Here is a 57,671-nt window from a genome sequence, read left to right as displayed (position 1 = left end):
AAATCTTGGTCGGCTGGGCAAGGGTAGCAAAAGCGCTCTTCCTGCAATCGGAGCGATTCAAAGAGCCGCGCTTGCCCACCACTAGCTCTGCGTTCTAGAATTCTTAAGAAAAAGTTTATAAATAATCTCTTCCCCCTGCGCGTTCGTACTTATGCTAAACGACCTTAGTATTCGTAAAAGTAATTTAAATGATAAAGATTTCATCTTGCAGATGCTTATGTATGCCTCACATGAAGACTCTATAGATGATGTTCGGACTCAGCCCGCGCTTATGGCCTATGCAGAAGATTGGGGCAAAACTGGCGATAGAGGGTTTATTGCCGTAGAGCGCGATCGCGCGATCGGAGCCTCTTGGATTCGTTTAGGGACGGCGACAAATAAGGGTTTTGGATATCTTGACGATACCACTCCCGAGCTTGTTGTTGCTACACTTCCAGCGGTCAGAGGTCGGGGGATTGGAACCTTATTAATTAATCGTCTGATTGAAGAGATAAACCCTTTCTATCCAGCCATTTCTCTCAGTGTACGCGATAATAATCCAGCCGTAAACTTATACCAAAAACTTGGATTTGTTAAAATCACAGGCAGCGAAATTGTTAATCGGGTTGGAGGTCTTTCATTTATCATGAAAAAAAGTTTCAAGTAATTCACTCGGCTCTCTCCAGCGTTTTTCATAGGGATGAGGGACAAAAAATTGCCATGAGATGGGTAAGGGTGAATGCCATTCGCCCGCACAGCATACCTCACGCCAAAGAAAAATGCTATAAATATTTTAGAGAAATACTTGAATTGTTCCCGATCGCCCCTAGCCGGGGTTAGGCGGTCAAAGAACTCACGAGCCGCCGTTGCCACTTATCAGTAGTCTCAACGCTCTCTAATTCCGCGAGGTCTGCATGAATCCCAACGGTGAAATTATCACAGTGCGACCCGATGTCGCGATCGATACGCTTCAGAAATTGCCCAACTATGTAGGCATTTCCAGCAAAACAGCAGGTTCCACCGGTATCTCGATGAACGTCGTCATCATCCCCGCCGGTGCTAAAGCTCAGCCGCACTATCACGAAGGATTCGAGACAGCAATCTACATCCTTAAAGGGGAAGTTCAAACCTTCTACGGCGAAGGGCTATCCAAATCCTGCATCAACCAACAAGGCGACTTTCTTTACATCCCATCCGGCGTACCGCATCAGCCCGTGAACCTTAGCAACGATACCGATGCGATCGCACTGGTGTCGCGCAACGATGCCAACGAGCAAGAAAGCGTCCGGGCTTACAATCCTTAATGGGTGCAGTGCGAAATTCGCATGGCCTCATGAACGACTACTACAGGATTCGGAAAGACTGGAGCTTCATTCTCCAAACAAATCGAGGGGAAAATGTCCGAAAGTTCCATTAATATTATCATCGTCGGACTGGCAAGAAACTAACACGCCTCGATAGGTTCCGGTGTAGCGATCGCAATAACAAGATTGTTTTTGAGTATTATACTTAATGTAGATCGGTTCTAACCCTTCTGCTGCCTCAGCTTCGGCTAAATTGGCTCGATAGCCCATTGCAGAAAGATAGCGATTGAGGGCAGCAAATCCTTCCTCGGCACAATTGGCGCAAACGCCTAAATTCTCCGCATCCGAAGCACGCGCGATCGCTAATAGAGCTTCGCGGACTTGCCCTTTTTCAACGGGAGAGGCTATCGCTCTTGGAGTCGTACAACTAAAAGCGTTCAAAATTTTTCGAGCTTCGGTAATTGTTAAAGAAGTCATAACAAATTTAAATCGTTTGCTTGCTGCCAACTCGAACAGGCTACACCAGGAGAAGATAAAACAAGCTCGGTTAGATATCGCCGACCTTCCCCAATATTGAAAAGGATATCTTAGCATCAAGTGTAATTATCCCGCTGCTTACCAATTCAGGTCGAACAGCGGGATGATTGTAAGGAGTGTTAGTAAATCTGCGTGCGATGAGAGGAGTATCTGAGGTGGCGATCGCCATTTAAATTGAGGTTAGGGCTAGGAGAGCGAGTTAGCGTTTAAGCTGGCTAATAATGCTCTTTAGATTATGCTCGATCGAATTAGAAATTTTGTCCTTAAAATTGTGCGTCTCGGCACTAATCCGCGATCGCGTCTAGAGATTCCGCCTCCGGCGCTAGCGGTTCGATATCGCTAATGCGATCGGCAAACAACTCTTCGTTCGCTCGCTCGCGATAAAGAACGTGGATATAAGCATCAACCACAAGCTCCATATAAGTACAGACTGCGCGATCTCCGTTCTCTGACACAAACTCCATAGATTTCTCCACTAACTCGGACAACATAGGGCTGTGCCTAATCGTACCTCAGTAAGAACCCGCAAAATGTGGAATGAATATAAAATTTACTCGAAGAAAATTCGGTCAACCGTTTAAGGGGGTCAAACGATAGGATATTATTGACAGGCTAGGACGTTGCACGGACTTTGGCTCGCCAAGTCTGTTTCGATAACTCCCAAATCCTTAAACTCCGGCCTTATGAATTTAGTTGCTCTCCAAAACGCGCTAGATAATACCTCGTTTGCGGTTCTGTTCCTAACCGTGTTGATCTATTGGGTAGGGGTTGCCTTCCCAAAAATCCCCTATTTACAGGTACTAGGAACGGCAGGGATGGGGATCGCAAACCTATGTATCGCAGCCCTCCTCGCTTCTCGTTGGATAGAAGCAGGCTACTTCCCAATTAGCAACCTTTACGAATCCTTATTCTTCCTCGCTTGGGGAGTAACTGCCATTCATTTAGTCGCCGAACGCATGAGTCGCAGTCGATTAGTGGGTGCATTTGCCGCCCCCCTCGCAATGGGAATTGCAGCTTTTGCTGCACTGACGCTACCCTCCGAAATGCAAGCGTCCGCACCGCTCGTTCCCGCTCTCAAATCGAATTGGCTGATGATGCACGTCAGCATTATGATGCTCAGCTATGCAACGCTGATGATCGGCGCGCTACTGGCGATCGCATTTTTGGTCGTAACGCGGGGCAAAAACATCGAACTGCGCGGCAGTTCCATCGGCACCGGAGGCTATCGCCTCCTCTCTAAAACCTCTTCCGCCGCCCCCGCAGAAGAACTCAAAGTTGCTAGTCCAACTAAAGCTAATACCGCTGTCCTCAACGCTGTCAGTGCCGAAATCGCCACCCTCTCGCCCCAGCGCTTGACGCTAGCCGATACCCTCGACAACATCAGCTATCGCATCATCGGCCTCGGATTTCCCCTCCTCACCATTGGCATTATCGCCGGTGCAGTCTGGGCAAACGAAGCCTGGGGTTCCTACTGGAGTTGGGATCCCAAAGAAACTTGGGCCTTAATTACCTGGCTTGTCTTCGCTGCCTACCTCCACGCCCGCATTACGCGCGGCTGGCAAGGTCGCAGACCCGCAATTTTAGCAGCAACAGGATTTGCAGTAGTCTGGATTTGCTATCTTGGTGTGAACCTATTGGGCAAAGGATTGCATTCCTACGGTTGGTTTTTCTAAACCGTCGCCGCTTCGCTGAAAGCTGCGCGCCCGTCAGACAAGGAGAAATCCACCACTAACTTTAGAAAATAATGGGGTGAAATAGCTGTGGATAATCAATTTGAACCACTCTTAACTGGGGAAGTGCTATCCGTACCCGAATCGATGAAATTCTTAATCGGACACGGCACGTTTAGAGTCGGCGAACTCTCAGAATCATTGAAAGCTGCCATGCTCGAGCATGGCATCGGAGGTTTGACGGGCGACACGGAAGAATGGTTCGGTGAAGATGGTATTTCCTGTGAAGTGCTGCGCTTCGGGGCAACAAGTTGGCAAAGCGGAAAGGTCAGAATTCATATCGAATTTTGTCCCTCAGAACCGGGAACTTCCTCAACGCCCGTTTCTCCTGCTGCCAATGCAGTCAGCGCGCCCAGCAATCCATCGCTAGCGACAATGCCAACAGTGGCCACTCCAGCTACGATGGCGGCAACAGAAACTGCCTCCGTCGAGACTCCCCCGAATATCCCTGTTGCCAAAGTGACAGAGGAAGTCACGACTAAAGTAACAACGACAGAAGTCTTTACGGTAAATTCAGAAAGCGAACCGGCAACCGCCACCGAAGACGATTTATTTGCAACTGAGGCTATTGCTGAAGAAGCCGAAGACGATTTATTTGCTGGCGAACCGGCAACCGCCACCGAAGACGATTTATTTGCAACTGAGGCTATTGCTGAAGAAGCCGAAGACGATTTATTCGCTAGCGAACCGGCAACCAAAGCCGAAGATGATTTATTTGCAACTGAGGCTATTGCTGAAGAAGCCGAAGACGATTTATTCGCTAGCGAACCGGCAACCGAAGCCGAAGATGATTTATTTGGCACGGGTGCAGCCGAAGATTCTGAAGAAGATTTGTTTGCCGGTGCATCGTTAGAAGCCGAAGCCGAAGATGATTTATTTGGTACGGGCGCAGCCGAAGATTCTGAAGAAGATTTGTTTGCCGGTGCATCGTTAGAAACCGAAGCCGAAGATGATTTATTTGGTACGGGCGCAGCCGAAGATTCTGAAGAAGATTTGTTTGCCGGTGCATCGTTAGAAGCTGAAGATGATTTATTTGGTACGGGCGCAGCCGAAGATTCTGAAGAAGATTTGTTTGCCGGTGCATCGTTAGAAGCCGAAGCTGAAGATGATTTATTTGCTACAGAATCCGCAGAAGAAGAGTTAGCCGACGATCTTTTCGGCAGTTTAGATGAAACAGATAATACTACTAATAATTCTTTAGAAGCCGATATGTGGGGAGGCGCAGAGGATGAAGACGATCTATTTGGTGGAGCAGATGAAGAAGCTGTAGAAGATATTTTTGGGGCAGCAGATGACGACTTAGAGGACGATCTATTTGCGGCTTCGGATGACAGCCTTGAATTAGGCGGTTTAGGCTCAGATGATGATTTTGCGTGGGCTGAATCGTCGCAGGATAAGAAGAAGAAAACTGATTCTGCTGATGAGTTTGACGATCTTTGGAAAGATATCAATTAAAGAGTAGAAAGTGGCGATCTTGAGGAAGATAGGCGGTTTTCAATAATTAGTCTGTCTTTCTTTTTGCGCTTTATTCTGTCCTTCTTTGCGCTCACGTAACGTCAAGATTAGGTTATGGTTTGGACGCTTTTCCACGCGCGCTTGCACCAAACCTGTCGGCAACAGCAATTGTTGTCGCGACAAGCGCGAGTGCTAGTGGCGGTTTCGGGGGGACAAGATTCGCTTTGTTTGTTAGAGTTGTTGCTGCACTTGCAACCGAAGTGGGATTGGGAATTGGCGGTGGCGCACTGCGATCATGGTTGGGCGACGGATGCGGGAATTGCGGCGCACGTTGAGGAGATTGCACGCGGGCGAAATCTGCCGTTTTTTCTGAAAGTAGCGCGGGAATTGCCGGAAACGGAAGCAGCGGCGCGGGAGTGGCGATATGAGGCGTTAATGGAAATGGCGCGGGAGGGGGGGTATAGCGCGATCGCGACGGGGCATACATTGAGCGATCGCGCCGAAACTTTCCTGTATAATTGCTTTCGCGGTGCGGGTTCCGATGGTTTGCAGGCGATGGTTTGGCAGCGTTCCCTCGCCCCCAATTTACAATTAGTTCGCCCCTTATTAAACTTTAGCCGCGCGGAAACGGGGGAGTTTTGTCGGCAGTTTCAATTGCCGGTATGGGACGATGCGATGAATCATAACCTGAAGTTTGCGCGCAATCGCCTGCGTCAGGAAACCATTCCCTATTTAAAAGCGCATTTTAACCCGCAAGTGGAAACCGCGATCGCGCAAACAGCCGAAATCTTGCGCGCAGAATCCGACTATCTCGAAGAAGTTGCATCCCAGCAGTTAAAAGATTGCCTTACCCCAGAAGGAATGCTGAATTGTAAGGTATTGCGTTCCATTCCCCTAGCAATTCAGCGTCGCGTCGTGCGTCAATTTTTGCAAAAGATCTTAAAAATTGCTCCGAATTTCGAGCAAATCGAAGCCGTAACGCAGTTAATTGATGCGCCAAAGCGCTCGCGGACTTCTTCTTTTCCGGGCGGTGTGGTGCTGGAAGTGAGAGGGGATTTTATCGGCAAGGAAAGCAAGTGAAACAGCTTCTAAAACAAGCGATCGTTTCTAAGTTGAATAGTCAATGATTTCTTCAGATAAATAAACTTCAGTTTTCCGAATCACTGATGTACGCTCGCCTGCCATCTTCAGCCGCTCTTGATCTTTCATAAACTCCTCAAATTTTGTACGGTTTTCAATTCTTAAGATTTGGATTTCATCGGGGTATTCTAACTTGGTGTTTTCCTTTTCTGGAGCATAGGCAACAAGCACTTCACCTCCGTGTTTTTTGAATAGGGCTAACGCTTTTTTCTCGTAATCTTTAAATTCTCCTCGAATTCCGTTCATTCCGTAAATCTTAACTGTTATATAAAGCATATAGCAATTTTCATGTGAGTGAGGTACAAAAAATTAAATTAGATGGTTAAGAGCGAATGACATTCGCCGCATAGAATCGACTCTCTTCAATTAACGGCTCCAAACGTTATCAATTGTCCATTGTCGAATGGCACTGACTTAAGGCTGGTGGGCGCTGCCCACCCTACGAAATATCTCCAAACGTTATCAATTGTCCATTGTCAATTCTCAATTATTCTAACTATGTCCGAAAATAAAGATAACGCTCTCTATCCCTGCCGCAGCGATTAAGCCAAGTTTTAATCGCTCGAAGTTGGGGAGGCGATTGCAGCAAGTTAAGAGCAAGAGAAAGTAAACATCAATATATTGACGCGGATAATTCAAGAAATAGCTTAGCATCGCCATACTGCTGGAAATAAATAATACGCCGTAGAGTAAGGTCGCTAACCCGATAACGCGGTTTTCTCGAAGTGATTTCGCTGCAATAACGAGATTTGAAGCAAATATTACTATCAACAGGAAAAAAGCATAAGCTTCATAAACATTTTTAATGCTAAATCCTCCGTTGATTAATGCTAAGATTTTTTGTGTGATGCCGAGCAAGGGAGTCCCGAAATTTTCATTGATGCCGAGAAACCCTTGAGATTTTAGTCTCAGTAAAACGTAGATATTCCACAGTAAAGTGGGAATAAATGCAGCCCCTAAATAGAGGATTTGTTTTCCTTGGCGCTTCCAAGCACTATTTAAAATAAGTGCGAGTCCCATCATCACGGAAATTTCTTTCGTTAAATACGCTAAAGAAAGCAGAATTGCAGTGCGTCCAATTCGCGAGTTTTGATAGCAGTAAAATGCGGCTATGGTTAGCAAACTATTGAGTAAGTCGGCGGTGGAGAGGGAAAGCACAATCCACACGCCAGGAATGCAGAGGAGGAATAGCGATCGCCACTTTTTAGCCTTCGAGTATTGTGTAAAAATCCAGGTTAACCCCAGAATAGAAGCGATATTAATCGCCACCATTACATAGGGAATCAGGTTAACGTTCCCCAGTCCGAGAACGTAACTCAGTAAGGGATAAAGAATTCTTCGATATCGCAATCTTGGACTATCGAGAGTTGACAAAGTATCGGGATTGTGCAACAAGGGATCGAAAGCAATGCTGAGAAATTGTTGACCGTCAAAGCCGAGTTCTCCGTTAAATATGAGGGCTTTTTTAAGTTCGAGGTAAGGAGAGAAAGGCAGTACGGAACCGATGCGAAAAAAACCGTAGATGTTGCTTTGAAACTTAAAAATGTAGAGGTAAAGTGCGAAAGAAAAAACGACGATCGCGCCGAGAATGACGGGATTTCGGAAGAGAAGCGAGAATCGCGATCGCACAAAAGTCATAGCAGTTAAATTCTTAATATTTTCAAGAAAACTTAAGTATAACTACGGGAAATAGAACTGCCTTGACAAAAATGAGGTAAGCCCGTGAAAATTGGTTGCTGCTGCGTCGGAGGAGACGGCATTTTGAGTGCAAGCCAAGCTTCAAAAACGATACAAGAATCCAATCGGCAACGCAAGGAACTTATCGTCGAACGGCAGCAAAATTCGTTAATTGCTGCGATCGCGCTGTTCGGTTTACTCCTCTTCGCCTGTAGCAGTTTAAAACACGCCCTCTACCGTTCGACAGCAGCAGACTTAGGGATTTTCGACCAAGCCATTTACCTCATTAGTCAGGGAAAAACGCCAATTTCGTCGTTATTGGGCTTTCATATCTTAGGCGATCATGCAGCCTTCATTTATTATCCGATCGCGCTCCTCTATAAACTCTATCCCTCTGTTTATTGGCTCTTTGCGCTACAAGCGATCGCGCTCTCTTCTGCCGCCCTCCTCGCCTCTAACCTCGCTCTAGATGCCGGTTTGCCGCGTTCCCAAAGTCGCTTAGTCGCCTTCGCCTACCTCTTTTACCCCCTCATCTTCAATATCAACCTCTTCGACTTTCACCCCGATGTTTTTGTCCCCTTCGGGCTGTTTGCAGCGGTTTTATCGGCAAGGCGGGGAAAAATTATCGGGTTTTGCGCCGCGATCGCGTTAATTCTCAGTTGCAAAGCCGTTCTTTCCCTTACGGTAGCTGCGATGGGCGTTTGGCTGTTCGCCTGCGAGAAAAAAAGGCTGTACGGCGCGATCGCGTTTTGCGCCGGAATTGCTTGGTTTGCGATCGCTACTCAAATCATTATCCCGACTTTTGGCGGCGCAGGCGCAACCCTAGGGCGGCATTTGTGGCGTTACGCCTACCTCGGCAGTTCCTTCAACGAAATCTTCCAAAACTTCCTCTTTAAACCCCAACTCCTACTCGGGCAAATCTTTTCCTTTGATAGCCTCCGCTATCTCCTATTGCTCGTATTACCGCTTTTGTGGGGACTTTCGCCGCGCCGCCTCGCGCCCCTCATCGCCGCTATTCCCGCCCTTTGCCTCAATCTCCTCGCCGACGATCCCAATCAACGGGATTTGTACTATCAATACTCCCTCCCCGTTCTCCCCTTTCTCATTCTCAGCGTTATCGCAACGCTAGCGGCGGGGGAAGGATTGCGCCTGCGAAGAAAAACGGTAATGTTGTGGTGCGCGATCGCATTTTTTGCCTTCGCCAAACACTACTACATCCTGCGCTTCCTCTCCACCTTCGACACCTGGACAGCGACAACGCAAGCCATGTCAGCGATTCCACCCAACGCCAGCGTCCTCACCGATAACGAACTCGCGCCCCACCTCACCCACCGCCCCACCCTTAAATTAATTAATACGCCGCTTTCCGAAGCCGAACTCGGCGCTTTTGACTTCGTTTTAATCGATTTACGCCGTCCTTGGCCGGATCATGTGGCTTTAGCGCAGCAAAGAGTGGCTTATTTCCGACAGCAGCCAAATTTCAACTTAGTCTCGCAACGAGACGAAATTTATTTATTTGCGCGCAAGCCCCAATCCTCATCGATACTGAGATAGCTGCTCGACAGTATCGCTAATAATCGCCGTTAAACTGTCGCGCGTTTGTTGGTGTTGTTCCTGTTCGACTTTCAACGCCGCCAAAGCGCGATCGCGTTCCTCAATCGTTGCGATCAGTTTTTGCTGTAAACTCTCGATATCCTTCAGCGCCAGCACTTCCGCTTCAACAGCAGCGCGTTCCTCGTCTGAAGTCGAAGCATTGCCAACGCCTCCCGTTTTTAATTGCCGAATCTCTCGCTCGAGCCGATTGAGATTTTCTCGAGCCAAGCGAGCTTCTACACGGCGCTGTTGTGCCTCGGTCGAGTATAATTCCCGCCAGTGTGCCGCGCTTTTATCCGAAGCATCCCGATCGCTCCTGCATTGCGTCAATTCTTCCTGCAAAGAGCGAATTTCTGTCAACCACTGTACGACTTCTTCATTCATAAAGTTCGCTCGACTTTCAACAGACCTCTCGAATCCGAGTTTAAATATTAAAAGAGTACGCCCTACAGCATTATTATGCGAGTCCCGCGTTGTTTACTATTCTTTACCTACCTCAACTTCACGACGTTGAGGTTGGCATTGTTGCAAGCAATGGAACAACGCTTGGGAGGCCTATCGGCAGAAATGGCTTACAATACCATGCTCGCACTCTTCCCCACGATTCTAGCAACGATCGCGGCGATCGCAATTTTCGAGGAATCCTTACAAGCCACCTTCTTAGGCGTTATCCAACAACTCGCTGGCAGAGGTAACTCCTCGTTAGAATTAACCTTCCGAGATCTCGTCACTCAACTCAAAATGTTTGCGCCCGACATGGCTTGGGCCCTCGTCAAAAGTGTTGTCGCCGAAATTACGCAAACCAAAAGTAAAAGTTTATTTTCCCTTAGCTTTCTGGCCGCAATTTGGATTGCCTCTTCCGCCGTCGGTGCTGCCATGAACGCCCTCGATCAAATTCAACGCATTCCCCTCCCCTACCGGCGGCCGTTTTGGAAATCAAGAATCATCGCGATTCTACTCACGCTGGGCAGCATTGGTCTGATGGTGATGGCTTCGTTCCTAGTATTAATGGGGGATTTTATCTTTAAATTCTCACTGAGCCTCATTTTCCAGCTTCCCGAACTGCTTAATAATCTTCCCGGCGTAGCCGAAAACTCTTTCTCTGCCGATAATGCCAAAGCTTTAACCGCTCGCATCGTCTTTTTCTTGGATTTATGGGGTTTACTGCGTTGGCCGGTCGCGCTAGGAATTGTTAGTACATCTTTTGCCTTTATTTATCGCTATGGCCCCAGCCGTCGCAAGCGCGGAACGCCCATTGTTCCGGGCGCGATTTTAGCAGCGCTTTCTTGGGCTTGTATTTCCGGTTTGTTCCGCCTCTATGTCAATAATTTCGGGCATTATAATCGGGTTTACGGAACGGTAGGAGCCGTTATTGTGTTGATGTTGTGGTTGTATATGACTTCTTTGGTGATGTTACTGGGGGCGCAACTCAATACGACCATTGGCGAAAAGATGCTGGCGAAATCGTCGAAACCGCCCCTCAATTTTGAGGTTAGACGCGATCGCGTGGATAAGCCCGATAAAATTTAATTGACCGATGACCAATATTTCCTCCTCACCGAACTCAAAAGCCGAACTCTCCCCAGAAGCGTTTGCCGGTTACGTGCAAGGCCCCTTAAAATGGGCGATCGCGCTGACAGCAGCTTTAGGCGCAATTCTCGAAGTCATCGATACCAGCATCGTGAACGTGGCACTGACCGAGATTCAAGCCACCTTGGGCGCAACCATTAGCGAAGTGGGCTGGGTTGTCACCGCCTACGCCATCGCCAATGTCATTCTCATTCCCCTTTCGGCTTGGTTGGGCGACTTCTTCGGCAAAAAAACCTACTTTGTCTTTTCAATGGTTGGGTTTACGCTTTCCTCAGTTCTCTGCGGTTTTTCGGTCAATCTGCCGATGCTGATCGTAGCGCGCATCTTACAAGGACTTTGCGGCGGCGGATTGCTCGCTAAGGCACAAGCGATTTTGTTTGAAAGCTTTCCCCCCGCCGAACAGGGCCTCGCTCAAGCCGTCTTTGGAGTCGGGGTGATTGCGGGGCCAGCGATTGGTCCGACTTTGGGGGGATATTTAACCGATAGCCTTGGATGGCGCTGGATTTTCTTTATTAACCTGCCGGTGGGCATTGTCGCAACAATTATGGCGCTGCTGTTTTTGCGTCCGGATGCCAAGAAGCGATCGCAACAACGACAACCCGTAGACTGGTGGGGCATCCTCTTTTTAATTATCGCCGTGGGCAGCTTGCAAACGCTGCTCGAAGAAGGGGAAACTGAAGGTTGGTTTGACTCCCCTTTTATTATCCGCCTCGCGATCGCAGCGGTGGTTGGCTTATTCCTGTTTATCCGCCGCGAACTGCGGGTAAAACATCCCGCTGTCGATTTGCGCGTCTTGCGCCATCGCGCCTTAGCCGCTGGCAGCCTCTATTCCGGCATTTTGGGGATGGGCTTGTATGGGGCGCTGTTCGCCGTTCCCCTCTTCGCCCAAGGGATATTGAGGTATTCCGCCACGCAAACCGGCTGGTTGCTTGCTCCCGGCGCGCTCGCCTCAGCAATCATGATGGTGTTGTTGGGGAAAATTTCCACCAAAGTAGACGCTCGTATTTTAATCGGTATGGGCGCGATCGGCACGACCCTCGTTATGTTCGATCTCGCCCAAATTACTCCCCAAACCGGCACGGATAATCTCTTTTGGCCCTTAGTGTGGCGCGGCGCGACCACCGTTCTCATGTTTTTGCCCTTAAGTTTAGCGACTTTGGGCGGTTTGCCCCCAGAAGATATTTCCGCCGGTTCCGGTTTTTATAACTTAATGCGGCAGTTGGGCGGCAGCATTGGCATTGCAATTCTGGCTTCCTTGCTCGACCGACGGCAAACCTTTCACCGCGCTATGCTATTAACAGATTTAAGCGGTTACGATCGCGAAACCCTACAACGACTCGAAGCGCTAACAGGATATTTTCAAAGTCGCGGTGTCGATGCCGCGATCGCGCAGCAACAAGCCCTAGAAACCCTCGATCGCCTCGTCAGCCTGCAATCTGCCGTTCTCTCTTACGCCGATATCTTTCGATTTGTAGGAATTATTTTCCTCTGTTCTCTACCGCTTTTATTGTTTCTCGGTAAGGGCGGGCGCGGCGCAAAAGCCCCAGTAGGGCATTAACAATCGGGCTTAATTTAGCGCCATACCTGCCGGGAAAACGGCTCGAACGACCCATTGATGGTTAAATTTGATTAAGAGAGGAAGAACTAATAACTGAATAACTGGTAACTCATAACTGATAACTCATAACTGAAATGACCCCCAACACTCAAACCTTAGAGGAGGACTTTTAATAATGCTTGCCCATATCCTCGCGATCGCCGTCGCCCTCGGAAGCTTTGTCCTATTCATGGCCGCTTTCTTTTTCCCCGAAGTTCACCGCAAGTACGACTTCCTCTGGAGTGGTGTTGCCATGTTCTACGCCCTCGTACTGTGGATTTGCGCCGGACGCATCACCGGCGGCGTATTATTGGGTCAAACGGCTTCCGTTGCCCTCCTCGGTTGGTTGGGATGGGAAGCTTTCAGTCTGCGCCGTGCTACCACCGCAGACGGCGAAAAAACAGTGATTTCCCCCGAAACCCAGGCAAAAATTAACCGCCTCTCCCCGAATATCCTATTTGCCCCGATTACCAATCGCTTCCGCAAACCCAAACCGCCAACCTCTGCCCCCGTTGAGTCCGTTGCGACTTTAGTTGAAGAAGCAGAAGACCCTCAAACCGACAAGCTCGAATCGCTCGCCGATCGCATCGCGCCTCCCTCCCCGAAGGTTGAGGAGACAACCTCCGACAGTGTAAGCGCCAGCGAGACAAACCCCGAAGCAGAAGCACAAGCAACCGCAGAAAGCATCACTCCTCCCCCCCAAACTCCCCTCGAGGACAATCCAGACGGCGAAGAATCCGAAACAATCGAAGTTGCCACCTTAAGTGTCGAACAATCCGTCGATTTAGAAACCGGCGAAGTTTTGAGCGAATCGGTAGAAATCCTTCTCGAAACGATCGAAATGGAGACTGAGGAGAATCCCTCCGTTTCAGAGGGCGAATCGTCCGCTAGTTTTATCCCTTTAGAAAAAGAAGAGACTCAAGCAGAAAAAGATGAGGCTGCCCGAGAACAGGAACCTCTAGCCTCTGTCGAAGACGAGCGCGCCGACTGGGAAAAAGAAGAAAGCGCGATCGATCTCGATACTGAAAATTCTCAACCAATGCCGCCCCAGCCCCCCACCCCAGAAATGGTGGAAGCGGCGCAAGAAATCAAGAAACATGGCAATCCTGAAACGCCGGTTCGTGAATTTGCACCCGAAGTTGATTTAGCTCCCTATGCCGAACCGCCTAATGAATAGGCCTTAAAGGGACGAGACCCAACATCCATAGGTGTTTGTTGGGTCGCGCTTCGCTTGAATGCCGCGTGCTTCAAGCCGGGGAATCCGTCCACCGCAGTGGCTCCCCAACCTACAAAATTAAGGAATTCTTAATGACGAATTACGCATTACGAATTAGTAATTATTGAGTCACGAGATGGCGCTCTAATTTATGTTGTTGCACAACCTCCGTGACTCGTTCTTGCAGCCAACTTTCAAACAACTCATCCAGTAATTTTTGTTCCATAATGCCGTTGAGTTGGGCGGGAATCCGTTCTTCAAGGCGGAGCAAAATCGACCATTCCCCAAACTGAAGAGGCGGACGCAATTGTCCGATTTCACTAGAAACAAGAACCTCAGCAAGGGCGGGATCTAAACGCGAGAGTTCCACTGGACCGACGAGTCCGCCGGTTTGCGCTTCTGGACCGAGGGAGTATTGGCGCGCAACTTCAGCAAACAGAGACTCGCCAGTTTGAATGCGAAAGTAGAGTTCTTGGGCAATATTGAGGTTAGAAGTTCGTACCAGGGAGTAAACAACGCCATCCAAACTGCTTTTGCGCAGGAGAAAATAATCGGAGAGATGATTGCTCCAAGTGTCTTTTTTGAATTTAAGGATTTTTAATTCTCGCAGCAGCTTTTCTCGCAGTTGTTCTGGGGTGATTCCTTGCTGCCACAACCATTGTTTTTGAACCTCGGGTTGCAAGAGTTGGCGCTGATTCCAGAAACTCTCGCAAGTTCTCTCGATTTCATCCGGTGCGATCGCAATCTCTTCAATCGCTCGATCGATAATGGCTTCGCGCGCAAGTTGCGGCAAAAGGTTGTATTTCTCTAGTAAAGCGGCAATATCTTCAGCGTTAAGAACGCGATCCTCGATTCTGAGAAATGCTTGAGTCATGAGCGTTAAATTGTGAGGTTATTCAGTTCGGACGAGGTTGTAGTCTGTTTTTCTGACCTTTGACGCTTTCAAAAATAAACTTGATTTGGCTTGGCGATCGCGCTTTATCGAAGGATAACTGAAATTCTTTAAAGCGACCAGGAAGTTTGTTGAAACAAAAGCTTTCCTGGAGAAGCTAATCCAAAAGGGTCGTTATCGTGCGATTCCAATAAGTCATCGGAATCTCGGCTGTCTGTCTCATCGCTCGTGTCGTTTAAATCGCTCGGAAGGCGGGATTTTTTCAGGAGTTTTACCGGAGCGAGTTTTGATTTTACTACACTACGACCATAGACTCTTGAATTAAAATTATAGTTCCCTAAGAAAAGCGAAATCAATACGGTGGCTGCTGCCCAAAATTCGAGTTCTTCCGCTCTCGATTTTGGCTGATTAAATTGAGCGCCAATCTGAGAAAAAAGATCGTTAAAATTGAGTTGTAAGGGTAAAGTCGAGGGACTCCCTGACAGGGAGCTTGGGTAAGGATTGGGAGGACTGGATGGGGGCGATAAGTCTGAAGAAATTGCACTCCCAATCGTGGGGCTGTTACGATTCAATATTTCTAATGAAGCTGGATAACTCGATTGTGAAGCATAATTTAAAAACTCGTAGAGTTGTTCTTTTCCTAAGTTCTGAATAGCAATTGGTGTTTGACTCAAGCTTGCGGAATCGAGTCTAGTTTTTTGTAGCAGATTTTCCGAACTTTGTGCTGTAAAGTTAACTACTAAATCTGGCGAAGTTACACTAGAATTTAGGGAATTTACAACCTCAACATTGGAGGCGTTTTGCGGAGATTCAACGTTGTTGAAGGCAATATCCGCAGGTATTTCTAGAGGCACTGGTGTGGCGGATATTTGAGTTTCAGCAGGAATATTATTCGGTGATGGTTCGGGAGTTAAAGTTGCGATCGCAGAAGGATTTGCTGCATTAGGAGTGGAATTTGAGGACGGCGGCGGAACGGGTAGCGTTTCGGGTTTCGGTTCTGCGGTGGGATCGGGCAGTGTAGGAGGTACGGGCGTTCCTACTTCGATCGCGATCGCGCTTTCCACGAACAATCCCTTCGCATCCGTTGCGCGCAAGGTTAAACTGGTTTTACCTAACGCTGTGGGCTGGTAGTTCAGGATTAATTGACCCGTTTTCGCATCCAAACTCGGCGGCGTACTGAAAAGCTCGGGGTTAGTATTATCCGCGATCGAGTAAGTGAGGGTGTCGCCCGCGTCGAGATCGCCGAACGCTTTCGCTATATCAAGGGTACTACTGGGCGTAACGTTTGGATCGGGAATTATCAGGTTGTCGAATCCGGTTGTCGTTGGGACTTCGTTGAGATCCTGAAGGTTAATCGTCAAGGTGCGATCGAGAAATAATCCTGCCGCATCGGTACTGCGAACGGTAATCGCATGAGTACCGTTGCTTTCAAAGTCCAACTTCGTACCGTCAGCAACTAACAAGCGATCGCCATCAATTTTAAAACGTCCGCCTGCATCGTCGAGCAACGTATAGGTTTGCGTATCGCCCGCATCCAGATCCGCCGTAGAAAACGTGCCGATAATCGTATTATTCGCGCTATTTTCCGCAACGCTATCGCCCGAAATCGCGATCGCAGTTGGTGCATTCGAGTCGTCGTTGAGGAGCGTTACCGTACCGAAATCTTTCGCCACCGTTGCATTTGCACTGATGTTACTGAGTTTAACCGTAAAAGTCTCGTTGGCTTCAAAATCAGTATCCGGCGCGATCGCAATTTGAATCTTTTGCACCAGCGCGCCATCGGGTACAAACGTCAGCGTTCCCGCCTGCGCGATATAATCACTCCCCTCCGCCGCCGTTCCCGCCACTGTCGCAAAATCGAGCGTAACATTCGCTGTCGGTTTCTGGGACAGCGTAACTGTTAATTCCGCATAGGGCGTACCGTCGTTTCCTTCCTGCATCTGGATGTCGGCAATCGAAACAGACGGTAAGGTACTATTTCCCCAAACCGAGAAGTAGAGGTCGTTACCGCCCGCAGAAGAGGCTTGTAGGGGATTGACCGTCATCATACTCCCAGAAGCCGCCGACGCGATCGCGCGAATCCCGTTCGCCGCCGCCACCCCCTTCACCCCCGAAGGCGCTTTAGTTCCCGTCCCCGTCCACACCGCCACCAACTCGCGGCTGGTAAAATCGGCACTAATCGCAATGACCGCCCCCTCACTCGCCGTATAGCCGCCGATCGCGCTACCATTAACCTTTAACTCCGTCCGATTCGGTGCAGAAGCCATCGAACTACCGCCGATAAACACCTGTCCGCTTTCCGAAGCAGTAATGGCATTAATCCCGAAAGAATTTCCCTTACCACTCGAAAGGCGATTGACGACGTACTGCCCCTTCAACACCTCTCCCGTCCCCGGATTCACCCGCGCAAAGTAGCCAAACTGACCGCTTCCGAGATTCGAGGTGCTGGTGTAACTGTCGATATTGACGTTGTAGGTGGCATTTTTGGTCAGATCTCTGGCATCCCTGCGATAGACGGTGTTACCGCCGTCCAAACTGCCCGCATAGTACAGCATTCCGTCGCGCCCCATCGCCACCCGCAATCCTCGCGAATCCGCCCCATCGCCGCTGGATTGGGCTTGCGAGGCAGAAAAATCATAATTGCTCCATTTCAAGCCGCCTGCATAGCTGTAGCTGCGAAAGAGGGGAAGTTGGAGAGTCGATGCAACCTGCCGAAAACCGGCAACAAAAACCGAGCCGGTGTTGCTGTCGATCGCGATATCATCAATACTCTTACCATCCGCGATCGCAAAACTACCCGTTTGCGTTCCTGCCGCATTCCACACCGTCACCCGATGGCTGCCGTTATTATCTGACTCCAACGCCGCCACCGTGCCATCTTGCGCCACTGCCACCCGGCGCGTACTCGTCGCCAAACTCAACGTCTGACTCCAAAGCACGCTACCATCGCTCTTCAACGTCGTTACGCCGCTATCCCCCACAACGGTAATATTGCCATTGCTGCGGTTAACATCCAAATCCTGAATATTCGTTCCCACCGAATATTGACCGAGAACGGTTTGTCCCGTCGCATCCAAGCGTAACACCGTACCTTGACCGCCGACCGTCCCGCCAATCAAAATCGTGTTATCCGGCGCAATTTCCACCGCATTGCCCGTATCCTCGCCCGCCGTACCGAAATAACTCGCCGCCGTCGCAGGCAAATCCGTCACCGTACCAAAAACCGCGCCGTAAGCCTCCTGCGCCCACCGTTGCAGCACGACATCCGTTTCAATGCTGCCGGTGAAAACTTCCAGATTCCAATCGCCGCCCAGCGCGCGGTTGCCCGTTAAATCGTTCGATGCGGCAACATCCGCGCCGGTTAACGCCGAAATTTGCTTGATAAAATCAACGCCTTGTGTATTAGAAGCAACATTACAGCCGTAGAGGAGAATATCAGCTTCATCGGTTAGCGCTTGTCCCCAAGCTTGAATTTGCGTTTGATGCGCTGCTAGTGCTGCGGTATCTAAAGTTGTCGAACCGAGTTGCAAGCTGCCCGCGCTGCCGTGAGAAATGAGGTGCAGGCTAGAAATATCATTGCGTCCGGCTAAAACCTCACTAATTTGAGCGATGCCATCGCGTTTTGCATCTAATAGCGTCACTTCCACATCCGGCGCTAGCCCTGCCAATAGCGCGTCTAAATCTTCGATCCGACTGTCGATCGCAACCAGGGAATGCTTGCTCGAACTCGATTCTAGCCGACTGTGCGCGCTACCGTTCGATTGTCGTTCCGCTTGCGACCAATACACATCGCCGGAAGCCGAAGAAAAGCGGGAACCGGAGGAATTGAAGGGGTTTTCCATACCCACCGCTCCGAGGGGGTTTAGCTCGTCGCGTCCCGATTCAGCAAGGGGGTAGGTTGGTTCGATCGCGTCCATACGCTTATGGGGGATTAGAGTATAATGCGTCACCTAGCCACTTATACTCGCTACGGAAATTAAACCCGGACAATCGAAAAAAAGTTTTTTATCGGGGTTAAAATTGTAGTATTGCGTACCCCCCTCTCAAGGCTGCTATGAGTGAGCCGAATCCCTACAAATCGTTCCTGCAATTGAATCAGCCATCTCGTCGCCAAGAGTTAATCGTGAAATGCTGCTGCGTGGCTGCGGGTTGGGGTATTCTTTTTGGCATTGTAACGTTGGCGATATCCCTTTCACCCTACAAAGTAACTTGTAGCGAAGCGGAAACCAGTTGGGAGCGTGCCGGTTTTGGGGACGTTGCTTCTGCCGATCTTTTCTATGCAAAAAAAACTGCGGAAGGAAAAACTTGTACGAAGTTATAGTTCGTAATTCGTAATTCGTAATTCGTAATTCCCCCATTCATAACTCATAATTCATAATTCATAATTTTTATATCCAACTTCATCGAGTTTAGCTTGTTTTTCTAAGACCATTTCTTGCAAACTTTGGCGGTATTGTCGAACGCGATCGCACAATTGAGGATCGCTGGTTCCTAAAATTTGGATCGCCAGTAAACCCGCATTCTTTGCATTTCCAATCGCAACGGTAGCAACAGGAATCCCGGCGGGCATTTGCACGATGGAATAAAGCGAATCAACGCCCCCCAGATTGCGAGTCGCGACAGGAACGCCAATGACGGGAAGTGGCGTGAGAGATGCCACCATACCGGGGAGATGCGCCGCGCCACCCGCTCCGGCGATAATCACTTTAATGCCGCGATCGCGCGCTGTTTTGGCATAGTCTACCATCCGTTCTGGGGTGCGATGGGCTGAAACGATCGCAACTTCAAAACTGACTTCAAATTCCTCGCAAACCGCGATCGCGCCCTGCATCGTCGGCAGATCGGAATCGCTACCCATAATAATTCCAACTAAAGGAGATTGACTCATAAGTAGGTTGACGAAAATAACCTTAACTTGAAGAGGGCGGGTTTTGACGGCTGAATTCACTTCATAGCAAAGGTTTTAGCTAAACCCGCCCCTACGAATCCGATCGCACTTTTTTTACACGCTCCTACTTATCTCAGAAATTAAAAAATCGGTCGTAGTTGGAGATTTTAACCTAAAATCGACTATGGCTTTGAGTTTAGCAATGATTCGATTCATCTCATGAAAAAGTGGTTAGGAGCGATCGCTAGCGTGTTAGTGCTAGTTCTCTCGATCTTGCCGAATCCGGCACTAGCAGGGAGTTCGGCAGCAATCCGCGCCTACGACGACGTAAAAGTTGTCAGTAAGGATTTTGCCGGACAAAACATACAAGGGGCAGAATTTGCCCAAACTAAGCTTGAAGAGGCAGATTTTAGCAAAGCGCAGATGCAAGGCGCGGTTTTCAACGGCGTTCTGCTGAAAAATAGCAACTGGCGCGGTGCGGACTTCACTGAAGGAATCGCTTATTTATCGGACTTTAAAGGTGCGGATCTGCGCGATGCTGTGTTTGTGGAATCGATGTTACTGCGATCGACGTTTGACGATGCCGATATTACCGGCACGGATTTTAGCTATGCAGTTCTCGATAACGTACAGCGCAAGAAATTATGCGATCGCGCTTCGGGAACGAACTCGATTACGGGAGTTGCAACGCGCTATTCTTTAGAATGCGATTGAGGCAATGTTTTTAGGGGCAGGTTGAGCGAAAATTAAACCGTAGCCCTCGGTGAATTTTCGTCAAATCTGCCTCCGGTTCCAGAAAGTGTCACAATCTCCCCCGTTTGGTTAATGAAACTTATTGGAATTGTCCTCGCGATCGCGCTATTTCTTTTTCCCGCCCCCGCCTTCGCCCAAGCGACAAAATATTACCCACCGCCCCTCTCCTACAGCAACGCCGAACTGCCCGGGCGCGACTTCTCCGGACAAACGTTGCGATCGGCAGAATTTTCTAACGCGAATTTGCAGCAAACAAACTTTAGCAATGCCGACGTTCGCGGTACGATTTTCAGCACTTCTTCGCTCAAAGGTGCGAACTTGCACGGAGCCGATTTAAGCTATGGCATGGCAGATTGGGTAGACTTTACCGGCGCTGATTTGAGCGATGCAATTTTTAATGAAACGCTGTTACTCGTTTCTACCTTTCACGAGGTTAATATTACCGGCGCAGACTTCACCGATGCAATTTTAGACGGAAAACAAATTGAAGAATTGTGCGCTATTGCTTCCGGAGTTAACTCAAAAACTGGTGTAGCAACGCGCGATTCCTTACTTTGTCCTTAGAGACTCTGAAATCGTACTGTCGTTGAGGATGAAGTTCTCACTCTACTCTCATGACGGCTTCGGAATGGAGTCAGTGCTTGACAAGGCGATTGCACTTGAGTCTGCCGAGGGCGCGTCGAGCAATTTTCCCAGAAATACGGATCGTAGAGAATGAGAGTATCCGGCTTTGAAACAGCCCGATCTCGCCCTAGCAAAGAATTTTTAATGATTAATTTTTAATTTTTAATTGACCACCTTGTCGGTTGTCTCACTCAGAAGCTACAGTAGAACAGAAATCATAAGATTATTGCTGAGAAATATAGCGTGGTTACAGCTTTAGTTACTGGTGCGGCAGGATTCATTGGATTTCACCTCAGTCAGCGATTGCTCGAACGAGGAGATACAGTAATCGGTCTCGATAACCTCAATTCTTATTACGATGTTTCCTTAAAAAAAGCTCGCCTAAATCAACTCACTGCCCAAGATGGTTTTCGCTTTTGCGAACTCGATTTAGTCGATCGCGAAGGGATGGCGCAACTGTTTGCCGAGCAACCTTTTGATGTTGTCGTTAACCTCGCAGCACAAGCGGGCGTGCGCTATTCCCTCACCAATCCCCATGCTTATGTCGATAGCAATTTAGTGGGATTTGTCAACCTTTTGGAAGGATGTCGCCATCAATCCGTCAAGCATCTTGTTTTCGCCTCCTCGAGTTCGGTGTACGGGGTTAACAAAAAAGTTCCGTTCTCAGTGGAAGATAATGTCGATTCGCCCATTAGTTTGTACGCCGCCTCGAAAAAAGCCAACGAATTAATGGCGCACTGTTACAGTCATTTGTACCAAATTCCGACCACGGGTTTGCGCTTTTTTACAGTTTACGGGCCGTGGGGTCGTCCCGATATGGCCATGTTTATGTTCACTAAAGCGATTTTGGAAGATCGCCCGATTGAGGTGTTTAATGAAGGGCAGATGCAGCGCGATTTCACCTACGTCGATGATGTCGTCGAAGGCGTGATACGAGTGATGGATAAAGTCCCGGAACCGCAAGGCAATAGCGGCGCGCGCTATAAAGTTTATAATATCGGCAACAATCAACCGGTGGAATTGTTGCACGCGATCGCAACGTTAGAAAAATGCTTGGGGAAAACGGCAGTTAAAAAGATGCTACCCATGCAGCCCGGGGACGTTCCCATTACCTACGCCGATGTTGACGAGTTGATGGCAGATGTGGGATTTCGCCCGGACACGCCTATTGAAACCGGAATCGAACGATTTGTAGCTTGGTATCGATCCTATTATGGCGTTTAATGGTGAAGGGCAGGTAAACCGTTTGCCCCCATTTTAGTTTGTTCGTTCGAGGATACAGTTCATGGAGCAACGTGGCGTTACGCTCTGGTTTACAGGATTGAGCGGGGCAGGAAAAACGACGATTAGCGAAGCGGTTTCCGAGAAGCTGCGATCGCAAGGTTATAAATTCGAGGTATTAGACGGCGATATCGTGCGTCAAAACCTGACAAAAGGGCTAGGATTTAGCAAAGAAGATCGCGATGAAAATATCCGACGCATCGGCTTTGTCGCCCATCTATTAACCCGCAATGATGTTATCGTTATCGTCTCGGCAATTTCTCCTTATCGGGAAATTCGCGATGAAGTGCGCGGGCGCATCGGCGATTTTGTAGAAGTCTTTGTCAATGCTCCCCTAGAAGTTTGCGAGTCGCGAGATGTAAAAGGGCTTTACAAACGAGCCAGAGCGGGCGAAATCAAAGGATTTACCGGCATTGACGATCCCTACGAACCCCCCCTCAACCCCGAAATCGAATGCCGCACCGATAAGGAAGAATTAGAGGAAAGCGTCGCTAAAGTGTTCGATAAGTTGAAAGAACTGGGCTATCTGAGCAGTTAATCGTTAACAGCGAACTGTTAACAGGTGTAGGGGGAGTATTCCCTCTCTTTAACTGAAAGCCAAAAAATAGGGGCGAATTAGATTTTCGCCCCCGCAGCTAGCAATTCCCACCACGTCCATTTTGTCAAGAGCGAGTCGTTGACCGGCTCTCTAGGAGGTTTCAGGACTTCTTTTATCGATACGATTGTGTTTGTGAAATGCGATCTGCGATCGCCAAATTAATGAAACCATTAGTGCTTGGTGTCAGTGGTGCGAGCGGCTTAATTTACGCCGTGCGCGCCGTTAAATATTTACTCGAGGCAGACTACCAAGTCGAATTAGTCGCTTCGAGGGCGAGTTATCGCGTTTGGCAAGAAGAATCCCAAACGCGAATGCCCCCCGATCCCGACGAACAGGAACAGTTCTGGCGCGAGCGGGCAGGAGTAGCAACGGGCGGCAAGTTGCGCTGCCACCGCTACGATGATGTCGGGGCGAATATTGCCAGCGGTTCGTTTCGTACCTTGGGAATGTTAGTAATGCCGTGCAGCATGAGTACGGTTGCGAAAATTGCCGCCGGTTTGAGTTCCGACTTATTAGAACGCGCTGCCGACGTTCAAATTAAGGAAGGCAAAAAATTAGTGTTAGTCCCGCGCGAAACACCTTTCAGTCTCATTCATTTACGCAACTTAACAGCCCTAGCAGAGGTCGGCGTGAGAATCGTTCCAGCGATTCCAGCTTGGTATCATAACCCCCAAACGATTGAAGATTTGGTAGATTTTGTAGTAGCGCGCGCTTTGGATTCGTTCGAGATTGATTGCGTTCCTCTGTCCCGTTGGAAGAATGAGTGATGAATTATGAATTATGAGTTATGAATGGGGGATAAATTATAAATGATGGATTGGGAGAATGCAAAAACTCACTGAGTTCCAATTTTTTAATTTTTAACTTTTAATTTTTAATTCCGATGAGACTTTTTATTTTACTGGTTCTAGTAGGAGGCGTAGTTCTGCTAGTTCTCCAGAACGGACAGTTTCAGGCGTTAATGCTGTTTGGTTACGCACTACCCGCACTGCCGGTTGCAGTGTGGATGGCGGGCGCGATCGCGGCGGGCATTCTCACCAGTACAATCTTACAATTACTCAACTATCGCCCAAAATTTGCCCTGCGCGCCGATCCTCCTCCCCCTTCAAAATCGCCGCGTCGAGAAGGGGATTTACCGCCGGATGCGCGAGAACCGATTCCCCAACGTCCCCCCGAACGAGTTCGAGACTCTGTACGTCCGCCTCAATCTCCTAACTCAGATTGGGATGCCCCCTCAACCCCGCGTAATGAAAGCTGGGACGAACCCGTAGCGCGCGCTAAGCCCAGTCCCCGCAAAGAAATGCGCCCCAAACCGCCCGTCACCCCACCCAATCCACCGCGAGAGCGTCGCGAATCGGTACCGACGGATAATACAGTCTTCGATGCCAATTATCGGGTTATCGATCCTCCCATTTCCGAAAAACCTGCAAACTCTGTCAGCGATGAAGATTGGGGTTTTGATGATGATGAATTTGAGTCGGAGTATCGACAACAATTCCGCGATCGCGATGCTTAAAATTAAGAGGGGCGATCGCAACATTATCTAGAATTAGTATCACCGCATCGCAATACCGGGAGCATACGCTTCGACAACTCTTCCGGTTCGCGCGCAACTAACCATCAGATAATCGCAAGTCGAGCATTGCGTCTGTACGATAGAACTCGGCTTAATGTAATGCCGTTCTGCACGACTTCCACAATTCGGACAGCAAACTTTAACAATTGTTTTCATTACTATTATCCCCTTTTCAAAAAAATAAATAAAAAAGTTACACTAAAGACAAAACTATCCGGAATTCCACCGATACAGCTTCCCGTATTTCTACTGAATAGAGCTTTACCTTTATCTCAATATAAACTTAGAAAGCAAATCAATATTGACTATATTAGCAGCGATCCCAAGCCAGTCTCGATCGTTTCTTCTGTGCTTTTTTTTGCTGAAATCGGCGCTATTTAAGGAAACTTTGCAGCACTCCTCCAAAAAATCGCCTTTAACATTTTTTAATGTCAGCTTAATTTTAATTGACATCCTTCGCGCCAAAGTTCGGCGGCACTAGCTTCTTACTTACTCTGTAAGAATTCAACACTTGATAAGGCTTTCTGAACGTCCAATGCGATTAAGCGATCGATCGACTGATACATCCAAGAAATCCCAACAACGATATCTTTATGCGTCTTTTGGAAGCCCATCGCCGCCGCCAATTGCTCCAAAATCGGATGAATTGTCAGACCAAAAATATCGCACAAGTTCGGAAAATCTTCCTGCATTCGACGGACGGTTTGTTGGCAATCTTCGGCTAATTGACACGCTTGAGGATACTTCATATAAGGACTGTCTATCGACCAACTGCGGATAAAAATGGCAGTACAATCGAGATCGCCGATGGGCGCGACAGCAATCGGATCTTCTTCTTCCGTCGAACTCAAATGCAGGCTGATGCGGGGCGGTAGAAAAAAGTTCTGCTCCGATTCCACTGACGTAGGATAAAAGACATAGAAACCAACGGGATTAGAATTATCGCAACGCCGCAACACCCGCATTCCCCGAGGATATTGGCGCGCCCACTGACGCAGACGGCGAGCAATGCGATGGGGAACTGCTGCCGTGTTGTTATTCATCCAGTTATAGTTTCGGGCCAAAAAATTAGCAACGAGAATAGCATCGCTTCGAGCATCGAAGTCATCGACTTGAAACGTTAAGGCGCTTTGCACTGCTGGGGAAGCGGCGAGTTGGGGTAAGGGGTTGACTTGCAAAGAAATCGTGTTGCCGTCAAATTCTTTATTAATTAACCCCAGCGCGACTAACTTATCGAGAATCATTCCCGCCGAACGTTCGCTACCCCGTTCCTTCCCCGCATAGAAAACCGCCGCTGCTTCGCGATGGGTACAAGAAATCCAGCCTTCCGGCAGTTTCAGTTCGGGTAAAGGGCGTTGGAGAGCGGGTTCGACGGCTTGGTGCTGCTTGAGAAAGAGATAAATCCACAGACGCACGAAATATTCAGCGCGACAGCGGGTTAAGCCGACGGGACGGCGTGCGGGGTTCATTAAGAGTGCAACTTGCTCTGACTGACGCTCGGGCGCAAACCAGAGATCGATGAATTCGGGCGCTATTTCGGAATCGGAGGGGCGCTGGAGGTTGGGAGCGGTCATGAGTTGAGAAAGGATAGGCGGCTCGATACCTTTCATTTTAAGCGCGCTTGCACCCCGCTCTTTTTAAAAAACTTCACCTTACTTCAGGGGGGTTCGCAGAAGAACGGGTTGCCACCTCTGACTAACCTCCCCTCCTTGCAGTTACCTAATCTGTTTCCAGAGAATGGATTCATCAGAAATTCACAAAAGCACCCGCCCGACAGAATCCGCAAAACGGATCGCGCCTTAGCAACTCTGGCGAAGCGATCGGGACGCGGTATCTAAGAAGCAGCAATTCAAGGAGACTCAATCTGTGTTTGTCAGCGTACCCATCTCTATCCCAATGGATCGACCGATCTTTCTCCAAGCCATCCTCGAAGGTCTCGTTGATGGTATCGCCATTTTCAGCGATCGCGGCGAACTCATCCATGCTAACAAAAAAGCTCGGACGTTGTGCCAGCAACTCCCCCCTAATCCCGCTCATCCCTACGGCATTCCCCAAGCGATTTTACAGATCTGTCACGCTTTAATCGAAGGACATCAGCTTTGGGGCGATCGCATTTTAGCCATCGAGTCTGAAGTAAACGCTTCGCCCTCCAATACATTGCGCCTGCGCGGACGGTGGGTACAGTGGGAAGCCAACGAACCCGCCTATGTTTCCATCACCCTCGAGGATAGCTGCCACCCCCTACAAAAGCCTGAAATTGACGACAGCGAAAAGTACGGTCTCACGCCACGAGAAACTGAAGTCTGGTCGCTGCGATGCGCCCACTACTCCTATAAAGAAATCGGTGCAAAACTGTATATTTCAGAAAATACGGTCAAAAAACATCTGAAAAATATCAGAGTTAAGCAAAAAGCCTTCTTCGGAAAGAAAAATCATGATTCTGAGGACTAAATCGCCATTTTTCTAAGGAAGTGGGAGCATCTCGTTTGTTACAAAAACCGACACTTTACGTGAGGTCAATCGAGACGGCGTTCCGGTACTTGCGGCGAGCGAACGGGTTTTGGCGCGCCGCTACGCGGAACCTCTGCGGGAGCGCGACAGGCAAGATACCGAATCGGAAAACTTAAAATATTCTCCCTAAACTTCACAAATTTTTTCCTGAATTTCAATCTTCACTGTTGTGGTTTTACAGTATGCAAGCGCAATTATCTCGCGTTCGCTCTCGTAAACTCTTGAATCCTTCTCATCGGGGAGCATCTCTACTTTATCTACCCGAGGAGGATCGATCTGTGGCTACTCAAGGTCTGAAATTTATCTTACAACTTGCCCAAACAATTAACCCCCAAATCAAGCCCGAACAACCTTTAGAACTCGATTTAAACCAGTTGCGTCATTTACCCCAGGGAACCCTAGGACGCGAAGTTGCCCGCTTTCTTGACGAACATGGCTTTGAACCGCTCAACTCCGGGGATTGGATTCAGCGCAGCCACGATGTTTGGCACGTTTTAACGGGATTATCTCCCTCTGCTGAAGACGAACTTATCCTCCAAGCATTCACCCGCGCGCAATTATTTCGTCCTTCCTGCGCTGTTCTCGTACTGCTCGGACTTTTAACTAGACGATGCAGTTTGGGCGATATCCTGAAGGCAATTCATTACAGTCGATTGAGCGATCGTTTGGTTGAATGGAACATTGAAGAAGACTGGACAACGCCGCTGGGCGAAGTTCGCAATAAGCTCGGTGTTGTTCCTTTTTAACAGGACGTATTATACGCGAGTTCGATGGAAAACCTGAATTTTGAGCCTTGCCATGAAAGAAGCAGGTTTTCAGGTTCCGTCGAACTCACGGATGAAGAGTTATGATTGAATGCGTTATGCCTCTGATAACTCTTCATTCATCGTTATTAATTTCTGATGTTTAAACGGATCGAACCTAAGCCCGGTCAAGAGTCTGTGTGGGACTACCCGCGCCCCCCGCGCCTCGAACCTTCCACAAAACACATTCAAGTGATTTTTAACGGCATAACGCTTGCCGATAGTACCAAAACTTACCGAGTTTTAGAAACCAGTCATCCGCCCGGTTACTATATTCCCGCGACCGATATCAAAATGGAATATCTCACGCTTTCTCCTCGACAAACTTTCTGCGAGTGGAAGGGGGTTGCTCGTTATTACACTTTGCTGGCGGAAGACCGGAAAATTCCTAATGTAGGATGGAATTATCCTAGCCCGACGGAACGCTTTGCCGCCCTGAAGGATTGTATTGCTTTTTATCCGAGTCTTTTAGATGCTTGTTATGTCGATGGGGAACGAGTCCAAGCGCAGGAAGGAGATTTCTACGGCGGTTGGATTACTAACGATATTGTTGGGCCTTTTAAGGGGGGAATGGGGACTCTGAGTTGGTAAATCGCGATCGCAGGTTGGTTACTCTAGGTTGCCTCGGCTGACGGGAAGTGTAATCTCAAACGCCGTTCCTACGCCCACTTCCGATCGCAATTTTAACTGTCCGCCGTGCTTTTGTGCGATCGCTCGATGGCTAATCGCTAAACCTAAGCCCGTTCCCTTGCCCACCGGTTTGGTCGTGAAAAATTCTTCAAAAATTTTCGCTTGAATTTGGGGTGAAATTCCCATCCCATTGTCGGCAATAATAATCGCGATCGCGCGATCGTCTTCCGGTCTTTCTACCGTCCGGGTCGAAATTGTGATTTGTGGCTGCCATTGCGGATCTTTTTCGATTTCCTGACGTTCCATTAAAGTATCGATCGCGTTTGCCAGCAAATTCATAAAAACTTGACTCAATTGTCCGGGATAACACTCAATTTCGGGTAACTCTTCGTAATCTCGAATCACCTCGATCGCATTTTTAATTTGATTGTGAAGAATCAGCAGCGTTCCTTCAATGCAGCTTGTAAGATTGATGACTTGGCGTTTTTTATCATCGACTCTAGCAAAATTGCGTAACCCCGTTACCAAATGCGTTAAGCGTTCTGCACTCACCTGCATCGTTTCCACAATCTTTGGTAAATCTTCCAGGAGATATTCGAGTTCGATTTCTTCCTCAAAATCGGCAATCGTTGCGGATTTTATTGTAACTCCCGCTTGATATAACTTCAGTAAGTCAATTAAATTCTTAGAGTATTCATCGATAAATTCGAGATTGCCGTCGATCGAATTAACGGGGTTGCGAATTTCGTGAGCGACTCCTGCCATTGCTCGCCCTAAACTCGCCATTTTTTCGGTTTGAATGCGGTGCGCATAAGTTTTTTCATCGAGCAATTGACTGGTTAACTCATGAATTCTTGATTGCGCCATTAAAAGTTGATGAATGTCAAGCAGTAAATAACCCCCATTTTTCCCCTCCACAACAATCGGTTCGTAGAGTAATTCCGTCGGGCGTTCGAGGGATTTGCGCGCTGCTTCGACGATGCTTGTATCGCCCTTTAAGATTAAGATTTGGGTTTGGGTAAAACTGTAGAGAGAATTGAGAGAGCGTTTATAAAAAAGATCGAGGCTGTAGGGGCGACTCATGTGTTCCCAGAAACGCCACCGCGAAATCATCCCCTGGAATTCCCCCCCGCGATCGACTAAAATAATTCCCGGTAACGATAAGTCATTTTGGAAGCGGTGGATAACTTCTTTCCCCTGGCAGGTAATATCAATCTGACTTTCGTATAGGAGCAAACTTTCTAAAGTCGAGTCAATCTCCAGCTTTTCAAGACGAGCAAAAAGCTTTGGGGTAGTTTCGCCAGCGTCTGACATTGCTTCGAGCATAAACAAATTAGAGTTTTTCAATTATTCATGATAATTGACTATAGCTTTCGTTTCAATTTCCGCTCGCGCCCTGATTTAGAAGTTTGTTTCATTTTATAATACCGCGTTACCCTAAAATCGACAAGCCTCTTTAGCGAGCTTTAAGCTTAAAATTGAATAACCTTAACCCGACATTAACCCGAATTTAATCTCGAAAAAGAGCATTCATTTTTTTAATAAAAATCGAAAAATCTGGCTTTGCTAGAATTGCAGTAAAAGCAAACAGGCATTCACTCCTTCTTTTTTACAAACGATTCTCAAGAAACTTCCGATCTTGAAAAAGGAAGCTGTTGCTATAATTTAATTTTAGAAACCGCCCGCCCTTGGCAAAGGAGTATCTTATGTCTGCCATCGCTCCCCAACTCCCAGAAACGATCGCACCCGAAGTCGTTGAGAAAAAAGTCTGGACTGATGCAGAGTTTATGGCGCTCAATGATGGACATCGCTACGAAATCGTGAATGGAGAACTAATTGATATGGGTAATTCAGGAGCATTACACGGGTATACTTGTAGCCTTCTTTTAGGCGCTCTGCTCAATTATGTCGTACAAAAAAAACTAGGAGTAATCCTTGATTCCAGCACTGCTTTTAAAATGAAAAATGGTAATAAACGTTCTCCCGATCTTGCTTTTTTTTCTAAGGAACGCTTGCAAGGACTAACCGAACTCCCTTCTGGATTTCTCGAAGGCGCGCCCGATTTAGCCGTTGAAGTTCTCTCTCCTGGAAATACCGTCGAAGAAATTGACGCTAAAGTTGCTGAATATTTCGAGAATGGGAGTCGCTTGGTTTGGGTGGTTAGCCCGACTCAACACTATATTCTCGTCTATCGTTCGGGCAAAGAACCCGATCGCCTGCTAAAATCTACCGATAGTCTCGATGGCGAAGAAGTTGTTCCCGGATTTACGTTTCCGGTGGCAGAACTCTTTCAAAAGCTTTCATTTTAACCGCTCATGACTGAAAAATCATACGTTTTTTCGGAGACCCAGGCGATTCCCGAGAAAGAGCGTCTAGAAACCCTTCAGTTAATTTTCGATCCGGACACGCATTCTTACCTTCAACAAATCGGGATTGAGAAGGGATGGAATTGCTTAGAGGTTGGTGCTGGTGCCGGTTCGATTATGCACTACCTTTGCGATCGCGTTGACGAATCCGGGCGCGTAGTTGCTGTAGATATAGACCCTCGTTTTATTGAGGCAACTCAACGCTCTAACTTAGAAATTCGTCGTTTGGATATTGTCACGACTGAATTAGAACCGAATTGCTACGATCTCGTTCACGTTCGTGCGGTTTTAATGCACCTTTGCGATCGCGATTCAGCCATTAAAAATCTTTTTCAGGCACTCAAACCGGGGGGATGGCTTTTAGTTGAAGAACCCGATTTTACCCATGCCCTACCCGTTGAAACAGAAAGTCCAAACGGGCAATGTATCGCACGAGTTTTTGAGGCAACCCGAAAACTTTATGAAACTCTAGGAGTCGATCCTTATTTCGGACGGAAATTGCCTCTAATTTTCAATTCTTTTAATTTTGAAGCCCTTGATACGGCGACCAATACTGCTTTGTTTCAGGGAGGCTCGCAGCGAGCTAAAATTTGGAAAATGGCAATAGAAAGCATCGGACAACGAGCGATCGATACTGATTTTTGTAGCAGTCGGGACGTAGCTAATTTTCTTCAACTTATCGACGATCCGGCGGTTTGGATGTTAGATTATGCGATTATGGCAGTCTGGGGAAAAAAATCGGCATCGTGAACTACCTTGCTCATATTCGGCTTGCTGAAAATACCCCCGAATCTCAATTGGGAAATTTTCTAGGCGATTTTGTAAAAGGACCGTTGGAGGACTATCAAAATTGCTATAGTGCCGAAATTTTAAAGGGAATTGCAACCCATCGCCAGATCGATTGTTTTACCGATCGCCACCCACTCTATCTTCAAAGTCGGCGCTTATTAGGCGATCGCTATTTTCGCTTTTCTGGCATCATTATTGATATCGCTTACGACCACTTTTTATCAAAACATTGGCAACTATTCGCAGCTTCACAGTTGGATGATTTTGTCAATGATTTTTACGATAATTTACAAGCAAATCGCTCGATTTTACCGCCGAAAGCACGCGCGATCGCTCCCAAAGTTGTTCTTGAAAATTGGCTCGCCTCTTACCAAACTTTAGCCGGAGTCAATCGAACGCTCGCTCGTATTTCTCGGCGTTTAAAGCGAGCCAATCCTTTAGCAACGGCATCTGAGGAACTTGCCGAACATTACGAAGCTTTAGAAGCGGGATTTTTGCAATTTTTTCCGGAGGCGATCGCTTATGCCGAAATCCTTCAAAAGTCGCCTTTTCAGCAGCCCAGTTCTGAATCTGCCCTTGAGTTATCCATCAATCTCCAGTCTCTTCATCGTAAAAAGTAGCGATCGGGAAATTCAAGTATTTTCAGGGCAGTCATAATTAAGAGACCGAGCTTTGGTTGATTCTACTCTTGAGGATCGACATACTCATTCTCCATTCGCAAGCGCACCGATTCGCCGTGCGAGTGCAATCCTTCCGCTCGCGCGAGGATTTGAATCGCACTCGACATTTTCTGTAAAGCTTGGGGCGAATACTGAATCAAACTCGAATGTTTGATGAAAGTTTCTACCCCCAACGCTGAGGCATAACGCGCGGCTCCGGAGGTGGGCAAAGTATGATTGGGGCCTGCTAAATAATCCCCTACAGCTTCGGGTGTGGAATTACCTAAAAAGATAGCTCCGGCGTGGCGAATTTTCTCCAAAAGTTCCCAGGGTTCTTCGACTTCGAGTTCGAGGTGTTCTGGGGCGAAAAGGTTAGAGAGTTCGGCGGCAGTTTCGAGGGTATCGACAACAATAATTAAACCGTAGTGGGCGACGGCTTTTTCGGCGAGCAGTTTGCGGGGATGATCGTTGAGTTGTTTGCTGACTTCAGTTTGGACTTTGCTGGCGAGGTCGGAATCGGTAGCGATTAAGATTGCAGCCGCCATCGGGTCGTGTTCGGCTTGGGCGAGCAAGTCGGCGGCGACGTGGACGGGATTGGCTTGGCGATCGGCGATAATCAGGACTTCGGAAGGTCCGGCTAAGGAATCGATGCCAACTTTTCCGTAAACGGTTTTTTTGGCGAGGGTAACGTAAATGTTGCCCGGACCGGTGATGACATCGACGGCGGGAATGGTTTCAGTCCCGTAGGCGAGGGCGGCAATGGCTTGCGCGCCGCCAATGCGATAAATTTCGGTTACGCCTGCTTCTTGGGCAGCGACGAGGACGGCTGCGGGGAGCTTGCCGTTTTCTCCCGGCGGCGTAACCATGACGATCTTAGGAACTTTTGCCACTTTTGCGGGAATGGCGTTCATCAGTACCGTACTGGGGTAGGCAGCACGCCCGCCGGGAACATAGAGTCCCGCGCGATCGACGGGGGTATAGCGCTTGCCTAATACCGCCTCGTTTTCGTCGAAATGCACCCAAGATTTGGGAACGCGCAGGCGATGAAAGGCTTCGATTTGCTCGCGAGCGAGGGAGATCGCTTCGAGCAATTCTTTGGAGACCTGCTGATAGGCCGCGTCGAGTTCGGAGCCGCTGACGCGCAGTTGTTCGCGCGTGAGGGACTGACCGTCAAACTCGAGGGTGTAATCGAGCAGGGCTTTATCGCCTTGACGTTGCACGGTTTGAATGATTTCTCGAACCGTGGCTTCTTTATGAAGAATTTCGACGCTGTAGGCGCGATCGCTGATTCGACGCAGTTCCGACCGGGCTTCAGCTTCTTGAGTGATGATTCGCAGCATTGAGTTAGAATGCCTATTCTCGCGACTTCCCTTGGTGAGTGAGGAACTGGCATTTGATTCAACTTCGCGGAAGAAAAATGCCCCGAACCCCTACTCTCTCTTATAGCTTATCGCGGATTTTTGCCAGAAGGCGCGATTGGCGCGATCGAAGTTGAATCTGATGTTGTAGGATCGAGAAGACCTTCCGATTCGATCTTAAATTGACCTTGTTGGGATGGCATTAACAGTGCTATAATATTTTCCCTTAAGTTTGTGCGATCGCAAGTTAATTTTTCTCCAGAGCAGTAAAAACGGTGGCTAACAGCAAATCTGCAACCAAACGAATTCAAATCGCCGAAAGAAATCGGCTGCGCAATAAAGCTTATAAATCATCAGTGAGAACCCTGATGAAGAAATGTCTGACGCGGGTGGATCGCTACGCAGCGAACCCGACTTCAGAGTTATCCGAACAAGTGCAGGAATCGCTATCGGAAGCTTATCAGAAGATCGATAAGGCCGTGGCGCGCGGAGTCTTTCACGCCAATAACGGGGCGAGAAAGAAATCTCGCTTGGCTCGCGCGCTGAAAAAAGCAGCCCCCGCTTCTTGAGGTCGATCGCGGGGGAATATTAGCTTCCGACAGCGATCGTTCGTTATAGTGCTCAATAGCGATCCCCCAAACGGATCGATTGCAAATGCGAAATCCTAAATGCAGCTAATCGATACCCACGTCCACATCAATTTTGAAGTTTTTCAGCAAGAGTTGGACGCGATTCAAGATCGCTGGCGAGAAGCGGGAGTGGTGGGCCTAGTTCACTCCTGCGTCGAGCCGAGCGAGTTTGAAAGTATCCGAAGCTTAGCGGATCGCTTTACCGAGATGCGTTTTGCGATCGGGCTGCATCCGTTGGATGCCCAGCGATGGACGAATCGGAGCGAGGGCGAAATCTTAGCCCTAGCAAAGTCGGATCCTCGCGTGGTCGCGATCGGCGAAACCGGCTTAGACTTCTATAAAGCTGAAAATGAAGAGCATCAAAAAGAGGTTTGTCGAGCGCAGTTGGGCATTGCCCTGGCGCTCGATAAACCTGTCATTATTCATTGTCGCGAGGCAGCATTAGCGCTAAAAAACTTGTTTAGAGAAATCGACAATCCGAACCTGCGCGGTGTCATGCACTGTTGGGGGGGAACGCCGGAAGAAACGCAGTGGTTTCTCGATCTGGGCTTTTATATCAGCTTCAGCGGCATTGTCACCTTTAAAAATGCGATCGCGGTGCAAGAATCCGCCCGACTCGTTCCGAACGATCGCTTGTTAATCGAAACCGACTGTCCCTTCCTCGCCCCCCATCCCAAACGCGGCAAGCGCAACGAACCCGCCTACGTTTACTACGTGGCGGAAAAATTAGCAGAACTGCGGGGAACGTCCCTCGAAGCGCTAGCCGCCCAAACCACGAGCAATGCCTGTAAACTCTTTGGATTAGACGATCTCGCGATCGCCCGAGCCTAACTCAACGCTCAACCGCGCGATCGCCCCTAAAAAAAGAGAACCGACAGCAAGCAAACCCTTCGGGCAGCCCTCAATCCTCCCCCAGAAGAATGGCTTAATTGCGAGCGCTCCCCGCCCAAACTCAAGCATCCAAATCCGAGCGAGCGAACTATGACAAACTTAACCTATAATTTGCTTCCCGACCTGATCGAAATTCAACGGTCTAGCTTCCGTTGGTTCCTCGAAACCGGACTAATCGAAGAACTCAGCAGTTTCTCGCCGATTACCGACTATACCGGCAAGCTCGAACTGCACTTTATCGGCGACAACTATAAATTACACCAGCCTAAATACAGCGTAGACGAAGCCAAACGGCGCGATGCCAGTTACGCCGTGCAAATGTACGTTCCCACGCGCCTGATCAACCGCGAAACCGGCGAAATCATCGAACAGGAAGTCTTCATCGGCGACCTGCCCCTCATGACCGAGCGCGGAACCTTCATTATTAACGGCGCAGAACGGGTCATCGTCAACCAAATCGTGCGATCGCCCGGAGTTTACTACAAATCCGAAACCGACAAAAACGGTCGCCGCACCTACTCCGCCTCCCTCATCCCCAACCGAGGCGCTTGGCTTAAATTTGAAACCGACAAAAACGACCTCGTGTGGGTGCGCATCGACAAAACCCGCAAACTCTCCGCCCAAGTCCTACTCAAAGCCATCGGACTGGCCGATAACGAGATCCTCGACGCGCTGCGCCACCCCGACTACTACCAAAAAACCCTCGACAAAGAAGGCAACCCCAGCGAAGAAGAAGCCTTAATGGAACTCTACCGGAAACTGCGTCCGGGAGAACCTCCCACCGTCTCCGGCGGGAAACAACTGCTCGAATCGCGCTTCTTCGACAACAAACGCTACGACCTCGGTAAAGTCGGCCGCTACAAGCTCAACAAAAAACTGCGCTTGAACGTCCCCGACACCATGCGCGTCCTGACCCCAACTGATATTCTCGCCGCGATCGACTACCTCATCAACCTCGAATTCGACTCCGGTAGCACCGACGACATCGACCACCTCGGCAACCGCCGCGTCCGCTCCGTCGGCGAACTCCTGCAAAACCAAGTCCGCGTCGGCCTCAACCGCCTCGAGCGCATCATCCGCGAGCGCATGACCGTATCCGAAGCCGGTTCCCTCAGCCCCGCCTCCTTGGTCAACCCCAAACCCTTAGTCGCCGCCATCAAAGAATTCTTCGGATCCTCCCAACTCTCCCAGTTCATGGATCAAACCAATCCTCTGGCTGAGTTGACCCACAAACGCCGCCTCTCTGCCCTCGGCCCTGGAGGACTCACCCGCGAGCGGGCGGGCTTCGCCGTGCGCGACATTCACCCCTCCCACTACGGACGAATCTGTCCGGTGGAAACCCCTGAAGGGCCCAACGCAGGCTTAATCGGCTCGCTCGCCACCTACGCCCGCGTCAACGAATACGGCTTCATCGAAACCCCTTACTATCGCGTCGAGAACGGTCGAGTTCGCTACGACGAAGACGCTGTTTACCTCACCGCCGACGAAGAAGACGACTTGCAAGTCGCGCCGGGAGACTTGCGCGTTGATGAAACTGGAAACATCCAAGGGCCGCAAGTTCCAGTGCGCTATCGGCAGGAATTCTCCACCACCACCCCCGAACAGGTGGATTACGTCGCCGTTTCGCCGATGCAAATCGTCTCGGTAGCAACCTCCCTAATTCCCTTCCTCGAACACGACGACGCGAACCGCGCCCTGATGGGTTCTAATATGCAGCGGCAAGCCGTTCCCTTATTGCGCCCCGAACGCCCCCTCGTCGGAACCGGACTCGAAGCCCAAGCCGCACGAGACTCCGGGATGGTTGTGGTTTCCCAACACTACGGAGTCGTTACCTACGTCGATGCCGAGCGTATTCGGGTGCGAGTTAACGAATCGGATGCCGATTCAGTTACGGCTCTTGAAACCACAGGCGATGAAGGCGTAACCGCTTCGATGAATAACGGCAGCAGCAAAGCGCCGATTGAAATCGAGTACGAACTGCAAAAATACCAGCGCTCCAACCAAGATACCTGCTTGAACCAGCGCCCTCTGGTTTACATCGGCGAACCCGTCGTTCCCGGTCAAGTGCTAGCAGACGGTTCGGCAACCGAAGGCGGCGAACTCGCCCTCGGTCAGAACATCCTCGTTACCTATATGCCGTGGGAAGGCTACAACTACGAAGATGCCATCCTGATTAGCGAGCGCTTGGTGATGGATGACGTTTATACCAGCATCCACGTCGAGAAATACGAAATCGAAGCGCGACAAACCAAACTCGGCCCCGAAGAAGTGACGCGCGAAATCCCTAACGTCGGTGAAGATTCGTTAAGAAACCTTGACGAACGCGGCATTATCCGGGTCGGGGCTTGGGTCGAAGCCGGAGATATTTTGGTTGGGAAAGTCACCCCCAAAGGCGAATCCGACCAACCCCCCGAAGAAAAACTGCTGCGCGCGATTTTCGGCGAAAAAGCGCGGGATGTGCGGGATAACTCCCTGCGGGTTCCCAACGGCGAAAAAGGTCGAGTAGTAGACGTGCGGGTGTTTACGCGCGAACAAGGCGACGAACTCCCCCCCGGCGCGAATATGGTCGTCCGCGTTTACGTCGCCCAGAAACGCAAAATCCAAGTCGGCGATAAAATGGCCGGTCGCCACGGGAATAAAGGGATTATTTCGCGAATTCTGCCGATGGAAGATATGCCCTACCTTCCCGACGGTCGCCCCATCGATATTGTCCTCAACCCCTTGGGCGTACCGTCGCGGATGAACGTGGGACAGGTGTTTGAATGTCTGCTGGGTTGGGCGGGCGAGAACTTAGGCGTGCGCTTTAAGATGACCCCGTTTGACGAAATGTATGGGGAAGAAGCGTCTCGTTTGAGCGTCCACGGCAAGCTTATAGAGGCGAGTAACAAGCTGGGTAAAAATTGGGTGTTCGATCCCGAAAATGCTGGCAAAATTACCGTCTACGATGGTCGAACCGGCGAGGCGCTAGATCAACCGGTTACGGTGGGTATGGCTTATATGCTGAAACTGGTTCACTTAGTCGATGATAAGATTCACGCCCGTTCTACTGGACCGTACTCCTTGGTAACGCAACAGCCCCTCGGCGGTAAAGCCCAACAAGGCGGACAGCGTTTTGGAGAAATGGAGGTGTGGGCGCTAGAAGCTTACGGTGCGGCTTATATCTTGCAAGAATTGCTAACGGTGAAATCCGACGATATGCAAGGGCGCAACGAAGCGTTAAACGCGATCGTTAAAGGTAAGCCGATTCCGCGTCCGGGAACGCCCGAATCCTTCAAGGTATTGATGCGAGAACTGCAATCGTTAGGATTAGACATTGCCGTTCATAAAGTAGACAATGCCGATGATGGAACCTCCAACGATCTCGAGGTGGATTTGATGGCGGACACCGATCGCCGCCGCGCTCCGAGCCGTCCGACCTACGAATCTTTAACGGCTGAGGATCTACAAGAAGACGAGATTTAACGATCGCGTTTGAGGGGAAGCGCGATCGCGCTTCCCGGCTCGATTCTTCCCTTGACCGACCTAGGAAACGCTCGCCCTTACTTAGAAAGCTGGCGAGCGACGGCACCGCTCCAGAAACCCTTGGGAATTTCAAGGATGTTCTCGGTGCGACGTTTGATTTTTCAATGGCTATTCCGATTGCGATCGATTTATGAAAACTCCAACAGAACAGCGCTTCGATTACGTGAAAATTGGTCTGGCTTCCCCGGAGCGGATCCGCCGCTGGGGAGAGCGCACGCTACCCAACGGTCAAGTCGTGGGCGAAGTCACCAAACCGGAAACGATTAATTACCGCACCCTCAAACCCGAAATGGACGGCTTGTTCTGCGAGCGCATTTTCGGTCCGGCAAAGGATTGGGAATGTCATTGCGGCAAGTATAAACGAGTGCGCCATCGCGGTATCGTTTGCGAGCGCTGCGGCGTGGAAGTGACCGAATCTCGCGTTCGCCGCCATCGCATGGGCTTTATTAAATTAGCCGCCCCCGTTACCCACGTTTGGTATCTCAAAGGGATTCCCAGCTATCTCAGCATTTTGCTCGATATGCCGCTGCGGGATGTCGAGCAGATCGTGTATTTCAATGCTTATGTGGTTCTCGATCCCGGCAATGCCAGCAATCTCAGCTATCGCCAACTGCTAACCGAAGATCAGTGGTTGGAGATCGAAGAACAGCTTTACGCCGAAGAATCGGAATTGGTAGGGATTGAAGTCGGAATCGGTGCCGAGGCGATTCAACGCCTGCTCGAGGAAGTGAACCTCGAGGAAGAAGCCGAGAAACTGCGCGAGGAAATTGCTGGAGCGAAAGGACAGAAACGCGCCAAGCTCATTAAACGCTTGCGGGTGATCGATAACTTTATTGCCACCGGCGCGCGCCCGGAATGGATGGTTCTCGAAGCGATCCCGGTAATTCCGCCGGATTTGCGCCCGATGGTGCAACTCGACGGCGGACGCTTTGCAACCTCCGATTTGAACGATTTATACCGGCGGGTGATCAACCGCAACAACCGCCTTGCAAGATTGCAAGAAATTCTTGCACCGGAAATTATCGTTCGCAACGAAAAGCGGATGCTGCAAGAAGCAGTAGACGCGCTGATCGATAACGGACGGCGCGGACGCACGGTGGTGGGAGCGAATAACCGCCCGCTTAAATCCCTCTCCGATATTATTGAAGGGAAACAGGGTCGTTTCCGACAAAACTTGCTCGGCAAACGGGTCGATTATTCCGGGCGATCGGTGATTGTCGTTGGGCCGAACTTGAATATTTATCAGTGCGGTTTGCCTCGGGAAATGGCGATCGAATTGTTTCAGCCGTTTGTCATTCATCGCTTGATCAAAGGCGGCTTGGTGAACAATATCAAGGCAGCGAAGAAGTTAATTCAGCGATCGGATCCCGTGGTTTGGGATGTCCTCGAAGAAGTCATTGCCGGACACCCCGTGATGTTAAACCGCGCGCCGACGCTCCACCGTTTGGGGATTCAAGCCTTCGAGCCGATTTTAGTAGACGGTCGTGCCATTCAGTTGCACCCCTTGGTCTGTCCCGCGTTTAACGCCGACTTCGACGGCGACCAAATGGCGGTTCACGTTCCCCTCTCCTTAGAAGCGCAAGCCGAAGCGCGGTTGTTGATGTTGGCTTGCCATAACATTTTATCGCCCGCTACCGGCCGCCCGATCGTTACGCCGTCTCAGGATATGGTGTTGGGGTGCTATTACCTCACCGCAGAAAATCCGAAAGCACAGAAAGGGGCGGGACGCTATTTCGGAAGTTTGGACGATGCGCTGCGCGCTTTCGATCGCGACGAACTCGACCTCCACGCTTACGTCTGGGTACGCTACAGCGGCGAACTCGAAGCCCCCGATGGCGAAGAGACGCTCGTGAGTAAGACCGAAAATGAGGACGGAACGGTAACAAAGGAATACGAATTCCGTAAAGTCCGCGAAACAGCCTCCGGGGAAGTCATCGTTCAGTACATTCGCACCACCACCGGACGCATTATCTATAACAAGACCATTCAAGAGGCATTGGCGAGTTAATCCCCGTCCGTCCCGAAGATTCTACATTCACCTTAACAAGGGCAAATGTCAAAAAAACCGATTTTTTTCAACCGCATTGTTGACAAAGGCCAACTCCGACGGCTGATTGCCTGGACTTATACCCACTATGGCAGCGCCGTATCTTCCCAAGTGGCCGACCGCTTGAAGGATTTAGGATTCCGCTACGCCACCAAAGCGGGCGTATCGATTAGCGTGGACGACCTGCAAGTCCCGCCGAAGAAAAAGGAAATGCTCGCCGCCGCCGAAGCGGAAATTCGCACCACAGAAAGGCGGTATCGCACCGGGGATATTACCGAGGTCGAACGCTTCCAGAAGGTCATCGATACCTGGAACAGTACCTCTGAGGCGCTCAAAGATGAGGTAGTCGAAAACTTCCGCGCCACGAACCCGCTCAACAGCGTTTATATGATGGCCTTCAGCGGCGCGCGGGGGAACCTGTCTCAGGTTCGTCAGTTGGTAGGGATGCGGGGGCTAATGGCCGACCCGCAGGGGCAGATTATTGCGCTGCCGATTAAGACCAACTTCCGCGAAGGGCTGACAGTAACGGAATATATTATTTCCTCTTACGGGGCGCGCAAAGGCTTGGTCGATACGGCGCTGCGCACGGCTGACTCGGGATATTTAACCCGGCGTTTGGTCGATGTCAGCCAAGATGTGATCGTGCGGGAAAACGACTGCGGTACGGAACGCAGTATTAAAGTGGAAGCGATGATGGATAACGATCGCGTCCTGATTCCGCTGAGCGATCGCCTCTTGGGGCGCATTCTCGCCCGGGATGTGGTCGATCCCCAAAGCGGCGAAATTATCGCCGTTCGCAACCAGGATATCGACGATACCTTAGCCAAGAAAATCGGCAAGCACGTCGATCGCGTCTGGGTGCGATCGCCGCTGACTTGCGAAGCCGCGCGATCGGTTTGCCAACACTGTTACGGCTGGAGTCTCGCCCACGGCCACATGGTCGATCTCGGCGAAGCCGTTGGTATTATTGCCGCCCAGTCGATCGGCGAACCCGGAACGCAATTAACCATGCGGACTTTCCACACCGGGGGCGTATTCACCGGTGAAGTCGCCCGCAACGTGCGCGCCGAAGCCGCCGGAACGATTAAGTTCGGCCCGAACCTGCGGACTCGCCCGGTGCGAACCCGTCACGGCGACGATCGCGAACAAGTGGAAGTAGCAGGAGATATGCTACTCATGCCCGTAGGCTCGAAAAAAAGCAGCGACGCGATCGCCTACTCGATTACCCCCGGTTCCTTACTCTTCGTCCGCGACGGCGATACCGTTGAAAACGATCAAATGCTCGCTGAAGTTGCCCTGCGGCAGCGACGCGGTTCGACTGAAAAAGCAACCAAAGACGTATCGGCAGATCTGGCCGGAGAAGTCATGTTTGCCGGTTTGATCGGCGAAGAAAAAACCGATCGCCAAGGGAACGTCACCCACATCGCCCAGCGCGGTGGCTTGCTTTGGGTCATGTCCGGCGACGTTTACAACCTCCTGCCGGGAGCCGAACCCGTCGTTAAAAACGGCGATCGCGTCGAAGCTGGAACCGTCCTCGCTCAGACCAAACTGATTACCCTCCACGGCGGAGTCGTGCGACTGCATCCCGGCAGCCGCGAAATCGAAATCATTACCGCCTCCGTCCAACTCGATCGCTCTATCGTCCAGCGCGAACACAACCGCTACGTCATCAATGCCCAAAGCGGTCAGCGTTTCTTGCTCAAAGCCACCCCCGGTACCAAAGTTCTCAACCACCAAGTGATTGCCGAACTGATCGACGATCGCTACCGCACCCAAACCGGCGGTATCGTTAAGTACGCCGGATTGGAAACGAGTAAAGGGCGCGGGCGCAACGAGCCGGGACGCGCTAATAAAGGCTACGAAGTCACCCAAGGGGGTTCGTTGCTCTGGATTCCCGAAGAATGCCACGAGGTAAATAAAGATATTTCCCTGTTGTTGGTAGAAGAAGGGCAGTACGTTGAAGCAGGAACCGAAGTCGTTAAAGATATCTACGCTCAATCGTCTGGGGTGGTAGAAGTCGTTCAGAAAAACGACATCTTACGCGAAATCGCCATCAAACCGGGCGAACTGCACCCGATTGAAGAACCGCCTTTAGTCGAAGCCGACGGGCAACTGCTGCAACCGGGAACGGAAGTCTTACCGGGACTGGTGATGGAAGAACTGCGTTACGGCGAGTACGTCGATACTCCCGAAGGCTTAGCCCTGCTGCTGCGACCGGCGATCGAGTATGTGGTTTCCGAACATCCCGACGTTCCCTCCCAAGAATCGATCGATAATAAGGCGACGGGGCCCTCGATTTCGCTGCGCGCGATTCAACGCCTGTTTTATAAAGACGGCGATCGCGTCAAGTCCGTCGAAGGAGTCGATCTCGTCAGCACCCAACTCGTCCTCGAGATCGAACAAACGCAAGAGCGCAAGGATTTTATCGATTCCAGCAGCTTGAGCGCCGATATCGAACTACTCCCCGTCTCCGAGGCCAACGAAGACGGCGATGGCGAAACTTACCAGTTGCAAATCGTCATCCTCGAATCTTTAGTGATTCGTCGCGATGTCGAAGCCGACACCACCAGCGGCGGGACGAAAACCCGTATCCTCGTTGAAGACGGTCAAGAAATTCCCCCCGGAGCCGTCGTCGCTCGCACGGAGATTAAATGTAAGGAAGCCGGAGAAGTACGCGGGATTCGCGCCGGGGCAGAAGCGATTCGTCGCGTTCTCGTCGCCCGATCCGCCGATCGCGTCTCGCTCGAACTGCCCGCACGTCCGAAGCTGAAAGTTGGCTCTTTAGTTGTCGCCGGAACCGAAATCGTTCCCGGCGTAACCGCTCCCGAATCCGGACAGATCGTTGCGATCGAAACCCCCGATAAAGCGAGCGACGTTCATACCCTTTCCCTACGCCTGGGGCGGCCCTACCGCGTCTCTGCCGGTGCAATCTTGCAAGTTGGCGATGGCGATCTCGTCCAGCGCGGCGATAACCTCGTTCTACTGGTTTTCGAGCGTTCTAAAACTGGGGATATTATCCAAGGGTTGCCTCGGATTGAAGAATTGCTCGAAGCTCGCCGTCCTAAAGAAGCGTGTATTTTGGCGAAGCGTCCCGGAACCGCCCAAGTGGTTTACGGCGAAGATGATATCGTCGATGTCAAGATTATTGAAGCTGGCGGTGTCGTCGCCGACTATCCGCTCAGCCCCGGACAAAACGCGATCGTCGTCGATGGGCAAGAAGTTGGAGTTGCCGAACCCGTAACCGATGGTCCGCCCAACCCCCACGAAATTTTAGAAACCTTCTTTGAGTATTATTGCGAAGAGAAGGGCGTTTACGAAGCGGCTTTAATTGGCTTGCAAAAAGCGCAAAACTTCTTGGTGGATGCCGTGCAAGGGGTGTATCAGTCGCAAGGGATCGATATTGCCGACAAGCATATCGAAGCGATCGTGCGTCAGATGACTTCTAAAGTCCGCATCGATGACGGTGGAGACACGACAATGCTGCCGGGAGAATTAGTCGAACTGCGGCAAGTCGAGCAGGTGAACGAAGCAATGGGGATTACTGGCGGCGCGCCCGCTCGTTACACGCCCGTTCTTTTGGGGATCACCAAAGCATCTTTGAATACCGATAGCTTTATTAGTGCGGCGAGTTTCCAAGAAACCACCCGCGTCCTCACCGAAGCAGCGATTGAGGGTAAATCCGACTGGCTGCGCGGTTTGAAGGAAAACGTGATCATCGGGCGTTTGATTCCGGCTGGTACCGGATTCAACACCCACGAAGAGATGAACGGCGGCAGTTTCGAGGGCGATAGCGGCGACTACAACGCTCGCGGCGACAGCTATGGTAATAGCGATCGCTATGCCAAAGGCGGTTTCGCCGACAATCCCAGTGTCCTGTACGGTAGCGATGAGGATTTTGGTGCGGCAGAGCTAGATTCTCCGAGCGTGCTGCGGGACTACGGAGCGCGCGGCGCTGGCGATGCCCCCGGAATGCGCGGTTCGGCTCGCTCCTTCCAGAACGTCGATGATGACATGGATATGGTGTTAGACGATCGCACCGCCCGAGCCTATCACTCTAACGACTCCTATAGCAATAACAACTTCGGCGACGTATTTAGCGACGACGAAGAATACTTAGACGAGGAGTATAGCGAGGAGGAATAACCTTTTAGCTGGCGGGTTGCTAGAATCAACTAGCGATAGGGGCGAAAGGTTTTCGCCCCTATTCAATAAATTCACCTTCAATCAACGTTGTGATGGCCGTCCGGAAAGACAGTAATCGCATCGGTTTCCGCTTCAGAAAAGTCCGCACCCCGCGCCCGAAATAAATTAGCACCTTGCAATTTGGTTTGATGCAACTTGGCGTTCTCCAAATTGGCATTTTGAAGATTTGCCCTCTGGAGATTAGCATTACTCAGGTCGGCGTAACCCAGATCCGCTGCGTACAGATTAGCACCCGATAAATCTGCTCCCCGTAAGTTCGCATGGCGCAGATTCGTCCGAGAAAGATTGGCTCTCGATAGGTCGGCTTCCCTTAAATTAACCTGTAAAAGTTTAGCATTGGCAAGTTGTACGCCTCGCAACTTAGAGCGCTCCAACTTAGCATCGGTCAAGTTAGCGTAGGGGAGATAAGCACTTTCGAGATTGCTGCGGCTGAGGTTAATACCAGATAGCTTGGCTTCAAATAGTTCCGCTTCTCTAAGATTCACCTCTGTAAAGTCTCGTTGACCGCAATGGTAATCCGTCAGCAATTTATCTTCACTTAACTTCCGCATATCAATTGAATGTGTGGCTCGCCCCCTTACTGGCGACTTGCTGATGTTTTAGCTTAGGTAGCCTCAAGTTCATCGGTGAGGTTTCTAATCCATGATTGCCACACGAAGGCACAGCGACCAATTTTTTCAACTTTTTTTTAAGATTTGTAACAAATTTAGCGTTTCTCGGGCGGGGTATGATTTTCTCAGTGCTGAGAGAAAAAGGGCGTTTACTCCCAAATTTCCGAGGCCCTTTTGGGAACTCTAAAATTAACAACCCGATACAGGCCGAACCCTAAGTGAGTTCGACAGAGGCTAAAATCGCAATTATACTGCAAGCTGAAAGCCCTATTATTTCAGGACAACCCCCTAAATTCAGATTTCGAGCCAACTCACCTTAACGCTAATCCTCCGCCCTAAATCCTCATGACTGCATCGATATCCGAAATTCCCCTACCGAACCTGTCGGGCTATCGCATCATCGAGCAACTTTACGCCGGTTCCAGAACCCTCGTCTACCGCGCCGAACAACTCGCCACCCAACGAAGCGTCATCCTCAAAATTCTGCGAGCCGCTTATCCCAGTTTCCAGGAACTGCTTCAATTCCGCAACCAATACACCCTGACCAAAAATCTTCCCATCCCGGGTATCATCCGTCCCCTTAGTTTAGAAAGCGGGCAAAACGGCTATATCCTAGTCATGGAAGATACCGGAAGCATCTCCCTAGCGCAATACATCCACCAACAGCCCCTCAGCTTATCCTCTCAACTCGACATCGCCCTACAAATCGCTGAGATTGTGCAGCAACTGCACGCCGAACGCATCATTCACAAAGATATCAAACCCGCCAACATCCTCATTAAGCCTGAAACCGGGCAAATTCAACTGATAGACTTCAGCCTCTCATCAAACCTGCCCAAACAAACCCAACAAATCCAGAATCCCAACGTCTTGGAAGGAACCCTGGCTTATATCTCCCCAGAACAAACCGGCCGGATGAATCGAGGTGTAGACTACCGCAGCGACTTCTACAGTTTAGGAGTCACCCTTTACCAACTGCTAAGCGGGCAACTGCCGTTTCAATCCCCAGAAGCCCTAGAACTCGTCCACGCTCACATCGCCCAGTCGCCCGTTGCGCCCCACGAGATTAACCCCAGCATTCCACCGCAATTGTCGCACATCGTCTTGAAACTACTCGCCAAAAATGCTGAAGACCGATATCAGAGCGCCTTGGGGTTAAAATACGACCTCGAACAATGCCAAAAGCAATGGCAAGAAAATCAAAGCATCAATGAGTTTGAGTTAGGAAAGCGAGATGTATGCGAGCGCTTCATCATCCCAGAAAAGCTTTACGGACGGGAAGCTGAAGTCAAGAGATTGTTGGAGGCGTTCGAGCGCGTAGCAGCAGGAGCCTCAGAAGTGATGCTAGTGGCGGGATATTCAGGGATTGGGAAAACCGCAGCAATCAATGAAATCCACAAGCCCATCGTGCGAGAGAAAGGGTATTTTATTAAGGGAAAATTCGACCAATTGAACCGCAACATTCCCTTTTCGGCGTTCGTGCAAGCCTTCCGCGATTTAATCCGGCAATTACTTTCAGAATCCGATGCACAACTGTGGGAGTGGAAAACCAAAATCCTGAACGCAGTCGGAGAAAGTGGGGGAGTTATTGTTGAAGTTATTCCCGAATTAGAACGGATTATTGGAAAACAACCAGAAGTCACAGAATTAACGGGTAGTGCTGCTCAGAATCGATTCAATTTATTCTTCCAAAAATTCGTCAAAGTCTTCACGAGTGTAGAACATCCCCTCGTTATCTTTATCGATGACTTGCAGTGGGCAGATGGGGCATCGTTGAAGCTGCTAGAATTATTGATGAAAGATACAGAATATTTATTGATTTTAGGAGCATATCGAGATAATGAAGTCTCGCCAGTTCATCCCTTAACTTTTACATTAGATGAATTAAATAAAGTCGGAGTTACGATTGACAAGATAACGCTATTACCCTTGGCTTTGTCCCACATTAACCAATTGGTTGCGGCAACATTAAAATGCTCTTGTGAAATTGCAAAGCCTTTAACACAAGTCATTTATCAAAAAACTTTAGGAAACCCGTTTTTTACCACCCAATTATTGAAAGCATTGTATGATGATGACTTTATAAAATTTGATATCAATGCGGGCTATTGGCAGTGCGATCTCGTTCGCGTAAAACTTCATATCTTGACCGATGATATCGTTGAATTCATGTCGATTCAGTTACAAAAACTGCCTGCTGAGACGCAAGATGTCTTAAAATTGGCAGCTTGTATCGGGGCGCAATTCGAGCTTCAAACTTTAGCAATTGTTTGCGAGCAGTCAGAAACCGAAACGGCTAGAGCATTGTGGAGTTCTTTGCAATCTGGATTAATTCTTCCGATTAATGAGACTTACAAATTTTTCTTAACTGAAACAGAAGAGACATTAACAACTCAAAATATAGCAGTTCCTTATCGGTTTTTACACGATCGCGTCCAACAAGCCGCTTACTCCCTGGTTCCGGAAGCCGAGCGGGCGCTCGCTCATTACCAAATCGGGCAACTCCTACTGCAACAAATTTCCCCTGCCGCTAGGGAAGAACGCATTTTTGAGTTAGTCAATCAATTAAACTACGGAACTGCTTTCATTACTCAGCAAAAAGAACGCGATGAATTAGCCCAACTCAATTTGATTGCCTGCCGTAAAGCTCGAAGCACTACGGCTTATAATGCAGGTCGCGAATATGCTAACAAAGGATTGTCCCTGCTGGGAGAAAATGCTTGGGGTCGGCAATATGCAATGAGTTTAGAGTTCCATGAGTTAGCCGCTGAATTAGCAATGCTGTGCGGTGACTTGGAATCGATGGAACAGTTCATTGAGACGGTTATCGCGCGATCGCGTTCTTTAGTCGAACAAATCAATGTCTACTGTATTAAAATTCAAGCGAGCGCCTCTCAAAATAAGCTGGCTGAAGCCGTAACCATCGGTCAAGGACTTTTAGAACAGCTTGGCCTAACTTTTCCCGAATCACCAACACCAGCAGATATTCAACAGGTTATTCAGGAGATAGACGAACTTATCGCAGACCGCGAAATTGCCGATCTAGTTCGCCTGCCCGAGATGAGCGATCGCAAAATCATTGGTATTGTCCAGATCGCTAAAAGCATTATGGCCCCCGCTTTTCTTTCGGGTTCGCCCTTATATCCGCTACTGGTTTGTTTCTCCGTCAAGTTTTTAATTCAGTACGGCAATACCTCAGTTTCGGCGTACATTTATACAAACTATGGCATCATTCTATGCAATTTTTTGAGAGCCGTGGATACCGCAGCACAGTATGGTTCCTTAGCGCTTCAGATCCTTGCAAAACTCGATGCTAAAGCCAGCAAACCAGAAGTATTGTTAATGTTAGCGGTATTTTTGATGCACCGCAAATCTCACCTGAAAGAAACGCTTTCTCTCCTACAAGAAGGTTACGCAACTGCTTTAGAATTTGGCAACTTAGAGTTCGTTGGGCATAACGGACACAGTTTTTGTCAACATTCTTTTGTGAGCGGTCAGCCTCTAGAAACTGTGGAGAAAGAGAGTCGCGCTTACTGCCATGAGATGACGCAACTCAATCAATTGACCACAGCCACTTACGCTCGTATCTGCTGGCAAGCGACATCAAATTTACTGGGTTTAGCACCGGATCCCACCTGTTTGACAGGAGAAATTTTGCAAGAAACAGAATTGCTCCCTTTACTTCAGTCTACTCGTGATGAATCGGGTTTGTATACTTTTAATCTCTACAAAATGATACTTTGCTTTTGGTTTGGGGAACTCGATCGCGCCCAAAACCAAGCCCTAGAAGTCAGACGCTATTTTATGGCAGGTGCGGGGTTAATCCATGAAGCCTCGTTGTATTTTTACGAGTCTTTGATTGCGCTGGGAAAATGCGATCGAGATTCCGATCGCACCTTAGAAATTGTAGAGCGCGCGACCCAAAATCAAATGCCATTACAGCAGTATTGGGCAAACCACGCTCCCATGAATCACCAACATAAATACGATTTAGTGGAAGCGGAGAAATGCCGAGTTTTAGGAAAGCTATATGAGGCTGGAGATTGGTACGATCGCGCCATCAAAGGAGCAAAAGCTAACTGCTACATTCAAGAAGAAGCTTTAGCCAACGAACTCGCCGCCAAATTTTACCTCAATTGGGACAAAGAAAAAGTAGCAGCGGGCTATATGCAAGAAGCCTATTATTGCTACGCCAAATGGGGAGCAAAAGCTAAGGTAGAAGACTTAGTAACTCGCTATCCCCAACTGCTAAGTCAAATTTTGCAAAGAATGCAGATTGGCGAGCAGAACTCGCCCCTCACCACTTCATCTAACACCCTTGTTCCCTTACATCAAACTGTCTCTAGTGGTTCTATTTCTATTTCTAACTTACTCGATATTAATACGATATTGAAAGTCGCTCAATCCCTATATAGCGAAATCCATCTCGAAAAACTACTGGCAACTTTAATGCAAGTGGTCGTGGATAACTCTGGGGCAGATAAAGCGGCTTTATTCCTCGATCGCGATGGGGAGTTACAAGCAGTAATCAAATATGTAGATCGTGCTATCTTATCTTTTTTCCCTAAACCTGTTGATGAGTGCCAACATTTACCAACCAGTGTAATTCACTATGTAGAACGTACTTTAGAAACCGTAACAACTGATTCTAAAAGTTATCCGAGCATGGCGAGCGATCGCTATTTTATCAAACATCAACCTCAAAGTTTATTTTGCACGCCAATTCTGAATCAAGGCAAACTTATTGGTGTATTATATCTCGAAAACGCCATTACAAATGGTGCATTTACGAGCGAGCGAGTTGAGTTATTAAAATTTCTGTGTTCCCAAGCGGCAATTTCCCTAAAGAATGCGACACTCTACCAACAATCCCAAACTTACACCCAACAACTGCACGATAAATCTCAACAGTTGGAAAAAACCCTAGCAGAACTGCAAGGAATGCAAGTGCAACTGATACAGTCCGAAAAAATGTCCGCTTTAGGAAACTTGGTAGCAGGAGTTGCTCACGAAATCAATAATCCTGTCGGTTGTATTATTGGAAATATTAATGTTGCACAAGATTACATGAGTAACTTGTTAGATATCATCGACCTATATCAAAAAACATTTCCTCAACCGGGCTTAGAAATTGAAGAAGAATTAGAAGCAATTGATATTGATTACCTGCGCTCGGACTTTCCGAAGTTGATCGAGGCGATGAAAGACGGTGGAAACCGTATCAAATCGATCAGTAAAAGCCTCCGTACCTTCTCCCGTTCCGACAGCGAAGCCAAGCAACTTTTTAATATTCACGAAGGAATTGATAGTACCTTATTGATTCTCCGCCATCGCTTAAAAGCTAACAGCATTCGTCCGGCAATTGAAATCGTCACGAACTACGGTCAAGTCCCAGAAATTTTTTGTTTTCCGGGACAGCTAAACCAGGTATTCATGAATATTATTGCTAACGCGATCGATGCTTTGGAGGAGTTTAATGCAGGCCGTAGTTTGACAGAAATTCAAACCCATCCCAATCGCATTACTATTGAGACTCGCTTAGAAGGAGAAAGGGCAAACATCACAATCGCTGATAACGGCCCCGGAATAGCGGTAGAATTCAAAAATCGCATCTTCGAGCATCTGTTCACGACAAAAACTGTCGGAAAAGGTACGGGATTAGGACTGGCGATCGCGTGGCAAATTATTGTTGAAAAACACGGCGGAGCGATCGATGTCACATCGGAAGTCGGCAAAGGAACCGAATTTATTCTGAGTTTGCCCGTTCGTTAGCGCAATTCTTCGGGTATAGACCTCTCACAAAATTAGATTATTGTCCGTATCGGAAAAGCGCTTCATAATTGATTTAGGAGATGTCTAATTAAGTATAACGCTCTTAAGATTGCATTCCATGAAGCAAGTACCGATGAACGCCTCGGCGAGTGCCACCGTTGCTCTATCCGGCTATCGTCTATTGGAAACTCTGTATTGTGGCAGTAAAACTGTTGTCTACCGAGGTGTTCGCTTAGTTGACGAGCAGTCTGTCGCAGTCAAACTACTGCAACAAGACTATCCGACCTTCAACGATTTGTTACAGTTCCGCAATCAATATACAATCGCTAAGAACCTAAACATTCCAGGTATCATTCGTCCTTACAGTTTAGAAGCGTACCGCAACGGCTATGCGCTGGTGATGGAAGACTTTGGCGACGTTTCGCTGCGCGAGTATCATCAAACCCATCCCTTAAACCTGACAGACGTACTGGCGATCGCGTTGCAACTGACAGACATCCTCCACAACTTACACGCCAATCGCGTCATCCACAAAGATGTCAAACCGGCCAATATTCTGATTCATCCAGAATCAAAACAAGTCAAGCTGATCGACTTCAGTATTGCTTCCTTGCTGCCCAAGGAAACCCAAGAGATCCAAAATCCAAATATCTTAGAAGGAACCCTAGCCTATCTGTCTCCAGAACAAACCGGACGCATGAATCGCGCTATTGATTACCGCGCTGATTTTTATAGCTTGGGGGTGACGTTGTACCAACTCTCGAGCGGACATCTGCCGTTTGAATCAGAAGATCCGCTGGAACTGGTGCATTGTCATATTGCCAAAATGCCCGTACCTCTCGATCGGGCGAACGCTTCCGTACCGCCTATGGTAGCGGCGCTCGTCGCTAAACTAATGGCAAAAAATGCCGAAGATCGCTATCAAAGTGCCTTGGGACTCAAGCACGATTTACAACAGTGTTTGATGCAGTGGCGAGAAACAGGAGCGATCGCAGATTTTCAATTAGGACAGCGGGACGTATGCGATCGCTTCAACATTCCCGAAAAGCTCTACGGTCGAGAAGCAGAAGTGCAGATCCTGCTTGATGCCTTTGAGCGAGTTTCTAGTCCGGTGGTATGTCCCCTTAGCCGTGAGGAACACAGGGAAGTCGAACTGATGCTAGTCGCGGGCTTTTCCGGGATTGGTAAAACCGCCCTAGTCAACGAAGTCCACAAACCCATCACGCGGCAAAAAGGTTACTTCATCAAAGGCAAATTCGACCAGTTGAATCGCAATATCCCTCTATCTGCATTTGTCCGAGCGTTACGCGATTTAATGGGACAACTGCTTTCAGAGTCCGACACCCAATTAGCCCAATGGAAAGCGCAGATTTTAGAAGCAGTGGGCGAAAACGGTCAAGTGTTGACGGAGGTGATTCCAGAATTAGAACGCATTATCGGTTCGCAGCCCCCTGCACCGGAACTATCGGGAACGGCGGCGCAGAATCGCTTTAACTTACTGTTCCAGAAGTTTATTCAGGTCTTTACCGCCGCCGAACATCCCTTAGTTATTTTTCTCGATGACTTGCAGTGGGCAGATTTGGCTTCGCTTCAGTTGATCGAGCTATTAATGAAGGGTAAAGGCTATCTGTTGATGTTGGGGGCCTATCGGGATAACGAAGTCTCGCCCGCGCATCCATTGATGCTGACCCTAGAGGAACTGAAAAAAGCGGGCGCGCTCATTAATACGATTACCCTCACTCCATTAACCCCAGAACATACCAATCATCTGATTGCCGATACCTTGAATTGCAGCCGAGAACGGGCGCAACCCTTGACCCAACTGGTCGATCGCAAAACTAAAGGTAATCCCTTTTTCACCACGCAATTCCTTAAAGCCTTGTATGAAGATGGATACATTACCTTTGCTCGCGATCCCGCAGGGATCCGCGTAGCGGCGCGGGGCTATTGGCAATGTGACATGACTCAAGTCAATGCCCTCACCCTTCTCGATGATGTGGTTGAATTTATGGCCCAGAAATTGCAGAAGTTGCCAGAGGAAACCCAACAAGTTTTGAAGTTAGCCGCTTGCGTGGGCAATCAGTTCGATCTAGCGACTTTAGCGATCGTTTCCGAGCAATCGCAAATCGCGACTGCGACAGCCCTGTGGAAAGCGTTACAAGAAGGCTTGATTGTACCTACCACTCAGATCTATAAGTTCTTTCAAGCCGAAGAGATAGAGATAGCTGATGTTCGCGATAGTATCAATCCCGTCTATCGATTTTTGCACGATCGCGTCCAGCAAGCCGCCTATTCCCTCATTCCAGATTCTCAAAAACAAGGCATACACCTAAACATTGGGCGACTTTTACTCGCACAAACTCCAGCAACCTCCCTAGACGAACAAATCTTTACCATTATCAGTCAATTCAATCTCGGTCTCGAGGGAATTGATACGGCCCTCGAGCGCGATCGGATTGCTCGCCTTAACTTGAATGCCGCTCGCAAAGCTCGACTCTCAGCGGCTTATGCAGCCTCTGCTCAATACTGTGAAATCGCCTTGCAGCTTGTCGATCGAGTTTGGCAGCAACCGGAATTCGCCCTTGAACTCTACGTTGAAGCAGCAAATTCTGCCTGTTTGGTGGGGGCATTCGAGCAAGTGGATCGATACGTCGCTACCATTCTACAAGAGGTAAAGAATCCGCTCGATCGCATTAAAGCCATCGAAGTTCAAATTCAATCTTTTATCGCTCGCAATCAACTCTCTGAGGCGATTCAAGTCGGTCGCAATACCCTCGAAACCCTCGGTGTCATCTTACCCGAACAGCCCACCTCGGAAATGCTACCGAATGCCCTTAAAGGGATTCGACAACAACTCGAAACCATTGCAGATGTCGCCGAACTTCCACTCATGGAAGAACCGAGCAAATTAGCAGCGATCGCGCTTTTGAGTAACATGGCTTCAGCCGCCTATATTGGCGCTCCAGCCCTTTATCCTTTGATTGTTTTGAAACAAATCGAACTTTCGCTCTCGTTCGGTCTGGCTGCGGAAACATCGTATGCTTTTGCGACTTACGGATTGATCCTTTGTGCTTTTGAGAATGAAATTGTTGCGGGCAATCGTTCGGCGGATATTGCGATCGTCTTAATGGAAAAATTGCAAGCGACGCGCTTCAAAGCCAAAATTTTCAATCTCGTTTATCCCTTTGCACGCATCTGGCAGGGTTCATTACAAAAGACGCTAGAACCCCTGCGTCAAGGCTATCAGGCGGGGCTGGACACTGGAGATTTAGAATTTGCTGCCTACTGTGCTTATAACCATTGTTTGCTGGCGTATGCCGCTGGGAATGACTTAGTGCAATTGCAAACCGAAATGCAATATTATGGCAACGCGATCGCTCAACTCAATCAAACCACTGCGCTCAACTTTCATCAAATCGGACAGCAAGCTGTTCTGAATTGGTTAGGCGAAACGGCACAGCCCAAAGACCTGATTGGTTCGGTCTACAATGAAACCCTGCGATTGCCGCAACATCAAGCAGCAGGAGACACTTACTCCATTGGGAAATACTATATCCAAAAACTGATTTTGACCTACCATTTCGGGTCGCCCCAAGAAGCCCTTGAAATCGCTCGAGCGGCTGAAGGGGCAATTGGGGGCATTATTGGTATTGCATTTTATGCGGTCTTTTACTTCTACCACGCACTGACGCTGCTCGCCAACAGACCCGAACCTACGGCTGACTCCAACAATGCGATTGCCACCGATCTCGATCGCCTGCGTCATTGGGAAACCCATGCCCCCATGAACTTCACGCATCGGTGCTATCTAATTCAGGCAGAACAGCAGCAAATTTTAGGAAATCGTGCAGACGCGATCGACTTATACGATCGCGCCATTGCTGAAGCGAAAGCCAACCGCTACATCCAAGAAGAAGCCCTCGCCAACGAACTGGCTGCTAAATTTTACCTCGCTTGGGGCAAAGAGAAAGTCGCGAGCGGCTATATGCAGGAAGCCTATTATAATTATGCCCGCTGGGGAGCCAAAGCCAAAATTACCCACTTAGAACAACGCTATCCCCAACTCCTGCAACCCATCCTACAAAAAGCAAACCAACCCCTCACCGTTTTAGAAACCTTAGTGAGTCTCTCTGCCCCGACCTACTCCGCCTATTCTACCTCCGGTCAAAGTTCCTCCAGCATCAACCAAACCCTAGATTTTGCGACCCTATTGCAAGTCTCTCAGACCCTCGCCCGGACGATCGAACTGGATGAACTCCTGCAAACCCTAACCCAGACAATGCTGGAAAACTCTGGCGCTGACTACTGTGCCTTAATGTTGGCTCGAGATAACCAATGGCAAGTCCGAGTCATCGCCAATCTCGAGCAAGTCACGCTGCAATCTGCATCCCTCGAGGATAATCCTACCGTTCCCGTCAAAATGATTCAGTACGTGAAAAAAGCGCTGCAATCTGCACCGCTTGAGAATAATCCCAGCGTTCCCTTCAAACTGATTCAGTACGTGAAGAATACCTTGACGACAGTTGCGATCGACGATCTCGACACCGATCTGCCTGTCATTAGCGATTATATGCGCCACCATCAGCCTAAGAGCGTATTGTGTTTGCCTATTCTCAACCAAGGCAATTTACGCGGTATTGTTTACCTAGAAAATCGCTCTACCCGTGGCGTATTTTCCCGCGATCGCCTCCCGATCCTGAATTTCCTGTGTACCCAAGCCGCTATTTCTCTCGAAAACGCCAGACTTTATCAACAAGCCCAAAACTATGTCCAACAATTGGAACAATCCCAATTACAAATTGTCCAAAGCGAAAAAATGGCATCCTTGGGAAATTTAGTCGCCGGAGTCGCCCACGAAATCAACAATCCGATCGGCTTTCTCAATGGCAGTATTAACAATGGCAAAGACTATGTGAAGGATTTACTCGAACATTTAGCCCTATATCATCAACATTACCCCAATGCAGTTTCAGAAATTCAAGACCACGCCGAAGACATCGATCTAGAATTCTCAATGGAGGATCTGCCCAGACTACTCGATGCCATGCTCGGGGCTACCGAGCGCATCAAATCCATCAGTACCAGCCTCCGCACCTTCTCCCGCGCCGATAACCAGTCCAAAGTTAGTGCCAACCTGCACGAAGGAATTGACAGTACCCTGCTGATCTTGAAATATCGACTCAAAGCGAATGATTTGCGTCCGGCAATTCAAGTCGAGCGAAACTATGGTGAATTGCCGCTAGTTCCCTGTTTCCCCGGACAGTTAAATCAGGTCTTTATGAATATTATTGCTAATGCAATCGATGCGTTAGAGGAGTCTAATTTAGGACGAAGCTTTGCCGAAATTAAAACCTGTCAGAATCGCATCAGCATTAAAACAAAAGTAGAAGGAAATGGAGTAAAAATCTCGATCGCCGACAACGGTACGGGTTTACCCGAATATCTTAAATCTCGGATTTTTGACTACCTCTTTACGACCAAAGACGTAGGGAAAGGTACGGGTTTAGGACTTGCGATCGCGCGACAAATTATTGAAGAAAAACATGGCGGGAAACTTGAAGTTCAGTCGCAATTAGGTCAGGGTAGCGAATTTTGCATCTATCTGCCTCTCCAACCTCACTCTATTACTGGATAAGTTCCTGAGTTTCAGCCACCTGAAGTCAATATAATTCGTAGGTGAGGTCAGCTAGCGGGACTTGCTCAGCAAGCCCTATTTAAAACCCATTGCCGATTAAAATAAACGCCGACCAATAGTAGGGATGCGAAAAATTTAGCGAAGCTTTTGAGTACAACATTTTTAACTGCGCTTGTCGTAACGCTTCTGCTTTCGTTATCGGCATTTCCTGCGACAAATTTTGATAGAAATCCTGCATCAATTGCGCCGTACTCGCATCGTTCACTAACCAGAGCGAAGCCAAAACCGCTTTTGCCCCTTGATTGAGAAAATAATAGCTTATACTATTAATTTCTACCCCATCGTTTCCTTCTCCCCCTAGTGCCGTCTCGCAAGCACTTAAGGTCACTAAATGCAAGTCATTTAAAGCGGGCAATTTGGCGATTTCAGGAATGGCTAATTTGTCGCCCGTTCCTAGCAGTAAATACGAATCTTCTGGTCGTCCAGGCTGAAAGTTGCCGTGCGTAGCAATATGAAGAATTTGATGTCCTCTGAGGTTATTGCGTAAAGTGCGAAAATCAAACGCTTCGTTGAGATATTCGCTCCCCGCGTAGACTCCTTTAGAATCATTGTCATCCGTCTTAACAATCCCGTCGAGTTCGTCGGGAACATTCGGAAGAGAGTTAAACCCAGAAACACTTTTAGAAAGACCCATTGCGAGGACGGAAATGTTATTATAGCAATTTTCACGTGAGTGAGGTACAGTCAAAGAGAAGGTTAGAAATGCCATTATGAAAGCCTATTCGACGGAGTTTCGTCAAAAAATCCTGGAGACT

Annotated in this window: 45 protein-coding genes; 29 read left to right on the top strand and 16 right to left on the bottom strand. The window is 49.1% G+C overall.

Annotated elements, in window-relative coordinates; all coding sequences use genetic code 11:
* The first annotated feature begins 151 nt into the window (after nucleotides 1–151).
* Entirely contained in the window at nucleotides 152–646 is a 495-nt protein-coding gene (locus H6G50_RS17395; protein WP_190718950.1) for a GNAT family N-acetyltransferase, read from the top strand.
* Between the two features lie 247 nt (nucleotides 647–893).
* Nucleotides 894–1,283 carry a cupin domain-containing protein gene (locus tag H6G50_RS17390; protein WP_190718948.1) on the top strand — a complete coding sequence of 130 codons (390 nt, stop codon included), beginning with the start codon at nucleotides 894–896 and terminating at the stop codon, nucleotides 1,281–1,283.
* Between the two features lie 66 nt (nucleotides 1,284–1,349).
* Here H6G50_RS17390 and H6G50_RS17385 read toward each other — a convergent pair whose 3' ends face one another.
* The gene (locus H6G50_RS17385) at nucleotides 1,350–1,760 is read right to left on the bottom strand and encodes a DUF1824 family protein (RefSeq protein WP_190718945.1); all 411 of its coding nucleotides are present in this window, start codon (nucleotides 1,758–1,760) and stop codon (nucleotides 1,350–1,352) included.
* Nucleotides 1,761–2,104: 344 nt separating this feature from the next.
* Nucleotides 2,105–2,275: a hypothetical protein gene (locus H6G50_RS17380; RefSeq protein WP_190718942.1), complete on the bottom strand. Its 171-nt coding sequence runs from the start codon at nucleotides 2,273–2,275 to the stop codon at nucleotides 2,105–2,107.
* A 228-nt stretch (nucleotides 2,276–2,503) separates the two neighbouring features.
* On the opposite strand from H6G50_RS17380, the gene ccsB reads away from it, so the two are divergent.
* From ccsB to tilS, 3 genes are all read left to right on the top strand, one after another.
* The gene (gene ccsB, locus H6G50_RS17375; protein ID WP_190718939.1) at nucleotides 2,504–3,493 is read left to right on the top strand and encodes a c-type cytochrome biogenesis protein CcsB; all 990 of its coding nucleotides are present in this window, start codon (nucleotides 2,504–2,506) and stop codon (nucleotides 3,491–3,493) included.
* An 87-nt stretch (nucleotides 3,494–3,580) separates the two neighbouring features.
* Nucleotides 3,581–5,005, top strand: a complete 1,425-nt coding sequence (locus H6G50_RS17370; protein ID WP_190718937.1) for a nucleoporin — start codon at nucleotides 3,581–3,583, stop codon at nucleotides 5,003–5,005.
* A gap of 114 nt (nucleotides 5,006–5,119) precedes the next feature.
* Nucleotides 5,120–6,085, top strand: a complete 966-nt coding sequence (tilS, locus tag H6G50_RS17365) for a tRNA lysidine(34) synthetase TilS (protein ID WP_190718935.1) — start codon at nucleotides 5,120–5,122, stop codon at nucleotides 6,083–6,085.
* A gap of 27 nt (nucleotides 6,086–6,112) precedes the next feature.
* On the opposite strand, the gene H6G50_RS17360 is transcribed toward tilS, so the two are convergent.
* Both H6G50_RS17360 and H6G50_RS17355 read right to left on the bottom strand, forming a co-directional pair.
* Nucleotides 6,113–6,391, bottom strand: a complete 279-nt coding sequence (locus tag H6G50_RS17360; protein WP_190718931.1) for a hypothetical protein — start codon at nucleotides 6,389–6,391, stop codon at nucleotides 6,113–6,115.
* 246 nt (nucleotides 6,392–6,637) lie between these two features.
* Complete coding sequence (locus H6G50_RS17355; RefSeq protein WP_190718928.1) at nucleotides 6,638–7,783, bottom strand: glycosyltransferase 87 family protein; 1,146 nt, start codon at nucleotides 7,781–7,783, stop codon at nucleotides 6,638–6,640.
* 84 nt (nucleotides 7,784–7,867) lie between these two features.
* On the opposite strand from H6G50_RS17355, the gene H6G50_RS17350 reads away from it, so the two are divergent.
* On the top strand, nucleotides 7,868–9,376 hold the full coding sequence (locus H6G50_RS17350; protein ID WP_199303143.1) for a DUF2079 domain-containing protein: 1,509 nt from the start codon (nucleotides 7,868–7,870) through the stop codon (nucleotides 9,374–9,376).
* On the opposite strand, the gene H6G50_RS17345 is transcribed toward H6G50_RS17350, so the two are convergent.
* Nucleotides 9,359–9,799 carry a hypothetical protein gene (locus tag H6G50_RS17345; RefSeq protein WP_190718925.1) on the bottom strand — a complete coding sequence of 147 codons (441 nt, stop codon included), beginning with the start codon at nucleotides 9,797–9,799 and terminating at the stop codon, nucleotides 9,359–9,361. The two genes, H6G50_RS17350 and H6G50_RS17345, sit on opposite strands and share 18 nt — an antisense overlap.
* A gap of 75 nt (nucleotides 9,800–9,874) precedes the next feature.
* Between H6G50_RS17345 and H6G50_RS17340 the strand changes: the two genes are divergently transcribed.
* The 3 genes from H6G50_RS17340 to H6G50_RS17330 all read left to right on the top strand — a co-directional run bounded on the left by H6G50_RS17340 (nucleotide 9,875) and on the right by H6G50_RS17330 (nucleotide 13,779).
* Nucleotides 9,875–10,945 (top strand): YihY/virulence factor BrkB family protein, encoded by a 1,071-nt coding sequence (locus tag H6G50_RS17340; protein ID WP_190718923.1) that lies wholly within the window; start codon nucleotides 9,875–9,877, stop codon nucleotides 10,943–10,945.
* A gap of 7 nt (nucleotides 10,946–10,952) precedes the next feature.
* Entirely contained in the window at nucleotides 10,953–12,563 is a 1,611-nt protein-coding gene (locus tag H6G50_RS17335) for a DHA2 family efflux MFS transporter permease subunit (RefSeq protein WP_190718920.1), read from the top strand.
* 175 nt (nucleotides 12,564–12,738) lie between these two features.
* Nucleotides 12,739–13,779 carry a Ycf66 family protein gene (locus H6G50_RS17330; protein ID WP_190718917.1) on the top strand — a complete coding sequence of 347 codons (1,041 nt, stop codon included), beginning with the start codon at nucleotides 12,739–12,741 and terminating at the stop codon, nucleotides 13,777–13,779.
* Nucleotides 13,780–13,939: 160 nt separating this feature from the next.
* Here the strand turns inward: H6G50_RS17330 and H6G50_RS17325 are convergent, their stop codons facing one another.
* Both H6G50_RS17325 and H6G50_RS17320 read right to left on the bottom strand, forming a co-directional pair.
* Nucleotides 13,940–14,692 (bottom strand): peptidylprolyl isomerase, encoded by a 753-nt coding sequence (locus H6G50_RS17325; RefSeq protein WP_190718914.1) that lies wholly within the window; start codon nucleotides 14,690–14,692, stop codon nucleotides 13,940–13,942.
* A 128-nt stretch (nucleotides 14,693–14,820) separates the two neighbouring features.
* Nucleotides 14,821–18,627: a DUF4347 domain-containing protein gene (locus H6G50_RS17320; protein ID WP_190718911.1), complete on the bottom strand. Its 3,807-nt coding sequence runs from the start codon at nucleotides 18,625–18,627 to the stop codon at nucleotides 14,821–14,823.
* A 137-nt stretch (nucleotides 18,628–18,764) separates the two neighbouring features.
* Here H6G50_RS17320 and H6G50_RS17315 point away from each other — a divergent pair, with 137 nt between their 5' ends.
* Nucleotides 18,765–19,031, top strand: coding sequence for a hypothetical protein (locus H6G50_RS17315; protein WP_190718908.1), 267 nt, complete (start codon nucleotides 18,765–18,767; stop codon nucleotides 19,029–19,031).
* Nucleotides 19,032–19,082: 51 nt separating this feature from the next.
* On the opposite strand, the gene purE is transcribed toward H6G50_RS17315, so the two are convergent.
* On the bottom strand, nucleotides 19,083–19,598 hold the full coding sequence (gene purE, locus H6G50_RS17310; protein ID WP_190718905.1) for a 5-(carboxyamino)imidazole ribonucleotide mutase: 516 nt from the start codon (nucleotides 19,596–19,598) through the stop codon (nucleotides 19,083–19,085).
* Between the two features lie 219 nt (nucleotides 19,599–19,817).
* On the opposite strand from purE, the gene H6G50_RS17305 reads away from it, so the two are divergent.
* From H6G50_RS17305 to H6G50_RS17280, 6 genes are all read left to right on the top strand, one after another.
* Nucleotides 19,818–20,312 (top strand): pentapeptide repeat-containing protein, encoded by a 495-nt coding sequence (locus H6G50_RS17305; RefSeq protein ID WP_190718903.1) that lies wholly within the window; start codon nucleotides 19,818–19,820, stop codon nucleotides 20,310–20,312.
* Between the two features lie 111 nt (nucleotides 20,313–20,423).
* Nucleotides 20,424–20,915: a pentapeptide repeat-containing protein gene (locus tag H6G50_RS17300; protein WP_190718900.1), complete on the top strand. Its 492-nt coding sequence runs from the start codon at nucleotides 20,424–20,426 to the stop codon at nucleotides 20,913–20,915.
* Nucleotides 20,916–21,218: 303 nt separating this feature from the next.
* Complete coding sequence (locus tag H6G50_RS17295) at nucleotides 21,219–22,199, top strand: SDR family NAD(P)-dependent oxidoreductase (protein ID WP_190718897.1); 981 nt, start codon at nucleotides 21,219–21,221, stop codon at nucleotides 22,197–22,199.
* A gap of 52 nt (nucleotides 22,200–22,251) precedes the next feature.
* Nucleotides 22,252–22,794, top strand: coding sequence for an adenylyl-sulfate kinase (cysC, locus tag H6G50_RS17290; RefSeq protein WP_347239958.1), 543 nt, complete (start codon nucleotides 22,252–22,254; stop codon nucleotides 22,792–22,794).
* A 197-nt stretch (nucleotides 22,795–22,991) separates the two neighbouring features.
* On the top strand, nucleotides 22,992–23,621 hold the full coding sequence (locus H6G50_RS17285; protein ID WP_199303141.1) for a flavin prenyltransferase UbiX: 630 nt from the start codon (nucleotides 22,992–22,994) through the stop codon (nucleotides 23,619–23,621).
* A 116-nt stretch (nucleotides 23,622–23,737) separates the two neighbouring features.
* Nucleotides 23,738–24,370: a hypothetical protein gene (locus H6G50_RS17280; RefSeq protein ID WP_190718891.1), complete on the top strand. Its 633-nt coding sequence runs from the start codon at nucleotides 23,738–23,740 to the stop codon at nucleotides 24,368–24,370.
* Between the two features lie 39 nt (nucleotides 24,371–24,409).
* Here H6G50_RS17280 and H6G50_RS17275 read toward each other — a convergent pair whose 3' ends face one another.
* A complete protein-coding gene (locus H6G50_RS17275) occupies nucleotides 24,410–24,586 on the bottom strand; it encodes a replication restart DNA helicase PriA (RefSeq protein ID WP_190718889.1) in 177 nt (58 codons plus the stop codon).
* A gap of 329 nt (nucleotides 24,587–24,915) precedes the next feature.
* Nucleotides 24,916–26,040: a hypothetical protein gene (locus H6G50_RS17270; protein WP_242032870.1), complete on the bottom strand. Its 1,125-nt coding sequence runs from the start codon at nucleotides 26,038–26,040 to the stop codon at nucleotides 24,916–24,918.
* A 286-nt stretch (nucleotides 26,041–26,326) separates the two neighbouring features.
* On the opposite strand from H6G50_RS17270, the gene H6G50_RS17265 reads away from it, so the two are divergent.
* Nucleotides 26,327–26,881: a helix-turn-helix transcriptional regulator gene (locus tag H6G50_RS17265; protein WP_190718886.1), complete on the top strand. Its 555-nt coding sequence runs from the start codon at nucleotides 26,327–26,329 to the stop codon at nucleotides 26,879–26,881.
* A gap of 65 nt (nucleotides 26,882–26,946) precedes the next feature.
* On the opposite strand, the gene H6G50_RS24480 is transcribed toward H6G50_RS17265, so the two are convergent.
* A complete protein-coding gene (locus tag H6G50_RS24480) occupies nucleotides 26,947–27,078 on the bottom strand; it encodes a hypothetical protein (protein WP_277882703.1) in 132 nt (43 codons plus the stop codon).
* Between the two features lie 141 nt (nucleotides 27,079–27,219).
* Between H6G50_RS24480 and H6G50_RS17260 the strand changes: the two genes are divergently transcribed.
* Nucleotides 27,220–27,687: a Coq4 family protein gene (locus H6G50_RS17260; RefSeq protein WP_347239954.1), complete on the top strand. Its 468-nt coding sequence runs from the start codon at nucleotides 27,220–27,222 to the stop codon at nucleotides 27,685–27,687.
* A 156-nt stretch (nucleotides 27,688–27,843) separates the two neighbouring features.
* Nucleotides 27,844–28,335, top strand: a complete 492-nt coding sequence (locus H6G50_RS17255) for a DUF427 domain-containing protein (protein WP_190718880.1) — start codon at nucleotides 27,844–27,846, stop codon at nucleotides 28,333–28,335.
* Between the two features lie 18 nt (nucleotides 28,336–28,353).
* On the opposite strand, the gene H6G50_RS17250 is transcribed toward H6G50_RS17255, so the two are convergent.
* A complete protein-coding gene (locus H6G50_RS17250) occupies nucleotides 28,354–29,688 on the bottom strand; it encodes an ATP-binding protein (protein ID WP_242032869.1) in 1,335 nt (444 codons plus the stop codon).
* A 392-nt stretch (nucleotides 29,689–30,080) separates the two neighbouring features.
* Here H6G50_RS17250 and H6G50_RS17245 point away from each other — a divergent pair, with 392 nt between their 5' ends.
* Genes H6G50_RS17245 through H6G50_RS24475 form a run of 3 tightly spaced genes read left to right on the top strand, consistent with a single transcriptional unit; the run spans nucleotide 30,081 to nucleotide 32,149 of the window.
* Entirely contained in the window at nucleotides 30,081–30,683 is a 603-nt protein-coding gene (locus tag H6G50_RS17245) for a Uma2 family endonuclease (RefSeq protein ID WP_190718877.1), read from the top strand.
* Nucleotides 30,684–30,689: 6 nt separating this feature from the next.
* Entirely contained in the window at nucleotides 30,690–31,490 is an 801-nt protein-coding gene (locus H6G50_RS17240; protein ID WP_190718874.1) for a class I SAM-dependent methyltransferase, read from the top strand.
* Nucleotides 31,487–32,149 carry an ACP phosphodiesterase gene (locus H6G50_RS24475; protein WP_190718871.1) on the top strand — a complete coding sequence of 221 codons (663 nt, stop codon included), beginning with the start codon at nucleotides 31,487–31,489 and terminating at the stop codon, nucleotides 32,147–32,149. Before H6G50_RS17240 ends, H6G50_RS24475 begins: the two co-directional genes overlap by 4 nt.
* Nucleotides 32,150–32,211: 62 nt before the next feature.
* On the opposite strand, the gene hisD is transcribed toward H6G50_RS24475, so the two are convergent.
* The gene (gene hisD / locus H6G50_RS17230; RefSeq protein ID WP_190718868.1) at nucleotides 32,212–33,528 is read right to left on the bottom strand and encodes a histidinol dehydrogenase; all 1,317 of its coding nucleotides are present in this window, start codon (nucleotides 33,526–33,528) and stop codon (nucleotides 32,212–32,214) included.
* A gap of 293 nt (nucleotides 33,529–33,821) precedes the next feature.
* On the opposite strand from hisD, the gene rpsT reads away from it, so the two are divergent.
* Together rpsT and H6G50_RS17220 are read left to right on the top strand one after the other, a co-directional pair.
* The gene (gene rpsT, locus H6G50_RS17225) at nucleotides 33,822–34,115 is read left to right on the top strand and encodes a 30S ribosomal protein S20 (protein WP_190718865.1); all 294 of its coding nucleotides are present in this window, start codon (nucleotides 33,822–33,824) and stop codon (nucleotides 34,113–34,115) included.
* Between the two features lie 99 nt (nucleotides 34,116–34,214).
* A complete protein-coding gene (locus tag H6G50_RS17220; RefSeq protein WP_190718862.1) occupies nucleotides 34,215–35,006 on the top strand; it encodes a TatD family hydrolase in 792 nt (263 codons plus the stop codon).
* Here H6G50_RS17220 and H6G50_RS17215 read toward each other — a convergent pair.
* The gene (locus tag H6G50_RS17215) at nucleotides 34,977–35,135 is read right to left on the bottom strand and encodes a hypothetical protein (protein ID WP_190718859.1); all 159 of its coding nucleotides are present in this window, start codon (nucleotides 35,133–35,135) and stop codon (nucleotides 34,977–34,979) included. The two genes, H6G50_RS17220 and H6G50_RS17215, sit on opposite strands and share 30 nt — an antisense overlap.
* Nucleotides 35,136–35,156: 21 nt before the next feature.
* Here H6G50_RS17215 and rpoB point away from each other — a divergent pair, with 21 nt between their 5' ends.
* The 3 genes from rpoB (at nucleotide 35,157) to H6G50_RS17200 (ending at nucleotide 44,778) form a co-directional block, all read left to right on the top strand.
* Complete coding sequence (gene rpoB / locus H6G50_RS17210) at nucleotides 35,157–38,528, top strand: DNA-directed RNA polymerase subunit beta (protein ID WP_190718856.1); 3,372 nt, start codon at nucleotides 35,157–35,159, stop codon at nucleotides 38,526–38,528.
* A gap of 190 nt (nucleotides 38,529–38,718) precedes the next feature.
* Nucleotides 38,719–40,596: a DNA-directed RNA polymerase subunit gamma gene (locus H6G50_RS17205; protein ID WP_190718854.1), complete on the top strand. Its 1,878-nt coding sequence runs from the start codon at nucleotides 38,719–38,721 to the stop codon at nucleotides 40,594–40,596.
* Nucleotides 40,597–40,641: 45 nt separating this feature from the next.
* Nucleotides 40,642–44,778 carry a DNA-directed RNA polymerase subunit beta' gene (locus H6G50_RS17200; RefSeq protein ID WP_190718850.1) on the top strand — a complete coding sequence of 1,379 codons (4,137 nt, stop codon included), beginning with the start codon at nucleotides 40,642–40,644 and terminating at the stop codon, nucleotides 44,776–44,778.
* Nucleotides 44,779–44,855: 77 nt separating this feature from the next.
* On the opposite strand, the gene H6G50_RS17195 is transcribed toward H6G50_RS17200, so the two are convergent.
* Nucleotides 44,856–45,389, bottom strand: a complete 534-nt coding sequence (locus tag H6G50_RS17195) for a pentapeptide repeat-containing protein (protein ID WP_190718847.1) — start codon at nucleotides 45,387–45,389, stop codon at nucleotides 44,856–44,858.
* A gap of 405 nt (nucleotides 45,390–45,794) precedes the next feature.
* Here H6G50_RS17195 and H6G50_RS17190 point away from each other — a divergent pair, with 405 nt between their 5' ends.
* Nucleotides 45,795–51,221, top strand: a complete 5,427-nt coding sequence (locus tag H6G50_RS17190) for an ATP-binding sensor histidine kinase (RefSeq protein WP_190718844.1) — start codon at nucleotides 45,795–45,797, stop codon at nucleotides 51,219–51,221.
* 118 nt (nucleotides 51,222–51,339) lie between these two features.
* Nucleotides 51,340–56,856, top strand: coding sequence for an ATP-binding sensor histidine kinase (locus tag H6G50_RS17185; RefSeq protein ID WP_190718842.1), 5,517 nt, complete (start codon nucleotides 51,340–51,342; stop codon nucleotides 56,854–56,856).
* 79 nt (nucleotides 56,857–56,935) lie between these two features.
* Here the strand turns inward: H6G50_RS17185 and H6G50_RS17180 are convergent, their stop codons facing one another.
* The gene (locus H6G50_RS17180) at nucleotides 56,936–57,550 is read right to left on the bottom strand and encodes a CHAT domain-containing protein (protein WP_190718839.1); all 615 of its coding nucleotides are present in this window, start codon (nucleotides 57,548–57,550) and stop codon (nucleotides 56,936–56,938) included.
* Between the last annotated feature and the right edge of the window lie 121 nt (nucleotides 57,551–57,671).

The sequence above is a fragment of the Oscillatoria sp. FACHB-1406 genome (assembly GCF_014698145.1).
Lineage (GTDB): Bacteria > Cyanobacteriota > Cyanobacteriia > Cyanobacteriales > Spirulinaceae > FACHB-1406.
Note: the sequence above shows the minus strand (reverse complement) of the source record. Positions and strands in the feature narration are given on the sequence as shown.

What these genes read in the sequence shown, in the direction of transcription:
- tilS (WP_190718935.1), top strand. Translation starts at nt 5,120, where the DNA reads ATGGTTTGGACGCTTTTCCACGCGCGCTTGCACCAAACCTGTCGGCAA.
- H6G50_RS17385 (WP_190718945.1), bottom strand. Translation starts at nt 1,760, where the DNA reads ATGACTTCTTTAACAATTACCGAAGCTCGAAAAATTTTGAACGCTTTT.
- H6G50_RS17305 (WP_190718903.1), top strand. Translation starts at nt 19,818, where the DNA reads ATGAAAAAGTGGTTAGGAGCGATCGCTAGCGTGTTAGTGCTAGTTCTC.
- purE (WP_190718905.1), bottom strand. Translation starts at nt 19,598, where the DNA reads ATGAGTCAATCTCCTTTAGTTGGAATTATTATGGGTAGCGATTCCGAT.
- H6G50_RS17280 (WP_190718891.1), top strand. Translation starts at nt 23,738, where the DNA reads ATGAGACTTTTTATTTTACTGGTTCTAGTAGGAGGCGTAGTTCTGCTA.
- H6G50_RS17330 (WP_190718917.1), top strand. Translation starts at nt 12,739, where the DNA reads ATGCTTGCCCATATCCTCGCGATCGCCGTCGCCCTCGGAAGCTTTGTC.
- H6G50_RS17315 (WP_190718908.1), top strand. Translation starts at nt 18,765, where the DNA reads ATGAGTGAGCCGAATCCCTACAAATCGTTCCTGCAATTGAATCAGCCA.
- H6G50_RS17360 (WP_190718931.1), bottom strand. Translation starts at nt 6,391, where the DNA reads ATGAACGGAATTCGAGGAGAATTTAAAGATTACGAGAAAAAAGCGTTA.
- H6G50_RS17335 (WP_190718920.1), top strand. Translation starts at nt 10,953, where the DNA reads ATGACCAATATTTCCTCCTCACCGAACTCAAAAGCCGAACTCTCCCCA.
- H6G50_RS17345 (WP_190718925.1), bottom strand. Translation starts at nt 9,799, where the DNA reads ATGAATGAAGAAGTCGTACAGTGGTTGACAGAAATTCGCTCTTTGCAG.
- H6G50_RS17355 (WP_190718928.1), bottom strand. Translation starts at nt 7,783, where the DNA reads ATGACTTTTGTGCGATCGCGATTCTCGCTTCTCTTCCGAAATCCCGTC.
- H6G50_RS17270 (WP_242032870.1), bottom strand. Translation starts at nt 26,040, where the DNA reads ATGAAAGGTATCGAGCCGCCTATCCTTTCTCAACTCATGACCGCTCCC.
- H6G50_RS17185 (WP_190718842.1), top strand. Translation starts at nt 51,340, where the DNA reads ATGAAGCAAGTACCGATGAACGCCTCGGCGAGTGCCACCGTTGCTCTA.
- H6G50_RS17200 (WP_190718850.1), top strand. Translation starts at nt 40,642, where the DNA reads ATGTCAAAAAAACCGATTTTTTTCAACCGCATTGTTGACAAAGGCCAA.
- H6G50_RS17340 (WP_190718923.1), top strand. Translation starts at nt 9,875, where the DNA reads ATGCGAGTCCCGCGTTGTTTACTATTCTTTACCTACCTCAACTTCACG.
- H6G50_RS17195 (WP_190718847.1), bottom strand. Translation starts at nt 45,389, where the DNA reads ATGCGGAAGTTAAGTGAAGATAAATTGCTGACGGATTACCATTGCGGT.
- H6G50_RS17220 (WP_190718862.1), top strand. Translation starts at nt 34,215, where the DNA reads ATGCAGCTAATCGATACCCACGTCCACATCAATTTTGAAGTTTTTCAG.
- rpoB (WP_190718856.1), top strand. Translation starts at nt 35,157, where the DNA reads ATGACAAACTTAACCTATAATTTGCTTCCCGACCTGATCGAAATTCAA.
- hisD (WP_190718868.1), bottom strand. Translation starts at nt 33,528, where the DNA reads ATGCTGCGAATCATCACTCAAGAAGCTGAAGCCCGGTCGGAACTGCGT.
- H6G50_RS17325 (WP_190718914.1), bottom strand. Translation starts at nt 14,692, where the DNA reads ATGACTCAAGCATTTCTCAGAATCGAGGATCGCGTTCTTAACGCTGAA.
- H6G50_RS17390 (WP_190718948.1), top strand. Translation starts at nt 894, where the DNA reads ATGAATCCCAACGGTGAAATTATCACAGTGCGACCCGATGTCGCGATC.
- H6G50_RS17255 (WP_190718880.1), top strand. Translation starts at nt 27,844, where the DNA reads ATGTTTAAACGGATCGAACCTAAGCCCGGTCAAGAGTCTGTGTGGGAC.
- H6G50_RS17215 (WP_190718859.1), bottom strand. Translation starts at nt 35,135, where the DNA reads ATGCTTGAGTTTGGGCGGGGAGCGCTCGCAATTAAGCCATTCTTCTGG.
- H6G50_RS17245 (WP_190718877.1), top strand. Translation starts at nt 30,081, where the DNA reads ATGTCTGCCATCGCTCCCCAACTCCCAGAAACGATCGCACCCGAAGTC.
- H6G50_RS17265 (WP_190718886.1), top strand. Translation starts at nt 26,327, where the DNA reads ATGGATCGACCGATCTTTCTCCAAGCCATCCTCGAAGGTCTCGTTGAT.
- H6G50_RS17205 (WP_190718854.1), top strand. Translation starts at nt 38,719, where the DNA reads ATGAAAACTCCAACAGAACAGCGCTTCGATTACGTGAAAATTGGTCTG.
- H6G50_RS17180 (WP_190718839.1), bottom strand. Translation starts at nt 57,550, where the DNA reads ATGGGTCTTTCTAAAAGTGTTTCTGGGTTTAACTCTCTTCCGAATGTT.
- H6G50_RS17285 (WP_199303141.1), top strand. Translation starts at nt 22,992, where the DNA reads ATGCGATCTGCGATCGCCAAATTAATGAAACCATTAGTGCTTGGTGTC.
- H6G50_RS17395 (WP_190718950.1), top strand. Translation starts at nt 152, where the DNA reads ATGCTAAACGACCTTAGTATTCGTAAAAGTAATTTAAATGATAAAGAT.
- H6G50_RS17320 (WP_190718911.1), bottom strand. Translation starts at nt 18,627, where the DNA reads ATGGACGCGATCGAACCAACCTACCCCCTTGCTGAATCGGGACGCGAC.
- H6G50_RS17250 (WP_242032869.1), bottom strand. Translation starts at nt 29,688, where the DNA reads ATGTCAGACGCTGGCGAAACTACCCCAAAGCTTTTTGCTCGTCTTGAA.
- ccsB (WP_190718939.1), top strand. Translation starts at nt 2,504, where the DNA reads ATGAATTTAGTTGCTCTCCAAAACGCGCTAGATAATACCTCGTTTGCG.
- H6G50_RS17300 (WP_190718900.1), top strand. Translation starts at nt 20,424, where the DNA reads ATGAAACTTATTGGAATTGTCCTCGCGATCGCGCTATTTCTTTTTCCC.
- H6G50_RS17190 (WP_190718844.1), top strand. Translation starts at nt 45,795, where the DNA reads ATGACTGCATCGATATCCGAAATTCCCCTACCGAACCTGTCGGGCTAT.
- H6G50_RS17275 (WP_190718889.1), bottom strand. Translation starts at nt 24,586, where the DNA reads ATGAAAACAATTGTTAAAGTTTGCTGTCCGAATTGTGGAAGTCGTGCA.
- H6G50_RS17240 (WP_190718874.1), top strand. Translation starts at nt 30,690, where the DNA reads ATGACTGAAAAATCATACGTTTTTTCGGAGACCCAGGCGATTCCCGAG.